A 47,764-nucleotide genomic window follows, 5' to 3' on the forward strand; every position below is an offset into this window, starting at 1 on the left:
TCTTTAATTTCCGGGCTCAGGCTAAAACAGTTTCCCAAACTGTTTTACTCTCAAAACTCCCGAATGCCTGAAACACAGTTGTTTCAGGCACTTTTCTCACGGCGGAAAGTTTTTCATCTTCTTAAATGACTAAAAAATGAAAGTCACTTTTTGAAAATCATCCAGCTGTTTTATAAAAAATAATAGTTTGTCTGCGTTCAAAAAGAAGTTCCGTTATGGAACTTCTTTTGATATCTATTATTTTGCTTCAAAGCCTTCTGCAACTGCGTCTGCAAAGTTCTCTTCAACGATGCTTGCACAGTGATCACAGATGGTTGCATGGTAGTGGCGTTCAGCCGTTGTTGGGTCGATACGACGGCAACGGTCACAAACTTCACCAGTAGCCCGTTCAACTGTGAAGGCTACATCTTCAAAGGCCACTGCACCTTCTGGGGCTGGTCCTTCTGCGATGGTCAATTCAGAGACAATCAAGAGTTGTGCTACATTGCTATTAACAGCTCCAAGAAGAGTTTTCACCACTTCATTTGGATAAACAGTCAAGTGAGCTTCGAGTGATTTACCGATCACTTTTTCATTCCGTGCTTCTTCCAAGGCTTTTTGAGCTTGGCCACGGAAGTCCATGAAGGCTGACCAGGTATCCAAGATTTCCTCTTGGTTGGCAAATGTTTGAGCTTCAGGTAATTCTGACAATTGAACGAATTCTTCCGCTTCAAACTCAAGGTATGACCAGATTTCTTCAGCAGTGTGAGGAAGGATCGGTGTCAAGAGTTTGGTGATTTTCACAAGAATGTCATAGAAGACCGTTTGCATTTGACGGCGTTCAAGTGACTTAGCTCCTTCGATGTAAACAACATCTTTGGCAAAATCAAGGTAGAAGGCAGATAAATCAACGTTGATAAAGTTCACTAGGGCTTTGTAGATTGTCAAGAATTCAAAGTCAGCATAAGCATCACGAATGGTCTTAACAAGTTGGTTAAAACGAATGGTCATGTACTTATCAACGGAACGAAGTTCTTCGTAAGCTACTGCATCCTCAGCTGGGTTAAAGTCAGAAGTGTTGGCAATCAAGAAACGAAGCGTGTTACGGATCTTGCGGTAAGTTTCAGAAACTTGGCTCAAGATATCCATAGAGATACGCACGTCGTTGCTTGAGTCTACACTGGTTACCCAGAGACGCAAGATTTCCGCACCAAATTGTTTTTCAACATCGCTTGGAGCAATGGTGTTTCCAAGAGATTTAGACATCTTCTCACCTTTACCATCCAAAGCAAAACCTTGTGACAAGATTTGTTTGTATGGTGCGACACCATGGTTAGCTACAGAGGTGATGAGAGATGAGTTGAACCAACCACGGTATTGGTCTGACCCTTCAAGGTAGAGATCAGCTGGGTAAGTCAACTCAGGACGGTTCACTACCACCCCATTCCATGATGAACCAGAGTCGAACCATACATCCATGATGTCTGTTTCTTTCTTGAACTCACCATTTGGTGAACCTGGATGGGTAAATCCTTCTGGCAAGAGGTCTTTAGCATCCCGTTCCCACCAGATGATGGAACCATGTTCTTCAAAGAGTTGAGCTACATGCTCGATGGTTTCAGCTGTCATGATTGGTGTGCCATCTTCTGCGTAGAAGATTGGGAGAGGAACTCCCCAAGCACGTTGACGAGAGATAACCCAGTCGCCACGGTCACGGATCATGTTGTACAAACGGACTTTACCCCACTCTGAGTGGAACTTGACTTTTTCAATTTCATCCAAGATTTCTTGACGGAATTTAGATACAGAAGCAAACCATTGTGGCACAGCACGCCAGATAATTGGTTTTTTCGTACGCCAGTCAAATGGGTAGGAGTGAGAGATTTCTTCTTGAGCAAGGAGCAAGCTACCTAGTTTTTCAATAACAGTCGGAACAACCTTGTCGTAGAATTGACCTTCGAATTCCTCACCCGCGTTGGCCATCATGATCCCGCGTTCGTTGACAGTTACAGCAACTTCGAGACCATTGGCAATACCAACATTGTAGTCATCCTCACCAAAACCAGGAGCTGTATGGACGATACCAGTACCGGAGTCTGTTGTAACGTGATCACCAAGGATAACGAGTTCATCTACTGCTGTATCCCATGGGTGCTCTGTCACGATGTGGTTCAATTCTTGACCACGGTAAGTTGCCAACACTTGAACATCCGCCCAACCGAATTTCTCAGACAAGCTGTTCAGCAATTCTGAAGCGACCACAAATTTACGAGCTTCGCCAGCTGGTTGCACCAAGACATAATCAATATCTGCACCAACAGTCAACCCGCGAGAAGCCGTGATGGTAAATGGAGTTGTTGTCCAAACAACAATGTAAGTATCTGTATCAAGGACACCTTTGCCATCTTTGACCTTGTTGGCATAGTAAAGGGAAGTTGAAACCAAGTCATGGTATTCAATTTCCGCTTCAGCAAGAGCTGACTCTGATGACCAAGACCAGTAAACTGGCTTAGCTCCACGGTAGATGTAGCCTTTGTTAGCCATTTCACCGAAGACACGGATTTGCGCCGCTTCATAATCAGGCGTCAAGGTCACATAAGGATTTTCCCAGTCACCTGAAACACCCAAGCGTTTAAAGTCTTCGCGTTGTTTATCTACTTGGGAAAGGGCGTAGTCGCGGCAAAGTTTCAAGTACTCAACCAAGTCCATTTCTTTGCGTTTGACACCTTGTTTAGCCAAGACTTGCTCGATTGGCAAACCGTGTGTATCCCAACCTGGGATGTACGGTGCATAAAAACCTGACATAGACTTAGAACGAACAATGATATCTTTTGAAATCTTGTTCATGGCATGTCCTACGTGGATATTTCCGTTGGCATACGGAGGGCCATCATGCAAGGTGAAATGTGGTTTTCCTTGGTTCAATTCTTGACGACGTTGGTAAAGCTTTGCTTCTTCCCATTCTTTTTGCCAAACTGGCTCTTTTGTAGGCAGACCAGCCCGCATCGGGAACTCTGTCTTCCCTAAATTCAGTGTTTCTTTGAGTTTCATGGTGTCTCCTCTAAAAAATAATCATACAAAATAAAAGACCACGACCTCGCCAAAAAGGACGACAAGTCGTGGTACCACCTTCATTCAAGAAAGAGAATCCTCTCTTTCTCCTCTTTTGTCGCTAACGCTGACCAGCGTTAGTGGTTACTCATTTCACCACTAAGATTTGTAAAAGGATCAATCCTATCAAAGGAAGTACAGGTCTTCCACCATCACCTGCTCGCTAAAACTATTTGATAAGATCACTGTTTTTACAGATTATAAAATTGAAACAGATTCCCGTTGTTCTTCCCCTTCTGGAGCATCAATATCAGCAACTAGAGGAGTTTCTACAACAATTTCATCAATAGAATCTTGATCTACCTGATTTTTTTCTGCTTCTTCCAAAGCTTCTTGAACTTTTTCATTCAATCCTTCAAAAGCTTGAGTCGCAGACAATTCACGATTTACAGCTTCAATATGTTTTTGCAATTCTTCAATTTCAGCGCGTGAGAATTGACGAGTCAAATCAATTGATTCATCATCGTAGTTATGATGAACCGTTTCTTCCAAAGCTTTTTCGACTACTTCACGGAAAGCTTCATCACTGGTTTGAATATACATAGCAGTTGGGCGAAGAATTTCATCCCATTCTGGTGTATCAATGATGCTCAATTGGCTTTCGATAGTTGATTTCAAACGTTGGTGGAAGACACGCGTCTTATTCTTCAATTCTTCCGTTTCTACAGCAACTTTCTTGGCATTGTCTGTAGCATGACGGAGAATTTCATTTGCTTTCGCTTTTGCTTCTTCAACTAAATGATGAGCATCTTGCTCCGCTTGACGAACGATGGTTTCTGAGCGTTCATTTGCTGCATGCTTCACACGTTCTGCTGTATCTTGAGCAATTAATACTGATTGACTCAAAGAGTCTTTCATTTCATCAAAGTAGTTCAAGCGCTCTTCCAACGCACTAATTTTTGTTTCCAATTCATGATTTTCACGAACTAATTTTTCATAGTCTCGGTAGACCATGTCTTGAAACTCTTCAACTTCTTTAGCATCGTAGCCTCTAAATTTTACATAAAAGCGTTTATCTTTGATTTCTAAAGCTGTAAGTGCCATAGTTCCTCCTTATTTTCTACTGGAAAATACTTCAACCGTTAATTTGTATTTTCCACTTTTTGATAGGCCATTTTCTGATAGTATTTTAAATCGGCCATACTTTCGAACACTAATTAAATCTGCTACTTGGATCATCCGACTAGGATTATCAATAGTGGCATAGTTTACCTTTACCTGTCCCGACTGAACCAATTGAACAGCTACAGACCGAGCAAGTTTAAAGGTAGAAGCTACTAGTTTATCAAGTCGAACACTAGTAACCAATAGATCTTTGAGTTTGGATGGTTCATCTACGGTGATAGGTTCTCGACAGTCAATCTCACGAATCTTCACAGATGCCTTTGCGATTTTCTTAAGATTCTCTTTGAAATAGGAGGAGAAATGTTCATCCACATAGATATGAATCTTCCCTTGTCCAACTAGAATATCACCAAAAGACTTTCTTTCTATGCCTAATTGATGGAGAAGCGAGCCCAAAACTTGAGAGTGACTTAACCGATAAAACTTATCCGGATAAAGAACTTCTAACAGGCTTATTTCAAAATCAGATGTCTCTAACTGATAGTAGCTAGGAGCCAGAATCACTCGTGCATATTCTGTAGGATAGATTTCTGCACTTGAAAACACCTGCAAACCGTGGTGGGCACCAATTTGTCGTAAAATATTAACCTGATGTGGATTCAAAAAGGAAGTCAGTTCAAAACTATACTGTTGCTCCACTCGAGCTACTAATTCTAGAACTCGATCTATAAAGACGTGGTCTTCTGGACTATAGTGTTGATAAAATCCCTTGGTCATATAAATTGCACCAAAAATTGAAGGACAAATCGTTCCACTACGGATAGAGCAAGTAAGGCAAACATGACTGTAAAGTCTAACCCACCAAATTGCAAAGGAATCTTTCTAAATAGGCTCAAAAATGGTTCGACGATCCGTTGAACCATTTTAGCTAAAGCCGATTCTGATGCATTTGGAAACCAACTAAGCAAAGCATAGATGATTAGTACTAGCTCAAAAACCTGAAAGAAATTTCTAACTAATTGTAGGACAAACATATTAACGATTTCGTTTCATATCAAAGTCGTACTCAGCAACTTCGACATCATTTGGAAGGCGAATATCTTCAATATTCACAACGACATTGATTGGTGTTAATAAGTACATAGTACTTGCAACACGACGTAGATTCCCGGCTAATACATAGCGAGCACCATCCAAATAATCCAAACATCTTCTTGCTTGAACTTCTGTCATGTATTGGAAGTCAATAAGAATACTTTCGTTTGCCAACAACAAGTCGACAATTTCAGTTGCTTCTTCGTATTTACGAGGATAGCGAACATCAATTGTAATCTTTTCATCTGCAGCAGAACGATTTCTTGCCAACTCTTGTTGACGTTGATGAAGTCGAGTAATATTTTCAGAAGATGATTTTTGAGATGAAGCTGATTCAACCACTGCTGTAGAAGCTACTTGTGGACGACTTGCTGCAACAGGAGTAGGTTTCTGCTCCTTGGCAGCTACCACAGCTTTTTGACGTGGTTTTGATGATGGTTGTACTGGTTTAGGGGATGCTACAGGTTGGCTAGCTCCGACTGCTTGAGCAGGCGCTTCTTGCACATCGTACTCATCTCCATCTTCAGTAAAATAATCAATCAATCGATCAAATCTATCTTTAAATGACATAATTCTTTCCTATTTGAAAAATGAGGTCCCAATTCGCACAAAAGTCGCACCGTTAGCAATCGCCACATCATAATCACGACTCATTCCCATGCTTAACTCTGTAAAGGGCATATTTTTCAACTGTTTCTTTTGTAATTCTTTTTGAAGTTGGTGAGTTGCTGCAAATATGGCTTGCAACTCGTCCTGACTTGCCTCAAAAGGAGCCATCGTCATTAATCCAACAATTTGTAGGTTATCCAAGCCTTCTAGTTCAGGAAGAATCGCATCGAGCTCTTCAGGAGCAAATCCATGCTTGCTTTCCTCTCCAGAAATATTGACTTGTATAAAACATTTAATTGGGTGACTCGCCCTTTTTTGAATTTCTTGGGCAAGCTTCATAGAATCTAAAGCATGGAAGTAATCTACATAATTGATAACTTCTTTTACTTTACGACGTTGGAGACTACCGATCAAATGCCAGGTCAGTCCCTCATCTTTTAGAGCTTGGTATTTTTCTAGAAATTTATCAACACGGTTTTCACCGATATGACAGACTCCTGCATCAACCAAAGCCTTAGCTTGGTCGATACCGACATACTTAGTAACAGCAATCACATTGACCTGATCCGTGCGGTTTGCTGTTTCCATTGCTTGTGCAACCTGCGAGAATATTCGCTCTTTATTTTCAATCAGATTCATTCTTAACGATTACGGAAAAATGGTGGTGTTTCCAACTCATCATCTTCTGAAGAAGAATCCACATAGCGTTCAACTTGACGACCAGTGCTAGTATCAGACTGACGTACAATATTTTCACGACGAATGTCCCAATCTCCAAACGCAGATCCACGAGGTGTTTCTTGTTTAGCACGTGATTGAGGAGTAGGCATTTCGATTTCTTCCTTCAAATCGAATTCGCGATCGAATTGTGGAGTTTGTGGACGTTGTTCACGTGGTCCAGTTTGATAATAACGTGCTGAACTTGGTGCATGAGATGCAATTCCACTAACTCTTTCAACTTTATCCTGACGAACACCAGTTGCAACAACCGTTACGCGGATTTCATCTTTCATTGATTCATCAATAGATGTACCGAGCCAAATGTTTACGCCATGACCAGCTGCTTGGTTAACAATTTCAGAAGCTTCTTCTGCTTCAATCAAGGTCATATCCAAACCACCAGTAACGTTGACGATCACGTCTTCAGCACCGTCAATGGTTGTTTCAAGGAGTGGTGAGTAGATAGCTTTACGAGCTGCTTCAATGACACGCTCTTCACCATTACCTACACCAATACCCATCAAGGCATTTCCTTTATTTTCCATAACAGTCTTCACGTCAGCGAAGTCAAGGTTGATTAATCCTGGGCTTGTGATCAAGTCAGTGATCCCTTGAACCCCTTGGCGAAGGACATTATCTGCTTCGCTCAATGCTTCAAGAAGTGGCGTTTTCTTATCTACAATTTCTAACAAGTTGTTGTTAGAAATGATCAACAAAGTATCCACATGCTCGCGAAGTTCATTGATCCCTTCGATCGCAAAGTTTCCGCGTTTTGTTCCTTCAAATCCGAAAGGACGAGTCACAACGGCTACTGTCAAGGCACCAACGGCTTTGGCAATACGAGCGATGACTGGTGCAGCACCTGTACCAGATCCTCCACCCATCCCTGCAGTGATGAAGACCATGTCTGCACCTTGCAAAGCTTCTGTCAATACTTCTTCACTTTCTTCTGCTGCTTTACGACCAACCTCAGGTTGACCTCCAGCACCCAAACCACGAGTCAACTTAGGACCCAATTGGATAACTGTTTCTGCTTTTGCACTTGAAAGTGCTTGTACGTCTGTGTTTGCTGCGATGAATTCTACACCAGCAACTCCTTCGTCAATCATGCGGTTGATGGCATTACCGCCACCGCCACCGACACCGATTACTTTAATAACTGCACCTTGTGCCGCTGCTGTGTCAAATGAAAATGTCATAAATACTTACACTCCTTAATCAAACATATTACCGATTAAATTCTTCATTCGGTCTGTAAAGGTAGTTTTTTCTTCTTGTTTTTGTTCTTCAACTGGATGCTGTTGCTCGACGTTAACGACAGGCTCAATTTCTTCCGGTACATATGTTGGAACAACCGGTTGCTGTACTGGTCGTTCAAACTGAACTGGTTGCTGACGAAGACGTTGATCTCCATGTACAGCAGCCTGAGCAAGAATATCTACATCTGTGAGATTTCCAGCATATTCAGACAAGCTAATCACGTGGGCAAAAGCTGGATTGCGGATTCCAATTTGATTTGGAACGTACAATTTCACATTTACACCAAAGACTTCTTGCGCCAATTCTTCAATACCAGGGAGAATAGCGCCACCACCGATGATGACAATTCCTCCAGGCAAATCAAGCAAATGTCTTCTTTCAAGATCTTGTTTGATTTGGTCGAAGATGTGTTTGATCCGAGCTGAAATAATCTCTGCCAAATATTTTTCAGATACTTGGACAGGTTCTACTTCACCAATCACCTCAACGTGGAAGACTTCATCACCAACTGATGGAACATAAGCTTCTCCATAGTTGAACTTCAAGCCTTCTGCTAATTTTTGAGAAGTTTTCAATACTTTAGAAATATCTTTGGTAACGTAATCGCCACCCTCTTGATAGATATTTGTAAATTGAAGTTCTTGATTTCGAACAGAAGCTACTGTCGTTTGACCTCCACCTAAATCAATGACGGTCGCACCAAACTCACGTTCTCCTTCGTTCAATACAGACTTAATCATTGCAAGTGGTGAAATAATGATGTTTTCAACTTGCAAACCAGCACGTTCAACTGTTTTCCGTAAATTATGGAGGACAGTTCTAGGGCCAGTATACAAGAGACCACGCATTTCCAAACGGATTCCCATCATTCCACGTGGATCGCGGATTCCTTGGAAACCGTCAACTGTGAACTCTTCTGGAATAAAGGTAATGACTTCACGGTCTGGAGTCATACTCTTTGTCAAAGCAGATCTGACAACATTTTCAACATCTGCATCCGTAATTTCTTTTGAATCACTGGTTACAGGAATCATTCCTTGAGTTGCTTCAATTTGAAGAAGGTTCGCTGGCAACCCAACGTTAACAAGATTGATTGAAATTCCTGCTTTTTCTTCTGCTTGGCTTACTGCACTTTTAATCGCATTAGAAGCAGCCTCAATATCAACAATAATTCCATCTTTGACGCCAGCACTTTTTGCATTGCTGACTCCAATTACATTCATTTCTCCATTGACATGTTCTGCCACCAATACTTTTATTGAACTAGTACCGATATCTAAACCTGTAAAAAAGCCGTTTCTAGCCATTACACCAGTCCTCTCTCTTTTGTTTTCCTATACGTCAATTAATAGCTCCATTTTAGTTAGAACTATCCAAATTTCATTATAACACAAAAATGCCCATAGTGGGCATATTTTCTTTATTTATTTCAGATAATTTATGAGGGTTTACTCAGCGGGAACTTCTTCGTGTTGCTCGGTTACGACTGCACTCTCATCAGAATCTGTCGAGTTAGCATCAGCTTCTTCTGTTTTGTTCCCTTCCCCTTCTTCTTTTTCTTTCTTTTCCAGAGCTAAATTGGCCATTGTTTCTGCATTGTAACTATATATCCCTGCTTCCATGTCAATGACACTGTCATCTTCAATCAGCTTGCGAATTTGATGGTAATATGGCAATTTACGCTTGATTTGAGATACCGGTACTAGGACCCTAGTGCCATCCTTCATGGTCAGCGTCATCAAATCCTTCGTCACCTTGCTCGGTGTCAAGTCCACTGACTCAATTTTATCGCGCACAGAAGATGGTATTTTCCCCAATTGTTTGACGAATTGTCGGACCAATTCTCGATCAGAAAATCGAACGGCTAGGTAAGTCTTAGGAAGCTGATCCGCAGCAACTGGTGTCTCTACCACTTCCCCATTCTCTAATATAGGATAGTGATCTTCCTCCGTCACATAGTAACCAAAGACCTGGTATTCCTCAACCTGAACCTTAAACGTCGTAGGGAAGGCATAAGTCATCGAAATATCTTTGACCCATGGACTTGCCGCCTTCATATTGGCAAGATAGCGATCCCGATTTAAAAAGGTTGTCAAGGTATAATCCCGATCTTGGATGCGGCTTTTTTCAAACAACAAGGTCTGATCCGCATTTTTATTCCCTGAGAATTCGATGATTTTTTGCTTAGCTAAGGGTGTTAAAAGGTAGGCAGAAAAGACTGCAATCAAGGTACTGATCACCAAAACAGGAATAGCTCGATAGATGTGACGTCTCGCAATCTGACCTTCCTTTTTGGCCTTCTTCGCTAGTTCCTCTTCTTCGAACATTTCTTCTGAAGGCTCTGTTAGGTAGATGATTTTTTCTTCTTCATCCTCTTCGTCTATTTCGTCAGGAAGAGTTTCTTGCACTTCCTCCTCAGCCAGATTAGCCTCCTTCTCTTTTTCTTCTTCTGCAGTCTCGGTATCTTGCTCTTCTGCATTTAAATCTTCAGAGGGAGTTTTTTGATTCAGAAGTTCCTGTCTTTCCTTCTCTTCTTGTGCCTTCTTTTCTTTTTCTTCTTGCTCTTCTATTTGTTTTTTCTTTTGATACTCCTGGTTCCGTCTCTGCCATTCAGAGAGCTTTGTGACTTCTTTAGGAGTTTTTTGGTTCTTCTTATCCGTCATTTTTTCCTTTTATTAATTTCTTGATGGACTAGACTGTAAAATTCATCCAAGGAAAGCAATTCATTCGAAGCCTTCATCGCTTGATGGTAGCTTTCTGCCCCTTGGAACATTTTATCCATCGTTTCTTGCAACCGATCCATGCTCAAATCTGGCTCAGCGATGGTTTCTGCATAGCCTTTTTCCACAAAATATTGAGCATTTTCAATCTGATCTCCCCGACTAGCCTCTTTCCCTAGGGGAACGATGATATGGAGCTTATCCATGGCCAAGAGTTCAAAAATCGTATTGGCACCACCACGAGTCACTACTAGGTCTGCCTTTTGGAGCAAAGGAAGATAGTGATCCGTCACGTAATCCACTCGATAAAGATGAGGTGCTTGTTCATTCAAGGAAGAGTCCCCTGTCAAATTAATGACATTGTATCTTGCCAACAAGGCTTCTCGGTGATTTGTGACAAACTCATTGAACACTCGCGCACCAGCAGACCCCCCCACAAAGAGAAGAGTCGGCAACTGTGGATCAAATTGAGCAAATACTGCTTCCAATTCTTGTGGGATTGGAAGTTGTTCCTGACGAACCTTGGTCACAGCTCCTACATGTTGGGCTTTCACTAGGCTTTTCGGCTGCTCAAAGGTTGTGAACATTTTTGTCGCAAACTTATAAGCAATTTTATTGGCCAAGCCCATGGAACGGTCGGATTCGTGGACCAATACAGGAACAAAACAGAGTCGTGCAGCCACCACCGGAGGAACAGAAACGAAGCCTCCTTTAGAAAACAAGACCTGTGGTCGTACACGAAGCATGATCCAAATTGATTGGAGAATTCCCCAGAAGACCTTGAAGATATCCAACATGTTTTGCCAAGAGAAATATCGGCGCAACTTGCCCGTTGCAATCGAATGGAAATGGATGTCCAAGCCAGACTTCAAAATCTCTTGGTGTTCAATCCCCTTCTTGTCTCCAATATAATGAACTTCCCAACCGTCCTCGATGAAGCGAGGGATGAGGAGAAGGTTCAAGGTCACATGCCCAACTGTACCTCCCCCTGTAAATACTATTTTTTTCATATTAATTTTTCAACTCTTCTACTGTTTTAAGGAACTCATCGCCCCGTACTTCGAAATTCGCGTACATATCCCAGCTGGCATTGGCTGGACTAAGCAAGACGATATCACCTGGCTCAGCTATTTCAAAGGCTTTACGCGTTGCGTCTGCCACATCCGTCGCATCTAGATAGGCCACACCCGCTTGGTCTGCTGCTCGTTTCACCCGTTCAGCAGACTCTCCAAGGATCACCATCTTTTTAAGACCAGTAATATCTGGCACCAATTCGTCAAACTCATTGCCTCGGTCCAAGCCACCAGCGATTAAGATGACATGAGCGTTATCAAAGCCAGACAAGGCTTTTTGGGTTGCTAAGATGTTGGTAGACTTACTATCATTGTAGAATTTCACCCCTTCAATCTCAGCTACATACTGCAAGCGGTGCTTCACCCCGCCAAAGGCTGATAAGGTTTCTTGGATAGTTTGATTGTCAATGCCACGAAGTTTGGCCACTGCAATGGTAGCTAAAGCATTTTCTACATTGTGGCTGCCTGGTACTCCAATTTGGTCTGCTCGCATGACGGCTTGACCTCGGAAGTAAAGGACACCGTCCTCTAAATATGCTCCGTCTACCTTTTCTTGGGTTGAAAATGGCACCACAGTAGCCTCTGTTTGCTGCGCCAAGTCTTTGGCTAGATCTTGGTTAAAGTTTAGTACCACAAAATCCTTGGCAGTCATATTTTTTTGAATCGCCCATTTTGCAGCTACATAGTCTTCGAAAGATCCATGGTAATCCAAGTGGGTCGGCATCAAATTGGTAATGACTGCGATTTCTGGATGAAAAGCTTCAATCCCCATCAATTGGAAAGAAGATAATTCCATTACCAATGTGTCTTTAGCTGTCGCTGTTTGAGCGACTTGACTAGCTGGAAAACCAATATTTCCAGACAAGAGACCGTTTTGTCCAGCAGCCGTTAATACTTCTCCAATCATGGTAGTGGTGGTTGTTTTTCCGTTTGAACCAGTGATTCCGATGATGGGCGCTTCTGAAATGAGGTAGGCCAATTCAACTTCGGTCAAAACAGGGATGCCTTTTTCAAGGGCCCGTTCAACCATAGGATTCGTGTAAGGAATTCCAGGGTTCTTCACCATCACCGCAAAGTCTTCATCCAAGAGTTCCAGAGGATGTCCTCCTGTCACAACTTTGATCCCTTCTTCCAGCAAGCTTTGGGCTGCAGGATTTTCTTCAAAGGCTTTGCCATCATTCACTGTTACGATAGCTCCTAGGCGATCGAGTAGTCGCGCTGCAGATTCTCCAGACTTAGCCAATCCTAAAACAAGGACTTTTTTATTTTTAAATGTTTCAATGACGTTCATAGCTTTTTTCTCTCCAATTTGTTCACCTTCTATTTTACCCTTTTTTAGACAAATTAAAAAGCCTTAAGACAGCAAAAGAAGCAACACGTATAAAAATGACCGCTTCACCATCTGTCATAAAAAAGAGTCGCCATGATTTTATATCACAACAACTCTATTTTATGGAGACAAGCTCTCCAGTTTATTCTGATTTATCCAGGCGTTTAGAAGACTTGGTCGGCAATCGCGAAATATCAACTAGGGCCAGGTAGCCTACAAAAGCAAGGAAGGCGCCCACAAAAAATTCTGAAGGCAATTGGAAAATTTGGAAAATCGCTAAGCAAAGGAGAATGACCAAAGAGACCAACAATACGACTAGGGTTACTACATTCAGAGTTCCTCTGATGCTCTTTGGAGCTGCAAAAAGGTAAAAAAGGAGAATCAAAATACCTATAATTAAATAAACCATTTTGTCACTCCTTTCTTATTTCTTATTCAGCTGCAGCTGATTTTTTCTTTTTGTTTGCTTTTTCACGTTCTGCCTTGTTGAGGATTTGTTTCCGCAAACGGATAGATTCAGGTGTTACTTCCATGTATTCATCATCGTTCAAGAACTCGAGTGATTCTTCAAGCGTCAAGATACGAGGAGTCTTGATAACCGCTGTTTGGTCCTTGGTAGCAGAACGAACGTTGGTCATTTGTTTAGCCTTGGTGATGTTAACAGTCAAGTCATTTTCACGAGAGTTTTCACCGATGATCATTCCTTCGTAAACCTCAGTACCTGGGTTGACAAAGATAGTACCACGTTCTTCGATAGACATGATAGAGTAGGTTGTTGCCTTACCAGTATCGATAGAAACAAGGGCACCACGGTGACGACCACCAATTTCCCCTGGAATCAATGGCAAGTATTGGTCAAAGGTATGGTTCATGATCCCGTAACCACGAGTCATTGACAAGAATTCAGTTGAGTATCCAATCAAACCACGCGCAGGAACAAGGAAGACCAAACGAGTTTGACCGTTACCTGTTGCAACCATATCCAACATTTCACCCTTACGTTCAGAAAGGCTTTGGATGACAGACCCTTGGTATTCTTCTGGTGTGTCGATTTGCACACGTTCAAACGGCTCACATTTCACACCATCGATTTCTTTAATGATAACCTCTGGACGAGATACTTGAAGCTCGTATCCTTCACGACGCATGGTTTCGATCAAGATAGACAAGTGCAATTCCCCACGTCCTGAAACGGTCCATTTATCTGGTGAGTCTGTTGGTTCTACACGAAGAGAAACGTCTGTTTGCAATTCTGCTTGAAGGCGCTCTTCGACCTTACGAGAAGTCACCCATTTCCCTTCACGACCAGCAAAAGGTGAGTTGTTGACCAAGAAGGTCATTTGAAGGGTTGGCTCATCGATATGAAGAACTGGAAGAGCTTCAATAGCATCTGTTGGAGTAATGGTTTCACCAACGAAGATATCTTCCATACCTGACACGGCAATCAAGTCACCTGCTTTAGCTTCTTGGATTTCACGACGTTCCAAACCAAAGAAACCAAAGAGCTTCGTAACACGGAAGTTCTTCGTTGTGCCGTCTAGTTTAGAAAGGGTTACTTGGTCCCCAACTTTTACTGTACCACGGAAGATACGTCCGATACCGATACGTCCTACGAAGTCATTGTAGTCAAGAAGAGACACTTGGAATTGAAGCGGCTCATCTGAGTTATCAACTGGAGCTGGGATGTGATCAATAATGGTGTCAAAGATTGGCGCCATGGTCTTTTCTTGATCTGCTGGATCATCTGACAAGGAAGATGTTCCGTTGATCGCTGACGCATAAACGACTGGGAAGTCAAGTTGGTCATCATCCGCACCAAGCTCGATGAAGAGTTCCAAGACTTCGTCTACTACTTCTGCTGGACGAGCAGATGGCTTATCGATTTTGTTAACTACAACGATCGGCACAAGGTCTTGTTCCAAGGCTTTTTTCAATACGAAACGAGTCTGCGGCATGGTTCCTTCGTAGGCATCTACGACCAAAACAACACCGTCAACCATTTTCATGATCCGCTCAACTTCTCCACCGAAGTCCGCGTGTCCTGGTGTGTCCATGATGTTGATACGAGTCCCGTTGTAAGCAACGGCTGTATTTTTCGCAAGGATGGTGATTCCACGCTCTTTTTCGATATCGTTTGAGTCCATTGCACGCTCTGCCAACTCTGTACGCGCGTCAAGAGTTTCAGATTGTTTCAACAATTCGTCAACGAGGGTTGTTTTACCGTGGTCGACGTGGGCGATAATCGCGATATTACGGATATCTTCTCTTAATTTTGTCATGATTTCCTCTATTGTATTCAAAAATTTATTTTCTAACTGAACGATTATACCACAATTTTAAGCAAATGGCATAACTCAGACAAGTGTAAATGTTTTCATGCTTTCTTTCGAAAACCTTCTTTCTCATTCCCACTCCTAACCACTCTATTCATGAAAATCTTTCACCTCTTTATCCCTTTTCTTCATCCTTTTTCCGAATACTTGTGCTTCTCTCCATTTCATGCTATCCTGTCTTTTATGAGATTAGATCAATTACTGGCCCACTACCAAATTCCCCGCAAAGAAATCAAACAGAGCCTAGCTAAAAAGCAGATCCTAGTCGACGGACTTGCTGCAACAAAATTATCCCAAAATGTGGATACAGGTCTCCAAGAAGTTCGCTGGAAGGATCGGATCCTTACCGACTGTTCCCATTACTATTTTCTTCTTCATAAACCTCAAGGACTAGTGACGGCTACCAAGGATGCCCAACATCCTACAGTGTTGGATCTCCTCCGAGCAGAAGACCGGACCCCCAAGACCTATCCTATCGGTCGACTGGATCGGGATACGACCGGGCTCCTCCTACTCACAGACAATGGACCTCTAGGTTTCCAACTCCTTCATCCCCAATACCATATTGAAAAAGAATACGCGGTAACAGTCAACGGTCCTCTTGAACCCACTCATATAGAGGAATTTCAAGAAGGAATCACCTTCTTAGACGGGACAACATGCAAGCCCGCCAAACTAAAAATCCTTAACTCCAGCCTTACCGAAAGCCAGGCCCTAATCACCCTGTCTGAAGGGAAATTTCATCAGGTGAAAAAGATGTTTCTCTCTGTCGGTGTCAAGGTAACTAGCCTCAAGCGAATCAAATTTGGAGATTTTTCATTAGACCCCGACCTAACAACAGGTGATTACCGCCCCTTGAACCAAGAGGAATTGAAAATCATTAAAAACTACTTAGAAAAAAGTGGATAAAACAAAAAAAGCTTTAGTTTTAAAGCTTTTTTGTTTTAGTTAATCCCTGAAAGTTGTGAGATAATTACGATAAACATAACTACAGAAAGAACAATCCCTACGATAGAAAGAATTTTTTCTGTGGTATAGTCTAGTCCAGATTCTCTTTGATTTGAACTAGCCAAGACCAATCCTAGGATACCCAAAATCGGACCTACTAATGGAAATACAAAAGCAAGGATGATAGATAGGATCCCCATAACAAGTGAGGCGTTATTCTTTTCTTGCAATTTCTAGAAACTCCTTAAAGTTAATATCATTTTATGATGGCACATCAAGGATCTTTAGCAAAATGTTCCTTGATCTTAGTTCGTCTTGACTTTCCCATCCCAAGAATCCAAACCATAGGACAAGATATAGATATCTTTATAGCCCTGTTTTTTCAAGAAGAGAGCCGCATTGGTCACACGGGACCCACGACTGTTCTCATAGAGCAAGACTGGTTTATCTTTGCGAAGAGCAGACAGACTCACTTTTAACTGGTTGGAAGGAATATTCCGAGCTCCCAAAATATGCTTAGCGTGGAACTCATTTGGATCACGCAAGTCCACTAATTGGCCTTTGCGGATCAATTCTTCAAACTCTGCATTATCCACAATTTTTGCTGCCCGACGGATACGGAAGTAATTGTAGCCCATCCAGCCAAACATCCCTAAAACAATCAACCATACTAAAATATTTGTTAAACTCACTTTTCTTTTTCCTCTTCTAAATAGCGTAATTCCTGTGCGTGTTCTCTACGTAAGACGGCTTCTGCTTCTAGATAATCCAATTTTTCCATCAGCCCAGCGTCATAGATCCTTTTCAATTCAATCTTCATTAATTCGATGTCGTAAAGTCGTTTTCCGACATAAATAATGATTCCAAATTTTTTCAGAAATTGTTGAACATCGTACAGGGTTTTCATGTGCTTATTCTATCAAATCTTTCAAGTATTTTCAAGATAGCCCCTATTTTATTTACAGGAAAAATCTCATCCAAACAAAAATGAGCCTCCCAAGCAAGGAAGGCTCGTTTGTTTATTTTCAGATTACAAACCTGGTGCTTGACCTAATTCAGCGGCAATCATCCAGATATGTTTTTCCAATTCAGCTTTTGCACCAACAAAGATATCGTTGGTCACGTCATCTCCTTCAGCATCTGTGATATCCAAGGCTTTTTGATAAAGACTTACCAAGTAGCGGAAGATAGAAAGGACACGTCCCAAATTTTCTTCCATAGAGCGTTCGAATGAACCTTTTTCTTCTTGGATGTTGCTGTATTCCAAGAACTCAACCATGCTAGCGTATGGGGCACCACCCAAGGTAATCAAGCGTTCACTCACTTCATCAAGAGTCGCATCCAAGCTTTCCATGTACTCATCCATTTTTGGATGCCATACGAGGAAACCACGGCCACGCATATACCAGTGCACTTGGTGCAAGGCAATATGAGCGACATAAAGGTCTGCCACCACTTGATTCAAAACCGCTTTTGTATCGGTTAAACTCTTGCTTACTTCACTGATTGTTGCAAATGTTGCTACGTCTTTTGCTGCTTCTTTTTTAATTGTTGTCATAACTAAATTCTCCTTTTTTAGAATTATTCTAATTTAGTTATATTATAATCCTTCTAATTAAGAAATGCAAGAGAAAATGCTTAAATAAGAAAAGTTAGAAAATTGTTTCATTTCTAATCCCCATTATTCTTCTTTTTTACGAATTATATAAGTATGATTAACTTCTATTTTTTTACAGTCGGTGCCTGCATCGCCTCCTTTTTAGGGCTCGTCATCGACCGCTTTCCAGAAAGCTCCATCATTCGTCCGAGAAGCCATTGCGACCAATGTCAGCAGACCTTAAGACCTCTGGACCTGATTCCTATTCTTTCGCAATGCCTTTTTCGATTCCGTTGTCGCTACTGCCAGAGTCCTCTTCCTTATTGGTATGCCCTTTTTGAAGGCTGGAGTGGCCTCCTTTTTTTGCTATGCTATCAGGGCTTTCTTCCCATTCCTCATCTCCTGCTTCTGCTTGGCAGTTGTATTTTGGCTATCTATGATTTGCGCTCCATGGAGTACCCTCTCCTTCTCTGGCTAATACTCCACACTCTTTGCCTACTTTGCACCGGTCCTACCCTCTTAATGGGAGTCTTTCTCTTCTTAGGAATTCTATCTTGTCTTTACTCCATTGGCATTGGAGCAGGGGACTTTCTCTTACTGGCTACTTTTTCTTTGACCCTCTCAGCTACCCAAGTCCTCCTAGTCATGCAAGGGGCTTCCCTCATTGGTCTCCTGGTCTTTCTCTTTAAAAAAGAAAAAGACCGGATTCCTTTCGTTCCCTGTCTTTTTCTGAGTTATCATGCTTTACTCTTTTTTACAATTTTTAGCAGATAAGATTGTTTAGTTTGTTGCTTTCGCTTCTAGATAATCTGCAATAGCAGCTACGTCCTTGTCTCCACGTCCAGAAACATTGATGATGATGATCTTGTCTTTGTCCAATTGTGGAGCACGTTTGACCGCTTCTGCAATCGCGTGTGAACTTTCGATGGCTGGGAGGATCCCTTCTGTCTTACTGAGAAGAAGAAGCGCTTGAACTGCTTCATCATCTGTCGCTGCTACATATTCGACACGACCAGAGTCTTTAAAGAAGGCATGCTCTGGACCAACCCCTGGGTAGTCCAAACCAGCAGAGATTGAGTACACTGGTGCTACTTTCCCATCTTCGCCAAAGACAGCATAGGTCTTCATGCCATCGACAACTCCAACAGTCCCCTTGGTCATGGTCGCTGCGTGCTGATCAGTATCCAAACCATGGCCTGCCGCTTCAACTCCGACCAATTTGACCTCTTCATCACCTACATATTGGGAGAAGGCACCAATGGCATTGGATCCCCCACCAACACAGGCAATGACATAATCCGGCAAACGCCCTTCTTTTTCCAAGATTTGGCGTTTAGATTCTTCACTGATCACCTTTTGGAATTCATGCACAATGGTTGGGTAGGGGTGAGGTCCAACGGCAGAACCCAAGACATAAAAAGCATCCAGATCCGCCATCCATGCTCCAAACGCAGCATCAACAGCGTCTTTCAAGGTCTTTGTACCTGTTTCAACCGCATGGACGGTTGCCCCCATCATTTCCATGCGGAAGACATTGAGACGTTGGCGTTCCACGTCTTCTGCTCCCATGTAGACATCACAGGCCATGCCGAACTTAGCTGCTGCAGCCGCTGTAGCCACACCGTGTTGACCGGCTCCTGTTTCGGCAATCACGCGCGTTTTGCCCATGCGTTTGGCCAAGAGGATTTGCCCCAAGACGTTATTCAATTTATGCGAACCTAGGTGATTCAAATCTTCGCGCTTCAAATAAATTTTTGCCCCACCTAAATGCTCTGTCAAACTTTCCGCAAAGTAGAGTGGTGTTTCCCGACCAGAGTAATCTTTCAAATAATGTTTGTATTCTGCGATAAATTCTGGGTCATTTTTGTACTGTTCAAAAGTTGCCTCTAATTGATCCAGCAAGTTTTGAATGGGTTCTGGTACGAAAGATCCACCAAATTGTCCGAAATAGCCTTTTGTTTCTGTCATGATTGTGTCCTCTTTTCTATATTTTCAATCCTGTTTATGATTTTTTCTCTCGCCGGCCCTTTGAGCTGCAGTCTCACTTGATTCCTTTGAGATACAAAAAACCTCACACAGAAAAATCTGTGTGAGGACGATTCGATACCGCGGTGCCACCTCAATTGTAGGAAGACATTCTTTCTCCTACATCTCTGACCTGTCTAACAACAGGGTGCACGATAAGGTGTGCTCACCGAATTTTTATTGTTTCAAATTCATCATCATAAACGCATCAGCCCATTTCAAGATTCACCACTACTTGTTCGCAATCACCACAAGCTCCCTGGAAGTGAGAAAAACCTCTACTTTTCTGATGTCTTGAAGCTATTATAGCTCCCGCTTCTGACTTTGTCAACCCAAAATTTGAAATCGTATTCAATCGTTCGGATTTTAGTCCAAACTAAGATAGATTGTCCTTGCCCATAGAAGCTTGCACCCATTTAAAACACAGATAGGCTAGGTAGCCTCCCAGAGTATTGGTCCACAAATCATCTATCTCAAACACCCGATTGAAATCAAACAAGAGGTCTAGCACAATCTGACTAAGCTCGATCCACACACTCATCCCTAGACTAAAGCAAAGGACGCGTTTCCGAGTGCCTAGCCAAGGCCAGAGCCACAGCAGTTGAAAGACCAAAGGAGATAAGAGAAAAATATTGGCTATATTCTGTACAAACACCTTGATCAGCTGGAGCAGACTGGTCACTTGACCTAGGTTGATGAGAGAATTAAAGGGAATCAGTAATACGACTACACGACCAAAATGCTGAATCCCAGGTGTTTCCATCCCTGGTTCAGGCTGCTGGGGAAGAAAACACAGGAGACAGAGCAGGACAAAATAGAAGAAACTGCCACCTAGTAGCAGTTGTCTTCCTTTTTTTGTTAATTGCCCTTCTTCTATCAGCCTGTTGTTACGGTTGAGCTTCTTCAACAATGGCTTTCTCCCGGTCTCTCTTCATCGTATTAGAACGCAATTGTCCACAAGCGGCATCGATATCCGTACCATGCTCTTGACGAACCACGCAGTTGACTCCGTTTTTCTTCAAGGTGTCATAAAAGGCCATCACTCGCTCTCTTGGACTTCGACTATATTGGTCATGCTCACTAACTGGGTTGTATGGGATCAAGTTGACATAAGATAGCTTCTTGATCTTTTTGAGGAGTTCTGCCAATTCCAAAGCTTGCTCGACACCATCATTGACTTCGTTGAGCATGATGTACTCGAAGGTCACCCGACGGTTGGTCGTTTCGATATAGTACTCAATGGCCGCAAACAATTTCTCAATCGGGAAAGCCCGGTTGATTTTCATGATACTAGAACGCAAGTCATTGTTTGGAGCATGAAGGGATACTGCCAAGTTGACCTGAACCCCTTCATTGGCAAAGTCACGAATCTTATGAGCCAAGCCAGACGTTGAAACAGTAATGTGGCGGGCACCGATAGCTAGCCCCTTGTCATCATTGACCGTACGGACAAAGCTCAAGACATTCTTGTAGTTGTCAAACGGCTCACCAATTCCCATCACAACGATGTGGCTGACACGTTCATCTTGTCCACGCTCGTCAAAGTATTTTTGAACCAACATGATTTGGGCAACGATTTCCCCGCTGTTCAAGTCGCGTTGCTTCTTGATCAAACCAGATGCACAGAAGGTACAGCCGATGTTGCACCCTACCTGAGTGGTGACACAAACTGACAAGCCATAGTGTTGACGCATCAAAACTGTCTCGATCAACATGCCATCTGGCAATTCAAAGAGGTACTTGACGGTCCCATCTGCCGACTCTTGAACGATCCGTTGTTTCAAAGGATTAATCACGAACTGGTCGTTCAAGGTTTCAATCAAGTCCTTCGATAGGTTGGTCATTTCTTCAAATGACTGGACGCGTTTGCGATAGAGCCATTCCCAGATTTGGGTCGCTCGGAATTTCTTTTCACCATTTTCTTCTGCCCACTCGATCAGTTCTTGTCGAGTCAGGCCATAAATTGAAGGTTTCATCTTATCTCTTTTCTCTCTTTACTTTTGACGGATGACAAAATGGCGTTCTTGCTCACCCTGTGCATCTTTTTTTCTAGACCGCTGACGGTTCTTTTTCTTTGGTTGAGAAGTCTTTTGTTTTTGCTCCTGTTCACGTTCCCGTGGCTGATTTTTGGAGCGATTCCGGCGATTTTGACGACCGCCACGCTTAGCAGAACGATTCCCCTCTTCCTGTTGTTTAGGAGAAGATTTCTTGTCAAAGGATGCTCGACGAGGTTCTGCATTTTCTAGGACAAAATAAGCACAGCCATAGCTACAGTATTCTAATAAATAATCTTCCAGACGGCTGATTTTCTCTGCATCTGTGACAGGACGATCATCTTTATAGAAGCCACGTAGGCGCAACTGTTCATTGCTCCAATCACCGACAATGTAATCAAATTTGGTCAAAACCTCTGAAAAACGCTGACCAAAGACCGTCGCATCAAAGGCATCATTTTGATTCTCAACCAGCTCAAATGTCAATTGTTCTGCTAGCACTTGACTGCCAACCAGACGAAATTCCGGTCCAGGATATTTATTGTAATTAAATAATTCAGGGGATATTTCTTTGCGCATAGCCTTCCTTTATTCATACCTTTAGTTATAACACTTTATTTTATCATAAATCCCTATCTTTAGATAGAATTTCAACGGAAAAGAGAAAATCTGTAAAAAGTCTGACGATTTAATTTACCTTTTCTTGCTGTCACATTATAAAAAGCAGGCTTTTTCAAAGCCTGCTCAGATGGAAGATAAAGTCTTCTGAAAAACTTTCCTTAGGTGAGTACGGACGTCAGCGAACTTCGTAGAAGTTCCATGACTAATTATTGAGCCTAAGGTCTCAATAATTCCGTGTGCCTGAAACAATTGCGTTTCAGGCACTTTTCTCACGGCGGAAAGTTTTTTAGATGACTTCGTCTTCAATCTAAAACAAAGAAGGCAATCTTTGTCTCTATACATGTTCATCAGATGATGAAAGGGGCAAAAAAAGAGTAATTTTCGTATAGCTATTGGCCTTAGAATCAATCTCCATATGATAGGCTTCGCCAAATTGGAGATGCAATCGTTGGTCCACATTTTTCAAGCCAACACCTCCTAAACGAAGAAGGGTTTGGTCTGTTGACTCTGATCGGTCAAACCCTCGTCCATTGTCAAAAATCGATACGCAGGCGGAGTCTCCACTGACTTCAGTCGTCACTCGAATGAGACCGGGCCGATCGATCTCTTTAATGCCATGGTAAATCGCATTTTCCACTAAGGGTTGAAGCACTAATTTGGGGAGCTGATAGCCGCCCAACCGTTCATCTTCTAAAATTTCATAATTGAGCTTTTCACCATAACGTTGCTTCTGAATGAAAAGATACTGGCGGACATGGTCAATTTCATCTCTCAGTAGGATTTGTTCCTGGCCTTGGTTGAGAGCTAGTCGAAAATATTGAGCCAGAGACTTGGTGATATCAACCACGCGCCGACTATCATTAAACTCCGCCATCCAGACAATCGTATCCAAGGTATTATAGAGGAAATGCGGATTAATCTGAGCCGAAAGTGCCCGCAACTCGTAACGCCGTGCGTTCTGTTCCTCTTCCTTAACCTGTTGCATGAGGTTATCGATTTGGTCCAACATGGCATTAAAAGTTTGAGCGAGGTCCACCAATTCTGGAGATCCTTTGGCTGCAGCTCTCACGTGAGCATCTCCTGCTCCAATCCTCAAAATGATAGCCTGAAGGTCTCGTAAGGGTTTGATCCACAAACGCAGAACAAAGCCGATCCCTATTAAACACATGATCAAAGCTAGTAATCCTAGACCAATGAAAGAGTATAGGAGCTGCGACTGAAGCATCTGAAGTCCTTCAAGTGAAGCCACTCCAATCAAGGTCCAATCACTATTTGGAATCGGAACCTGATAGATAAAATTCTGCCCTCCTTTTGCATAACCATCTTTCACAGCAATATAGGGCTGCATGGCCTGCATTTCTTGGCTGGAGGAATAGACCGCCTTTTTAGGATGGTAGACAAACTCATGCTTTTGATTAATGATAAAACTAAAGCCTTGTTTCCCTAGTTGAAGGTGATCCAAGTAAGCCTGAAGGCTATCGTAGCCAATATCTAAGCGTACTACTCCGAGATTTTGTCCGGTCTGATCGACCACTTCTTGGGTAATAGAAACCACCCATTTTTCTTTTTCCGAGGTCAAGGATTCCTTTCGAGCTGGCGTCAAGACCGGCATGGCTCTTTCCTTAATCGCCTCTTGATACCAACTTTCATTCATCATATCTGAAGAAGTCTGCATGCTGATTTTGGTATCTGTCGCTACCAGACGTCCGTCCTTAGTCACCAGGACTGCTGAGACCAGGTCCGGATCCGTTTCAATCATCGTTCGCATCAAGTGCTGAACCGTTTCTTGATCCGCACTCCTATCTTGGGCAAATTGGCGAACAGCCTGTTCCTTACTAAGCACTGTTGTGGTCTGCTTTAATTTTTTTAGATAAGACGTGATAAACTGACTACTTTGGTCGATACTATTTCTTGTCGTCCGCTCCGTTAGCTGGCGGATCGCCCCTGAACTCGTTTGATAGTAAAGGCTACCGATGAGACCAAAAAGTAAGAGAATGAAGAGAAAAAAGTAGAGGACCAGCTGGATCAGCAAGGGATATCGTTTCATTCATGCTCTCCTTTTTTGTACTGCCTTGGCGTCACCCCAACAACCTGCTTAAAACGTTGAGAAAAATAGTTCATATCTTCAAAACCAACCTGATCGGCGATCTCATAAATCTTTAAATCTGTCGTGAGAAGCAAGAGGCGAGCCTTCTTCATTCTCTCTTGGATGAGATATTCTTGGAAGGGGAGTCCCAATTTTTTCTTGATCAATACACTTAGATAAGAGGGACTGAAACCAAGTTGATAGGCCAAATCTTTCAGGGTTAACTGGGAATCTGCTAAACGAGCATGAATAGCTTCTTCCAAGTCTGTCGAATAACCATGACTGACCAAATCTTCGACTTGCGCCTTTTTTCGCTCTTGATCGAGTTTTCCTTTCACCTTTGCTAACATCTCTTCGATATCATCTTTTGAAAAAGGCTTCAGCAAATAATCATCTGCACCTAACTTGATGGCTTTCCTTGCAAACTCAAAGTCATCATAACCTGTCAAAAAAATGATATGACAAGACGGAGACTGCTCTTTGACGAGATGGGCCAGATCCAAGCCATTCATTTGTGGCATATTGATATCGGTTAGAAGGATATCAGCTGGTTGATCTTGAAACTTCTCCCAGGCCTCACGGCCATTTTCTGCCTGGTTGATGACGGTCATTCCAAACTGTTCATAATCCACTAAGGAAGTCAGTCCCTGCCGGATAAGCTCTTCATCTTCCACAATCATGATCGCATACATGTCTTTCACCTACTTGTTTTTGCTAGGCTTATTATAGCAAATTGTAGTTCCAAATGTCTCAGACATAGTCCAATAAATAACCGTAGCCCTTTTCCACCATCTCTGCTTTAGGGATAAATTTGATTGACAAGCTATTGATGCAATAGCGAAGGCCGCCTTTTTCCTTGGGACCGTCGGTAAAAACATGGCCCAGATGGGAATTTCCCACACGGCTCCGAACTTCTGTCCGAGTCATATTGAAACTCTTATCCTCCTTATAGATTGCCACATCAGGACTAATAGGACGACTGAAACTTGGCCAACCACAACCAGAATCAAATTTATCCTTAGAGGAAAAGAGCGGCTCACCGGTCACGACATCTACATAAATACCGGCATCAAACTGATCCCAGTAACGATTGGAGAAGGCCCGTTCGGTATCATTTTTTTGTGTCACCGCATACTCTTCAGGAGATAACTTCTTTTTGATTTCCTCATCGCTCGGTTTTGGATAGCGACTAGCGTCAATAACTGGATAAGAAGCTTGATTCACATCAATGTGACAATAGCCATTCGGATGTTTCTGTAGATAATCCTGGTGGTAGTCCTCAGCCTTGATGAAATTAGTCAGTGGCTCTTTTTCCACCGCTAACGGTTTGTCGTATTTTTTTGCTACCTCTTCAAAGACTTGGTTAATGGTTGGAAGGTCTTCTTGGGAGACATAATAGACACCTGTTCGGTATTGAGTCCCTTGATCATTTCCTTGACGATTCTTCGACGTTGGGTCGATAATCCGGAAATAATGCAGGAGCAATTCTTTCAGAGATACCTGCTTGACATTGTAAGTGATATGAACTGTTTCAGCATGGCCTGTTTGAGGGACTAATTCATACTTGGTGGTATCCCCTTTTCCATTGGCATAACCTGATTCGGCATCAATGACACCCGGAACACGGGAAAAATACTCTTCCACACCCCAGAAGCAACCACCAGCTAGATAGATTTCTCGTTGGTCTTCTGGATTGACTTTTTCTTCTTGCTTTTTGTTTGCTACTGGTGTCTGACTCATGGACGCTTTTTTGATCTGCTCAGTCGTCGCATCTGATGTATCCAAGGCCATGGATCCTTTGATAAGGAAAAAGATTCCAAAACAAAATAGCCCCACTAAAAGAATGGAAATGAGTTTCCATTTTGTTTCCATTTTATGTCCTCCTTACTTCATTTCTTTTAGAGTCTGGACGATGTCTTCCTTGCTCATATAACCGATATGGGTCTTAGCGAGAGTCCCATCACTATTGATAAAGAGTGCCGATGGATAAGAACGAATCCCATACTCTTTTAGCAGCTCCCCTTTACTATCTAGCAAGACTGGGAAATCCTTGTAATCCAAAGACTGGTACCAGTTTTTGAAATCTGCTTCTGATTTTTCACCATTAAAAGTTGGAGCTACAACGGATAAGACCACATAATCCTTACCCGCCTCTTCTTTTGCCAACTCATTGGTATCCTCTAATGTCGATAGGCAAATAGAGCACCAGGAAGCCCAAAATTTGAGGTAAACTTTCCTTCCCTTGTAATCAGATAAGCGGTAGGTCTTACCGTCTACTCCTTGCAGGTTAAACTCTTGAACCTTCTTTCCAGCTTGCTCTGAAGATCCCATTGTGGATGTCTGCTTAGTCTCACTTTTGTTGGATGATTCCATTCCTTGGTTAGAGCAAGCCCCCAAAAGTCCAGTACACAAGAATCCTGCAGCTACTAAAGCTAATTTCTTCATCATTATTACCTCTTTAAACAAGGAGAAAGTCATCCTCAGATGACCTCTCCCTTCTTTCATTAGTTGTCTGATTTCATATCAGATGATTCACTCTTTTCATCTTTCATTTCTGAATCGCTAGATTTCATCTCATCTTTTTTCATATCGTCCTTCATTTCAGAACTGCTGTCAGACATCATAGATGAATCTTTCATGTCTTCTTTTTTCATTTTATCATCGGACATGGATGAATCCTTCATGTCATCCTTCTTCATATCTTCCTTCTTCATATCGTCCTTCTTCATCATACTACTATCGTCCGTTTTTTTCATGTCTGAATCTGATTTCTGTCCAGAACAAGCTGCTAAAGTGACGATGCTAAGTGTAGCAATAGAAAGTGCAAGAATTTTTTTCATGATTTTTCTCCTTTAATCATTCAAGATTAGTGAAACAGGGATGCGAGGCTATTAAGATTTCCTAGCATCAGCAAGATGCCCATCAAGATGATGAGGGCACCACCAATTTTTTTCAAGGTTCCCATATGGGGCTTGAGTTTAGCAAAATGTTGTAGAACCCAGCTAGAAGCCAAGGCCAAAAGCAAGAAAGGCAGAGCCAAGCCTAATGTATAGACCAGCATCAGGAGAGCGCCTTGCAATGCACCATCTCCTCCAGAAGCTGCAATGGCTAAAACAGAGCTCAAAACTGGTCCGACACAAGGGGTCCAACCAAAACTGAAGGTGACCCCTATCAGAAAAGCATTGAAGAATTCATTGCGCTCCCGATTCTTTTTGAGTTGGATGGTCTTTTGTTTTTGGAGTTGCTGAAGATTGATGAGGCCCATCTGATGGATTCCCAATAAGATGACAATCCCTCCTAGTAGGTAACGGAACCAGGGAGCATAAAGCACCTGGCCAAGGGCCCCTGCACCGTATCCTAGAATCAGGAAAACAGTTGATAGACCTGCGATAAAACAAAGAGTCTTCACCAGGCCATACCAAGAAATGTCTCTTCCAAAAATACGCACCGTTTTTTCATGCTCAGAATCCAATAGAATCCCTACATAGACTGGCATCAGTGGCAAAATACACGGGGAGAAAAAGGATAGAACTCCCGCTAAGAATACTGAAATGGAAAACAAACTGGTTTGAATCATTTCACTACCTCCCTTTCTTTCTGACACCAGTATAAAGAAAAAATCCCTCTAAAAATAGAGAGATTGATAAGCAAAAACTTGAATTTAATTAGAAGGTGAATGTTCCCCTCTGCTAACACGATGTCATACGTGCAAGTACGAAATTTGTCAAACAAGCTACTTTAATTCTTTTTCAAATAGTCAATGGCATCCTGCAAGGTTTTGACAGGAACAATTTTCATCTTGGTTTTAATTTTCTTAGCTGTTTCTACCGCTTCGTCGTAGTTGCTCTTGGCATTCGGATTGTTCTTTTTGACTTCTTCTGTCACTGGATTGTCAGGGGCAAAGAAGATTTCAGCACCAGCGCGATCTGCTGCTACGACTTTTTTATCCACTCCACCGATATCTCCGACAGTCCCATCATGGTTAATGGTCCCTGTCCCCGCGATATGGCGTCCCTGACGAAGGTCTGGATCCGCTACTTGGGTATAGATGGACAAACTAAACATCATCCCGGCACTTGGACCACCGATGCCAGCTGTCGCAAACTCAATCGGTACATCACTCTTCACTTCTGTCCGGTCAATCAAGCTAATCCCAATCCCATTCTTGCCATTGACCAACTTAATAATCTTTCCTTCAGCAGTCTTGGTCTGGCCATCTTCTGTGTAGGTCACTGAGACCTTGTCCCCAATTTTTTGGGAACCAACATACTCGATGAGCTCTTTTGAGCTCTTGAATGTCTTGTCATTGACAGCCGTAACTGTGTCCGCAATATTTAAAACGCCTTTGAAGGTAGAGTCTTCTGCTACTTGCATGACATAAACACCGAGGAATTCCATCTCTGTATCTTTTCCAGCCGTTTTCAGTCCTTGGTATTTGGCAGTATTTTGAGAGGTTTCCATATAAAATTGATTGATCCGGAAAAATTCCTCACTGGAACTGCCACCTGTCATTTCTTTTTCAGAGTAGATATCTGTAAAAGGAGTTACCCAGGCATAGACTATATCCGAGAAGGTCGCTTGCTTGACGGCAACAGTGACAAAATCATACGAACCGGATGCTTCATCATTTTTCTGGTTGACGCGCATCACTTGGCGAATATCTTCTGAACTCCCAGGCATTTCCAGATAATAGGGTAGGGGAACAAAGAAAGCTAGCAAGGCCAAAATCAGAAGCAGGGTCCCAATCATCGGCCAACGATAAGTTCTCCACACACTATCTTTTTTGCGCACAGGTTCAAATGGGCTTTCTGGTAGCTGAGCCCTTGGTTTCTCAAATTCTTTCATTCCTTTTATTTCATCTCCTTTATAACACTCTCTGGGACATAGGCACTGACATCTTGCTGGAAGGTTAGCAACTCGCGGATTCTCGTCGAGCTCAAGGCCTGGTACTGGGGCTGGGCACAGAGATAGATGGTCTCAAGCTCTGGAGCCAGCTGGTGATTGAAGTAGTCCATGTTGCTTTCATAGAGGAAGTCCTGGCTATTGCGTAACCCTCGGACCAAACTCGTCACCCCATACCGTCTAGCCACCTCTACTGCCAACTCTGCCTCTGAGGTGATGACTCTTACATTGGGCAAATGAGCCACTGCCTCTGTCACCATGGCTTCCCTTTGCTCAATGGTAAAATAGCCCTTCTTCTCATGATTAAAGAAGATGCCGACATACAAGTGATCAAACAAGCGACTAGCCCGCTCTATCAAATCCAAGTGTCCCAAGGTCATTGGGTCAAATGAACCTGTAAATAATCCGATTTTATCTGACATAAACCGTCACCTTACTAATTCCGTAGATTTTTTCTTTCCAGATTCCTAGACAAGCAATTTCCTCAGGCAAGTCTACTGCCTTGTCTGTCTCACAGACGACCATGACTTCTTCTCCCAGTAAACCACGTTCAGCCAGGGCCTCAATATCGGCTACGATCTGCTCTTTTGCATAGGGAGGATCCAGGAAAATAAGATCAAAGGTCCCCTGCAATTGATTGAGAGCTTGGTGAGCCTCCATCTTCAGCAATTGAAACTTGTGGCTTTCCTTGGTCATTTGGATATTGCTAGCAATAATCCCTTGGGCTCTGCGATCTTTCTCGACCAAGACAGCCTGCTCCATCCCCCGAGACACCGCCTCGATGGATAGACCGCCTGAGCCAGCATATAAATCCAAGACCCGACCCCCATCAAAATAAGGACCGATCATATTAAACATAGCCCCTCTCACCTTATCTGAAGTGGGCCTTGTTGTCTTTCCTTCGAGCGTCTTAAGAGGACGCCCTCCATAGGTACCTGATACAATCTTCATAGAGATTATTATATCAAAATTTGGATAAAAGATACAAAAACACCCACCCTCTCCAATCTGAGATTTGCTGAACCAAATCCCTTTCGCTGCCAAAGAAAAATCCTCTCACTTTTCTCTTGAAGTCCGAATTTTTTTTTGCTATACTATACGTAACTTTTAAAACGTTACATAGGAGAATACAGATGTTTGATGCAAAAAAATTAAAAGACCGGCGACTTGAGCTGGGCCTGACCCAAGCCCAGGTCTACGAATCCTTAGAGATTAGTCGCAAGACCTACTCTAGTTGGGAGAATGGCTTAGCAGAGCCACACGATAAAAATCTCAGGAGGTTGGCCAAGCGCCTCTCCGTTAAAGAGGACTACTTTGTCGACAAGAGCTCAGCGCTTTTCACCTACCCTTTACTAACGCCACCCCATCAGAAGAAGGTCGATCTCTTGGCTAGCCAACTCTTAGCAGAGCAAGAAAAGGTGGTCTCTTTGATCCCTTACCGTGTCCTCTCTATCGACTTGGCAGCTGGACATGGTCATACCTTTTATGACAATGAAACTGACTACGAGACCGTTTATTTCGACCAAGAGATCCAACACGACTTTGCCTCTTGGGTCTCTGGAGATTCTATGGAACCAAGCTATCCAAACGGTTCCGTTGCCTTGATGAAACAGACCGGATTTGACTATGATGGAGCGGTCTACGCCCTCATGTGGAATGGGAAGACCTATATCAAAAAAGTCTATCGAGAAGAGGAGGGGCTTCGCCTAGAGTCTATCAACCCAGCCTATGATGACCTCTTTGCTCCCTACGAAGATGAACCCAAAATCGTCGGTATCGTGGTCGGCCATTTCCTCCCTCTGGAGGTCTAGACATGCTTTTTGATTATTCACGTGAGCCCAGGTCTGATATTGCTTTTGTGGATATGAAAAGTTTCTATGCCAGTTGTGAATGCGTCCGCCTCGGCCTCAATCCTTTGACTACTTCTCTTTGTGTCATGAGTCGGAGCGACAATTCTGCTGGCCTCATCTTAGCCAGTTCCCCCGTTTTTAAGCAGGTCTTTGGAAAGAAAAATGTCGGGCGGAGCTATGATCTGCCCTTTGATCTCAAGACGAGGAAATTCAATTACTACCTGGCCCGTAAGCAAGGTCTGCCTACAGATCCAGCCTTTGTCCACTATATCGAAAGTTGGGCCAAGCGCACCTTTATCGTGCCCCCTCGCATGAATGCCTATATCCAGGTCAACATGGAAATCCAACAAGTCTTTCAAGAATTTGCGGCTCCAGATGACATCTACCCCTATTCTATCGATGAGGGCTTTATCGATTTGACCAGCTCTCTCAACTACTTTATCCCTGATCCCCAGCTGGACCGACGCTCAAAGCTGGATCTTCTTTCTGCTCGGATCCAAAAGCGTATTTGGCAGCAAACAGGCATCTATGCTACTGTCGGGATGAGCAATGCCAATCCACTCCTAGCCAAACTGGCTCTGGACAACGAAGCCAAACACCAGAAAACCATGCGGGCTAACTGGTCTTACGAAGACGTCCCCAATCGAGTCTGGCAGATAAAAAAACCGACCGATTTCTGGGGGATCGGCCATCGAACAGAAAAACGCCTGAACAAACTAGGCATTCACTCCATCTATGAACTGGCTCAGGCCAATCCAGACCAGCTCAAAAAAGAATTTGGAGTCATGGGCGTCCAGCTCTGGTTTCACGCCCACGGGATCGATGAAAGCAATGTCCATCGCCCCTATAGGCCAAAGTCTCACGGTCTGGGAAATTCGCAAATCCTTCCCCGTGACTACCACCGCCAAAGCGATATTGAACTGGTCTTTCGAGAGATGGCCGAGCAAGTTGCTATCCGCTTGCGTCGGGAAAAGAAAAAGACACAACTGGTCTCCATCCACGCCAGTTACTCCAAACAGGAACAGCTCCCCTCCATCCACTGCCAGCGAAAGATTGAGCCGACCAACTCTACCGCTCAATTAGCCAAGGAAGTCATCCAGCTCTTTCGCTCCCACTACCAGGGAGGAGCCATCCGGCAGATCGGAGTCTTTTATGGGAAGCTCGTAGAGGAGAGCTTCCAGCTGATCTCCCTATTTGATGACCCTGAGCAAACCCAAAGAGAAGAAGCCCTCCAAGAGACCATTGACCACATCCGTGACCGGTTTGGCTTTGCTTCTCTACAGAAGGGATCTGCCCTATTAGAAAATTCGCGCGCTCTGGCTCGAAGCAAACTGACCGGAGGCCACTCTGCAGGAGGTCTAGATGGCTTAGCATGATTGATCGTTCTTATCTCCCCTATCAGTCGGCACGTGACTTCCAAGACCGGGGCATGGCCAAGTGGGCTGGCTTCTTCCTCTCTGAGCATTCGACGGCCTTACAAACAAACCAGCTCTCTCTCGAAGAGCTTCGCCTCCTCTCAAACCAAGAAATCCGTCACCTCCTCGAGCAGGCCTACCAGCAAGAGACCTCTCTCTCCCTCTCTACCCTCCAGGACAATCAAATCGCCGTCTACTATGGCCAAGTCTATACCTTAAGCCCTTCCGAAGTCCTCATCAAAAATGGCCAACACTACCACTCTCTCCTTCTTTCGACTATTTTTTCTATTGAACCAGGAGATTCTAGCTATGAAACCAGCTCTGAATAAACACGAACTCCAATTTGATTATTTTTCAGATAATTACCAGCAGTTCGAGCATGATTTTTACCGCCTGGCAACGACTGCTACTCCCTTGGTCTTTTTAGAAGATGACCTGCTGAGATCCATGTCGACAGGCCAGCGCAACTATTTCAGACTCCACCATACCCAGAGTCGCGACCACCGTGACCACTACTTTCACTTTCGCGTCTCCACCCATCCCCAATCCCCACTGACACGGATTTATACCTACCTAGGCCACAGTCCTACCACAGAATACAAAAGAACCTCCTAGAAAACTAGGAGGTTCTTTTATCATGTGTATGAAGAAGCTTTCGCAACCCAACCAATCGCATCTGCAGGAGGATTATCCACATCAATCCAGATGAAATCCATACCAATTTCACCGTTTTTGAATTTGGATTAATTCTTTAATTGCTTCTTTCAACCTATTTCTGATACAATGAAAGAGGAGGTATATCATGTCAAAAAAAATTATTCACGTTGTTGCAGCTGCTATTGAAAAAGATGGAAAAATCTTTTGTGCTCAGAGACCTGAAGGAAAAAGCTTAGGAGGCTTTTGGGAATTTCCAGGTGGAAAATTAGAGGCAGGAGAATCTCCTGAACAAGCGCTCATTCGTGAAATACAGGAAGAATTAAATTCTGAAATTGAAATTATCTCCTTTGTGAATGAGGCCTCCTATGATTATGATTTCGGGACTGTCGTTATGAAAACCTATCACGCCAAGTTACTCTCAGGAAACCTAGAGTTGTTAGAACACCAAAATTCTACTTGGCTAGCACCAAATGAATTAAAATCGCTTAACTGGGCACCTGTCGATCGTCCAGCTGTAGAATTATTAACAAAAAAATAAGAGGTATACCTCTTATTTTTTTGTTAAATAATCATAAAGTGTTGTAGGAACTTCATTGATCAGTTCAAAATTCATGGTCACTACAGGTGTTTTGCCATCTGGCATTATAGTTTCAAGAGCACTATCCTCAATATAACGGACTGGTCCAAGATAATAGAAATCACTTCCTTCACCATCCTCTTTTTTTATAAACAGGTGAAGTGTCAATCCAGTATCATTAGACTGCATAATCTCGGCTACTTCTTTTGACTTGAAACTCCTGTTGCTCCTAGAATACCAGTGAAAGACTTTATTTGATAAAAAACCATCTTGATACTGAGTTGTTTCAGTAATATCATCCTCTTTGTGATAAGTGACAAAAATCGGACAAGTTCCATGTTTAACCTTATAACCATAAACAGTAGAGCTCTCATCCTTATCCCAGTTGAGTAGTCTCACAGCGTCTTTACGAGAATACTTTTCCCCGATCGTCAACGGATTCTGTGGATACTTTTCAGAACGATAAAGACCCGTCTGAATGATATCTAATATAAAATCTTTATACTCCTTTGTCAGAAATTGAGCAAAATATGGTGAAAGTTGATAAATATTATTCTTGATAGCCAAAGCTGATACACCATACTTTTCCTGATCTCTTTTAACAAAAAAGCTATAGGTCAAGAAATTCTCAATAGACATCAACAACTCATTAGAAGCTCCTAGATTCTCTTCTTTTACGAAATTTTCAAAATCCGAACGCGAAATCTTTTCTTTTTCCAGCAAGAATTTTAAAAGATAAAGATCTGCTTTCCTCTTTCCATTTGATAACTCTTTACAAAGAAAAGTTAGAAATCCATTTAGCTCAGAAATTTTAACAAATGAATCATCCTTGTCAAAAGAATCGATAACTTCTCCATAATGATTAAAGCTATCAAAAAAGATGAATGGATCCAAAGTATCTAATTTCCAAAAATCACTTAATTTTGGAATACGACCTATCCGGTTCTTCGTCTCCATATAAGCTTCTTTCAACAAAACTTTATTCGATAAATTAGTATTAGTGATGGACTTAAAGATTTGTTCCTTAGCTACTTCTTCAAAATTGATGGTCGTCAATCCTTTTAGAATATTTGGTTCTCGAAGTTCTCGACGATAATTATCTTTATTCATCGATTTATCACCAAACAAAGCAATAGGAATTAAATAGTTATTCTTATAGTTTCCAATAAAGTCGATAATGGTCACATATTCTTTGCTTTCATGCTTCCGTAGCCCTCGACCTAACTGTTGTACGAAAACAATGCTTGATTGAGTATTCCGCAACATCACAACTTGATTGACCGATGGAATATCAATTCCTTCGTTAAAAATATCTACTGTCAGAATGTAGTCTAGTTCTCCTTTTTCTAGTTGGGCAACGACTTCATTCCGGGTCTCCATATTATCTTCACCTGTTAAGGCTCGACAACGTTTCCCCTTTTGGTTTAGTTTGGATGCTAAGTCATGAGCTTCTTTCTTAGAGGAACAGAACATCAAGCCCTTCACTTTCTCTCCACTAACTCCATAAAAATCAATCTTTTTAATAATATGCTTCACGCGCTCTTCGGATGTTAAGTTTGCGATCGTAGTATTCTCATTGATTAACTGTCCTTCGACTTCGATATCCTTTACCCCAAAATAAATAAAGGGGCAAAGCATATCATTATCCAGAGCATCTTGTAGACGGATTTCATAGGCGATATTATAATCAAATAGTTCATAAATATTTTGCCCATCAGTTCGTTCGGGAGTAGCTGTCATCCCTAAAAAGAATTCTGGTTGAAAATGCGCCATCACTTTTTTATAAGAATCAGCACCAGCCTTATGAACTTCATCAATCAAAATATAGTCAAAATAATCTCTTGAAAATAGGCCTAAATGCTGCTCACGTGATAGGGTTTGAATAGTGGCAAAGACATATTTTTTGCCAGTCAAATCAGCCCCAGAGTGATAAATAAGAGCTTCTGCATCAGAAAACTGCAAGACCTTTTGAAAATCCGTTAACGATTTCTGTAGAATCTGCTCACGGTGAACAATGAAAAGCATTCTTTCTGGCTTAAACTGTTGAACATCAAAAGCTGATAGAAAGGTCTTTCCTGTCCCAGTAGCACTGATGACCAAAGCCTTCTTTTTCCCAGAATCACGAATCGCTTGCAAGCCTTTTAAGGCATCCTTTTGCATTTCGTTAGGACTAATCGTTTCACTCTGATATTGAGCCATCTTCTCTTCGCGAATCTGATCCACTCGAATGACATTCTGACGTCTTCGCGCATAAGAAGCAATCTTTTCATCTGTCAAAAGATCAGACTTCTCCCAAATCTTGTCAAATTCAGCTTTAGTAGCTCGAATAAGCTCGCCATTATGGGTAGAGGTCAATTTAATATTCCACTCATAATTAATCTTGAGAGCATTGTGGGTCAGATTTGAACTACCCGAAATCAATACCTGCCTTCCCTCATGCTCAAAGAGATAAAACTTGGCATGCATCTGCAAACTCTCTGGGGTCAATCGGACTTCTACATTCTCTAACTTAAGTAATTCTTGCATCGCAACTGGATCATTAAAATCAAGATAAGGAGAAATCAGAATTTTTCCTTGGATTCCTTTATCCATCAGATCAGACAATTGCGACTTAATTAAGGCAATCCCAGACTGTGTAATAAATGCCACTGATATATAGAATGCCTTGCACTTGCTCAACTCCTCTTGCAAATCCGTCAAAACATACCGCTTCATTTCATGATCATTGATCAAAATCTGCGGTGAATATCCACCCTCTTGATACTGGACATTATCCACAAATCCATATTTTAATGATTTAATAAGAGTGTCTTGAAATAAAGTTACGCCATCTGGCATAGATCGTCTCTTTTCTACCGTTATTTAATAGTTTCATTATACCAAAAAAACACGGCATTCCGCCGTGTTTCTGTGTTTATTTCACCAACTTCTTCATCTCATCAATACGCGCAACGGTCGCGTCGTATTTGGCTTGGTAGTCGGCTTGTTTGTCGCGTTCTTTTTGGACGACTTCTGGTTTGGCGTTGGCTACGAAGCGTTCGTTAGAGAGCTTCTTACCAACCATATCCAGTTCTTTTTGCCATTTAGCGAGTTCCTTGTCGAGACGAGCGAGTTCTTCTTCGACATTTAGGAGGTCAGCAAGAGGCAAGTAGATTTCTGCTCCTGTGATGACGCTTGACATTGCGAGTTCAGGTGCAGGGATGGTTGATGCGATTTCCAAGTGTTCTGGATTTGTGAAGCGTTTGATGTAGTTAACATTGCTGTTAAAGAAGGCTTCCAAATCGCTATCGCTTGTTTTGACAAGGATAGTGATTGGCTTGCTTGGTGCTACGTTTACTTCCGCACGCGCATTACGAACGGCACGGATTAAGTCTTTGAGGCTTTCCACGCCAGTGTGAGCAGCGAGGTCTTCAAAGGCTGGATTAACAGTTGGGTATACTGCTGTAACGATAGAACCTTCTGAGATTTGTCCAAAGATTTCCTCCGTCACGAATGGCATGATTGGGTGAAGGAGACGAAGGATCTTGTCCAAAGTATAAAGGAGAACAGAACGTGTGATGACCTTCTCTTCTTCGTTGTCGCTATAAAGGACTTCCTTGGTCAACTCAACGTACCAGTCCGCAAACTCGTCCCAGATGAAGTTGTAGAGGATGTGTCCAGCGACACCAAACTCAAACTTGTCAAAGTTTTCAGTGACTTTTCCGATAGTTTCATTGAGGTTGTGGAGAATCCAGCGGTCTGTGACATTTCCAGCTTCCTTGTTAACAACTTTTTCGACATTGGCAGTTGCTTGCTCAAGGGTCAAGCCTTCATTGTTCATGAGGATATAGCGAGAGATGTTCCAGATCTTGTTAATGAAGTTCCATGAAGCATCCATTTTCTCGTAAGAGAAGCGCACGTCTTGACCTGGTGCAGAACCGTTTGAAAGGAACCAACGAAGAGCATCAGCACCGTATTTCTCGATGACATCCATTGGGTCAATCCCGTTACCGAGTGATTTAGACATCTTACGTCCTTGCTCGTCACGGATAAGACCGTGGATAAGGACGTTTTGGAATGGCTGACGGCCAGTGAATTCCAATGATTGGAAGATCATACGAGACACCCAGAAGAAGATGATGTCATAACCTGTTACCAAGGTTGATGTTGGGAAGTAACGTTTGAAGTCTTCTGAGTCGACATCAGGCCAGCCCATGGTTGAGAATGGCCAGAGGGCAGAACTGAACCAAGTATCCAATACGTCTTCGTCCTGAGTCCATCCGTCACCTTCTGGAGCCTCTTCGCCAACGTACATTTCTCCCTCAGCATTGTACCAAGCAGGGATTTGGTGACCCCACCAGAGCTGACGAGAGATTACCCAGTCATGGACATTTTCCATCCATTGAAGGAAGGTATCGTTGAAACGAGGTGGGTAGAATTCTACCTTGTCATCTGTGTCTTGGTTGGCAATAGCATTCTTAGCCAATTGGTCCATCTTCACGAACCATTGTGTAGACAAGCGTGGCTCAACCACAACACCTGTACGTTCTGAGTGACCAACACTGTGGACACGTTTTTCGATTTTAACGAGGGCACCGATTTCTTCCAACTTAGCAACGACAGCCTTACGAGCTTCAAAACGGTCCATTCCTGCAAATTCGAAGGCCAAGTCGTTCATCGTTCCGTCATCGTTCATGACGTTAACTTGTGGTAAGTTGTGGCGTTGACCAACTAGGAAGTCGTTTGGATCGTGGGCAGGCGTGATTTTCACGACACCAGTACCAAATTCAGGATCTGCATGTTCATCTCCAACGATTGGGATGAGTTTATTAGCGATTGGAAGGACGACGTTTTTACCGATTAAGTCCTTGTAGCGTGGGTCTTCTGGATTGACCGCAACGGCAACGTCTCCAAACATGGTCTCAGGACGAGTTGTCGCCACTTCAAGAGCGCGTGAACCGTCTTCTAGCATGTAGTTCATGTGGTAGAAGGCACCTTCGACATCCTTGTGGATCACCTCGATATCAGAAAGGGCTGTGCGAGCTGCAGGGTCCCAGTTGATGATAAACTCACCACGGTAGATCCAGCCTTTCTTGTAAAGGTCCACAAAGACCTTGCGAACGGCTTTTGACAAACCTTCGTCAAGAGTGAAACGCTCACGAGAGTAGTCTACAGAGAGCCCCATCTTGCCCCATTGTTCCTTGATGGTAGTGGCATATTCGTCTTTCCATTCCCAGACTTTCTCGAGGAATTTTTCACGACCGAGGTCATAACGCGTAATGCCCTCACCACGCAAGCGCTCCTCAACCTTAGCCTGAGTCGCAATCCCAGCATGGTCCATACCAGGAAGCCAAAGTGTATCAAAACCTTGCATGCGTTTTTGACGGATGATGATATCTTGCAAAGTAGTATCCCAAGCGTGACCGAGGTGGAGTTTCCCAGTTACGTTTGGTGGTGGAATGACGATAGAGTATGGCTTAGCTTTTTTATCGCCAGAAGGCTTGAAAACATCCTCGTCAAGCCATTTTTGGTAACGACCAGCCTCAACCTCGGCTGGATTGTATTTAGGTGAAAGTTCTTTAGACATGTGTTTGTCCTTTCTCTATTGTTTTCATTTTTTCTTGAATCTGCTTTGCGACTTCTTCTGCAGACAGATTCGTATTATCAATTTTCAGGTAGTGGTGAAGACCACTCGGTTGCTTTTGAGAATTAAGTTGATCTGTTTTATCAGTCTCTAAAATTTCTCTTTCAGATACCTCAAAATTCCGTTTCAAGGGTTTGTATTTCAACCGATTCTCCGTCCGATTGCGACGTAAGCGCTCCTCAAGAGACGTTTCTAATTCAACAAAGAGAATCTCTTGATGATACTCATTTAATAAATCTTGAATATTCTTCAAATACATCAGATGGTATTGATTTGAAAAATCAGTTACACCTGTTAAAATCACCGACCGATGATGCCTGGCGCTTGTTCCAAGAAAAGAAAAGTTAACGCTACGAACAAATTCCCACATTTCTTCCGTAAAATCCTGATAGATTTCGAGTGCGAAATCAATTGGTTGATGGTTGAAAAAGAGAGTCGCACCGGTGAGTTTCGAAAGTTCCTGACCAATGGTCATTTTCCCTGCAGCTGGAGCTCCAATGATGAAAACATGCATCAATCCACCTCCCACTCACTCTTCAGCAAGCCGTATCTCAAATCATCACAGCGATGGCCTTGGGTATCTTTGCGATCCCTTATGCGAGATTCAAGAGTAAAGCCAAGCTTCTCAGCGACTCGTTGACTTTGAAGGTTGTACCCAAAGCAAGACAATTCAATCTTGTGAAGTCCCAGTTCTTTAAAAGCCAAATCAATCAAAACACGCGCCGCTTCAGGCACATAGCCTCGCCCCCAATAGTCTGGGTGCAAGGTATAGCCAATCTCAAGCACATCGTCTTCGTGGCGATGGTTGAAGTCAACAGAGCCAATAACTTTATCTGTCCCTTTGACCACAATTCCATAGCCTTCTGGGAGATTGTCCTTTTCATTGCGCTCAGGAAGGATATGCTCTAGATAATAAATCTCATCTTCTAAGGTCTTGACGGGTGGGAAGCCTGCTGGGTAAGAAACCTCTGGGAGACTAGCGTAGGCATGGATATCCTCGGCATCCGCCACTGTACGGACTCGTAAGACTAGACGCTCGGTTTCGATTCGTTCTGGCAGTTCAGCTCTTGTCATTCTTCTTCCTCGCTTTCTTAATAAAGCTTCCCATGGGATCGACTCGGTCATCTAGATAACGGTAAACGCGATGATGACCGTCCCCCATAAAGTAAGTCGGCGCAAAGCGGTCATTTTTAAAATGTCCCTTGTCATCTAAGAGCTCTGGATCAGCTAGTCGCTCAAGAATCTTGGCGAAGATATGGCAGATGCCATCTTCCTCGATAATCCGATCTACCTGGCAATCCAATACGACTGGACAGGCCTCCAAAATCGGTGCCTGGGTCAGTTCAGAAATCTCATAGTCAAGCCCCAGGTGTTTCAATTTCTCCCGATGGCTGATAAAGCCAGCCTGCTCCATCTCAAGCATGAAGTTTTCAGCAGGAATGTTCACGGTGAACTGTTGATAATGCTTAATCTGGTCAGCCGCATTTTCCTCAGCACCAACTCCGATGACGAGCCAATCTCCAAGGCTATAAGAGGAACTGCAGGTCGTGATATTGTGCCCAAAGTTCTGGTCCTGATACCCCAAGATGAAAATCGGAAAACCATAGTAGAGTTTGCTGGTTTTAAAAGATTGTTTCATGACAAGCTCCTTCAGCTAGGGATAGGGGGGTAAAAGAAAAATCGCCCCTGTCATTAATCTGACAGGGACGAATGTGTTTATCCGCGGTACCACCCAATTTCGGGCAGAGGCCCGCAACTCTCGTCTTCTTGTTTCTCTTTTTTGACGTCATTAGCTCGCTTTGGTGTACTTGAGTACAGCCTGCAACTCGCTGCCTAGTCCTAAAAGGAAGCAAAAAGACTATTTCAATATTTCATTTTCATCCATTAGCAACCAGTTTTGACACATTTGTGGACTTCTCAGCACCGCCACTTTCTGTATAATGTGGGACTCAAAACACCTCTAACAGCTTCATTTTATCAAGTTTTCCTGGAAATAGCAAGAAATCACAAAAGCAATTATTTGAACTTGACTCCAAGTTCTTGCAATTTTTTGATGGTTGCTGGACCGATTCCTTTAAGGGCCAACAACTCTTTCTCTGTCCAATTTGCGAAGTCCGCAACAGAGCGAATACCTTCATCATAGAATGTTTGCGCACGATCAAGTGCTACACCTTCCAAGCTTGCAGCGAATTCTTCTACTGAAGAAGCTGCTTGTTTCACTTCTTTCGCTACTGCTTTTGCTGCTTTCTCAACCTTCTTAGGCGCCTCTTTAACAGCTGCTCCTACAGTTGCGACAGCTTTTTTCAAAAGATGTCTATTTTGATGTTTGTATTGTTTCGCACGGTTAACGTTCTTCTTTGCCATTTTTCCTCCTACGTATCCAGTGATCAATCCCTAAGGCAACAAGGTTTCATCACCAATATTACTTTCGATAATTCGTTGACGTCTGTTCAACTTTTTTATTGTAACACAATCCCTCGAAAAATCAAGTCATTGCACTATTTTCAGCCAAATCCAGCCAGTAAAAGGCCTTCACAAAGAGCTTTTAATAGGTTCTCTCTCCAAACAAGCCATCTGGAAGATCGTGGAACCCTTTCCCCTCATGGTAGTTAGCAAACTTCCCTTGAAGGAATTGATAGGCATCCAAGCGACTCTCGTAGCGGATCATAGCTTCCTTTGCCCGCTCGTCCTGATCTTCTTCATAGACCTTCTTGCTTTCTGTCAGGGCCATCTCATTGATCATGACCTGGGTCTTGATCCAGGCCTCAAATTCTTTCATAAATTCTTTTTCGTAGCTCATTCTTACTCCAATCCTCTATAAAATTCACTATCGATCTCCCGATAAGGTTGGATATCCTGGACATATTCCAAGACACCTTGAAATTCTCCCGCTTCATCACGCACTGCCGCATAAGTGACATGGACAAATTTCCCACGCGATTCGGATTTGAACCACATTTCGTACTTGTCTTTTTTCCCTTCTCGAAGCCCCTGCATGATGGCTTTGACCTTCTCCAAGTATTTTGGCGGGTGACACAGCTCAACATTGCGTCCTACCTGTGACGGCGTCCTTTTGAAAATCATCTCCTCAAAGGGCGCTGCATCATTGTAATATTGGAAGATATCATCCTTATTGACAAAAGTGATTTCCATCGGTAGATGGTTCAAGATCAAATTCGCCTGCTCCACAGATAAGAATCCATGGCCAAAAGCTTGTGGTTGCTGACGGTCGAAGCTCTCTTCTTTTTTCTTAGGCGTGAAGGTTATGGTCAATTGTCCCTCGGGAGTCTCAATAACCTGACGGTGCTCGCTTCCATTTGAAGAAGGAAGGGCCGCACCTGAACCTTCTGACTCCGCTGCTCCTTCTTCCTTGAAGGCCACGCGCTTCGGCACCCATTTCTCACTCGGAATGATAATAGCATAGCCATAGGCATCACTTTCTTCTGCGATGGAGAGCCAATCATCCTGAGTAAAGGCCTCCAGCAAAATCATCAAGAGGATCGATTCTTCCTTGAAGATCATAGCCTCAAACTCTTGCGCAAAAGCTTCAAAGCGCTCTTTGACTTCAGAAATACCAGAATCCTGTAGTTTCTTGGCTGCGTCCATAGCTTTCGCAAAGAGTTCTCGAATCTGGTCATCCACTCCCCACATGACTTTAGGGGGGGAATCATGCCCATAGCGCTCCATAATGGGGAACATCAACTCTTCCTTGCGACGGTAATGCCGATCAAATTGACCCACCAAGCCCAACTGACGCAAGAGGCCTTTGTGAATCTCCTGGATCATCTCAGGATCCTCCGTCGTCTCATAATTATCCAGCAAGCGACGGACCCGCATCATAGCGGCCCGAAGGGCTAGATTCTCCTGTTTAAAAATCTGAACCGGATGACCTGGATGATCGGTATCTGTTACTTCAACCCCTTGTACAGCGTTCTTAAAGAGATTAGCATGGACATCGCACAGCTCCATGACATCCTCAAAGGTGATACCTGCATCGGAATTCATCAGTTCATGTTCCATGAGGGAAATCTCAATCGCAGACACCCCGCTAAAGGTCGCATCAAAGCGTTCCTGAACCGACTCAGGAGAAGCTCCATGATGAAGGTCTAATAAGATATCTCTTAAGACATGAATTCGTTCATCACTCATTAGTCTAGCCCCACTACTTCATAGCCATTGGCCTCTAGTGTTCGTACAATCTTCTCCATAGGAGTGCCTTCTAATTTTGATCCTTGTTTCAAGGAAACCTTGCGCCCAACTGTATTGCGCATGATCGGATTGGCTAAGGGTTTAAAGCCCAACTCCACCAACAAGTCCAATACTTCCGGATGTTGATCAATGACTTGAGCAACGGGAATCGATACATCAATTTTATTGTCCATCTTTCACACTCACATTCTTCTCTCATCTAAGATCTTTGGAATCTAACGCTCCTCCTGGGAGAGCTCCTTGGCCCTCTGATTGGCCTTTTCATACATGATTTGCCAAATATCCACTGTTGATCCCTATTTGATTAAGCTTTCTTGACCAATTTCACAACAGCCTCTGTCCGAGCTGTATGGGGAAACATATCCACTGACTGGATGTAGACGACATCATACACCTTGGTCAAGTCCACGAGGTCCCGCGCCAGGGTGGAAACATTGCAAGAAACGTAAACCATCTTTTGAGGGGCATAGCGCAACAAGGTGTCAATCAATTGAACCCCCAGTCCTGTACGTGGTGGATCCACAATGACTGCATCTGCCCGATAGCCTTCCTTGTACCAACGAGGAATAATTTCCTCAGCCGTCCCAGCTTCATAGTGGGTATTAGCAAACCCCATCTGCTTAGCATTGTACTTGGCATCCTCAATCGCTTCAGGGATAATGTCCATCCCCCGGACACTCTTGACCTTATCCGCAAAGGCAAAACCAATGGTCCCAACCCCGCAGTAGGCATCAATCAAATGATCCTCTGGGGATACATCCAAGGCCTTGACAGCTTCACTATAGAGGACTTCTGTCTGCTCAGGATTTAACTGATAAAAGGCCCGAGGAGACAAGGAAAATTCATAATCCAAGACCCCTTCTCGAATGGTCTCCTGTCCCCAAATAATCTGTGTCTTCTCTCCATAGATCTCGCTGGATTTAGAGGTATTCAGATTGACTGCCACCGTCACAATTTCAGGGTGTTTTGCTACTAGATCTGCCACCAAGTCTGTTAAATTAATCTGCCGACTCGTCACCACGATCATTTGGACCTGTCCAGTCTTACGAGCCCGGCGCACCATGATGGTTCGAACTCCCAATTGCTTCCGATCATCTGAAATCGGAATCTGGTAGTAGGTCAATAACTCCGCTACATGGTTAGCGATTTCCTGAATGACCGGATCCTGGACCAGACAGTCCCTTAATTCCACCAAATAATGGGAATTTTGGGCGTACAAACCAGCCTTGACCTGCCCCTTAAATTTACGCGTCTGAAATTGAAGTTTGGCCCGATAATACTGTGGTTTTTCCATCCCAAGCGTCGGACGGATCAGATAATTTTCATACCCCTTAGGAGCATATTTTTTCAAGGCCTGCTGCAGCAAGTCCGTTTTGAACTCCAACTGCTTGCTGTACTTCAGATGCATGATCTGGCAGCCCCCACAGGTCTCATAGATATCACAGGTTGGCGTTACCCGATACTTGGAAGCCTTGTTGACAGACAAGAGCTTGGCTTCTGCAAAGTTCTTTCGAATCGCAGTAATTTGGCAAAAGACATCTTCGCCCTTTAAAGCCCCAGGCACAAAGACTAAGGTCTTCTTGTAAAAGCCAATCCCTTCTCCATTAATTCCCATTCGCTTGATTTTCAAAGGAATTCTTTGTTTAACTTTTAGATTCATATGTCTATTATACCATGTAGTTTCTCATTCGTTTAGAATATGATAGAATTGAAAAGAAAAACAAGGAATTACAGACCATTTCTCAATAATAATACGAATAATATAGAGAGAAAGATTGATCATAACCAAAAATAAAATCGAAACGAAACAGGAATCCTATGAAAATCACCAAATTAGAAAAGAAAAAACGTCTCTACCTTCTAGAGCTGGATCAAGCCGAATCCCTCTACATTACAGAAGACACCATCGTCCGCTTCATGCTCTCACGAGACAAGGAAATTAGCCAGGAAGAACTCAAGGAAATCCAAACCTTTGCCCAGCTTTCCAATGCTAAGAATTTAGCCCTTTATCACCTTTCTTTTAAAGCCCGTACAGCTCGAGAAGTTCGCGACTACTTAGCCAAGCATGAAATCGACGAATCCACTATTGAAACTGTCATTAACACCCTAAAAGAGGACAAATGGATCGATGACTTAGCCTATACTCGGGCTATCTTTCAATCCAATCACGTCTCAGGTGACAAGGGACCCTATCTCCTCAAGCAAAAGCTCATTCAAAAAGGAGTCTCTTCCCACTATATTGATCAAGTCACCTCAGAATTTGATTTTTCCGAGGTAGCTCAACGAACAGCCCAAAAATTAGCCAAACAATACGCTAAAAAACTTCCACCAAGAGCCTTAAAAGATAAAATCACACAAAATCTTATCAATAAAGGCTTCAGTTATGAAGTTGCCAAGCAAGCCTATCACCAGTTGGATATCGAGCCAGATGAAGAACAAACACTCGACCTAATTATGAAGGAACTGGAAAAACAGCACCAGAAATACTCACGAAAATATGAGGGCTACGAACTCAAACAACGCCTCACCCAAGCTCTTGCTCGCAAAGGCTATGACTACTCTGACATTTCTACAGCTCTTCGCGAATTCCTTTAAATAAAAATTCACATGAAAATCCCTTATTTTCATGAAAATATGATACAATATAGAGGATATACTTAGATTGTAGAAAGTTGGTAAGTTATGAAACTACCTAAAGAAGGCGACTTTATTACAATTCAAAGTTATAAACATGATGGAAGTCTCCACCGAACGTGGCGGGACACCATGGTACTAAAAACTACGGAAAACGCACTGATCGGCGTCAATGATCATACTCTCGTTACAGAGAGCGATGGTAGAAGATGGATTACCAGAGAGCCAGCAATCGTCTACTTTCATAAGAAGTATTGGTTCAATATCATCGCTATGATCCGAGATAATGAAGTGTCCTACTATTGTAATCTAGCCAGTCCATTTTATATGGATCAAGAGGCACTAAAGTATATTGATTATGATCTTGATGTCAAGGTGTTTCCTGGTGGTGATAAGAAACTGCTGGACGTAGAAGAATACGAACAGCATAAACGCAAAATGAACTATTCAGATGACATTGACTTTATCCTAAAAGAAAATGTCAAAATCCTTGTAGATTGGATCAACAATCAATTAGGTCCTTTCTCTGAGGAATACATCAAAATTTGGTACAACCGTTATGTTGAACTGCGAAATAAATAAAGTTGAAAAGAGCGAAAGCTCTTTTTTTCGAACTTAATACTTGCAATATCCACCTAAAACAAGTACTATGTACTTAATAAAAAGAGGAAGGGAGATACTATGGCGTTTACAAATACTCGAGGTCGCTATGCTAGTTTTGGGGTTATGACCAGTTTACCAGACGATATTATTGATAGTTTCTGGTATGTCATTGACAACTACCTCAAACATGTCTATCCCTTAAACTCAGTTCTAAAATTTGAACTTATCAATCGAAAAGGAAAAACAACATTGCGGTTCAGTCAAAAAGACTTCCCCTTAGAAGTTGCAGTTGATTTCCTAATTCCCTTCGACCCCTATTATCCAAGACAAGTCAGAATTGTCGATAATAAGGGACGAGAAACCATCATGCTGATTGACGAATATCAATTATTATAAAAAAAGGCCACACGGCCTTTTTTCGTTACAAACAAAATAAAAAAGGTCATCTGACCTTTCTACTCTATCGGGAAGACAGGATTCGAACCTGCGACACCTTGGTCCCAAACCAAGTACTCTACCAAGCTGAGCTACTTCCCGAACTAAAGCTTACGCTTTATGCACCCTAGAGGAGTCGAACCTCTAACCGCCTGATTCGTAGTCAGGTACTCTATCCAGTTGAGCTAAGGGTGCTCGTTTCTATTCTATTGCTACATAGTCTTGCGACCATGCACCCTAGAGGAGTCGAACCTCTAACCGCCTGATTCGTAGTCAGGTACTCTATCCAGTTG

Annotated in this window: 50 protein-coding genes, 2 tRNA genes and 2 other annotated features; of the genes, 10 read left to right on the forward strand and 42 right to left on the reverse strand. The window is 42.9% G+C overall.

Annotation, left to right across the window (positions count from 1 at the left end):
* Positions 1 to 237: 237 nt before the first annotated feature.
* From ileS to typA, 13 genes are all read right to left on the reverse strand, one after another.
* Positions 238 to 3,030 carry an isoleucine--tRNA ligase gene (gene ileS, locus ADH27_RS03610; RefSeq protein ID WP_048715772.1) on the reverse strand — a complete coding sequence of 931 codons (2,793 nt, stop codon included), beginning with the start codon at positions 3,028 to 3,030 and terminating at the stop codon, positions 238 to 240.
* Between the two features lie 51 nt (positions 3,031 to 3,081).
* Positions 3,082 to 3,298, reverse strand: a binding site (T-box leader).
* Positions 3,289 to 4,134 (reverse strand): DivIVA domain-containing protein, encoded by an 846-nt coding sequence (locus tag ADH27_RS03615; RefSeq protein WP_048715774.1) that lies wholly within the window; start codon positions 4,132 to 4,134, stop codon positions 3,289 to 3,291. Its footprint overlaps the feature before it by 10 nt.
* A 9-nt stretch (positions 4,135 to 4,143) precedes the next feature.
* Positions 4,144 to 4,932 carry an RNA-binding protein gene (locus tag ADH27_RS03620; RefSeq protein ID WP_048715776.1) on the reverse strand — a complete coding sequence of 263 codons (789 nt, stop codon included), beginning with the start codon at positions 4,930 to 4,932 and terminating at the stop codon, positions 4,144 to 4,146.
* Positions 4,929 to 5,189 carry a YggT family protein gene (locus tag ADH27_RS03625; RefSeq protein WP_006596781.1) on the reverse strand — a complete coding sequence of 87 codons (261 nt, stop codon included), beginning with the start codon at positions 5,187 to 5,189 and terminating at the stop codon, positions 4,929 to 4,931. Before ADH27_RS03625 ends, ADH27_RS03620 begins: the two co-directional genes overlap by 4 nt.
* A gap of 1 nt (position 5,190) precedes the next feature.
* The gene (sepF, locus tag ADH27_RS03630; RefSeq protein ID WP_048715778.1) at positions 5,191 to 5,820 is read right to left on the reverse strand and encodes a cell division protein SepF; all 630 of its coding nucleotides are present in this window, start codon (positions 5,818 to 5,820) and stop codon (positions 5,191 to 5,193) included.
* Between the two features lie 9 nt (positions 5,821 to 5,829).
* Complete coding sequence (locus ADH27_RS03635; RefSeq protein WP_048715780.1) at positions 5,830 to 6,498, reverse strand: YggS family pyridoxal phosphate-dependent enzyme; 669 nt, start codon at positions 6,496 to 6,498, stop codon at positions 5,830 to 5,832.
* 2 nt (positions 6,499 to 6,500) lie between these two features.
* The gene (gene ftsZ, locus ADH27_RS03640; protein ID WP_048715782.1) at positions 6,501 to 7,778 is read right to left on the reverse strand and encodes a cell division protein FtsZ; all 1,278 of its coding nucleotides are present in this window, start codon (positions 7,776 to 7,778) and stop codon (positions 6,501 to 6,503) included.
* Positions 7,779 to 7,793: 15 nt separating this feature from the next.
* Positions 7,794 to 9,146: a cell division protein FtsA gene (gene ftsA, locus ADH27_RS03645; RefSeq protein WP_048715783.1), complete on the reverse strand. Its 1,353-nt coding sequence runs from the start codon at positions 9,144 to 9,146 to the stop codon at positions 7,794 to 7,796.
* 141 nt (positions 9,147 to 9,287) lie between these two features.
* Positions 9,288 to 10,502, reverse strand: a complete 1,215-nt coding sequence (locus tag ADH27_RS03650) for a cell division protein FtsQ/DivIB (RefSeq protein ID WP_048715785.1) — start codon at positions 10,500 to 10,502, stop codon at positions 9,288 to 9,290.
* The gene (locus ADH27_RS03655) at positions 10,499 to 11,569 is read right to left on the reverse strand and encodes a UDP-N-acetylglucosamine--N-acetylmuramyl-(pentapeptide) pyrophosphoryl-undecaprenol N-acetylglucosamine transferase (RefSeq protein ID WP_048715787.1); all 1,071 of its coding nucleotides are present in this window, start codon (positions 11,567 to 11,569) and stop codon (positions 10,499 to 10,501) included. The genes ADH27_RS03650 and ADH27_RS03655 overlap by 4 nt, the downstream gene beginning before the upstream one ends.
* Position 11,570: 1 nt before the next feature.
* Positions 11,571 to 12,923 (reverse strand): UDP-N-acetylmuramoyl-L-alanine--D-glutamate ligase, encoded by a 1,353-nt coding sequence (gene murD / locus ADH27_RS03660; protein WP_048715789.1) that lies wholly within the window; start codon positions 12,921 to 12,923, stop codon positions 11,571 to 11,573.
* A gap of 181 nt (positions 12,924 to 13,104) precedes the next feature.
* Positions 13,105 to 13,371, reverse strand: coding sequence for a DUF3165 family protein (locus ADH27_RS03665; protein WP_023026447.1), 267 nt, complete (start codon positions 13,369 to 13,371; stop codon positions 13,105 to 13,107).
* A 22-nt stretch (positions 13,372 to 13,393) separates the two neighbouring features.
* On the reverse strand, positions 13,394 to 15,241 hold the full coding sequence (gene typA, locus ADH27_RS03670) for a translational GTPase TypA (RefSeq protein ID WP_048715791.1): 1,848 nt from the start codon (positions 15,239 to 15,241) through the stop codon (positions 13,394 to 13,396).
* A gap of 237 nt (positions 15,242 to 15,478) precedes the next feature.
* Between typA and ADH27_RS03675 the strand changes: the two genes are divergently transcribed.
* Positions 15,479 to 16,204, forward strand: coding sequence for a 16S rRNA pseudouridine(516) synthase (locus ADH27_RS03675; protein ID WP_048715793.1), 726 nt, complete (start codon positions 15,479 to 15,481; stop codon positions 16,202 to 16,204).
* A gap of 35 nt (positions 16,205 to 16,239) precedes the next feature.
* Here the strand turns inward: ADH27_RS03675 and ADH27_RS03680 are convergent, their stop codons facing one another.
* From ADH27_RS03680 to ADH27_RS03695, 4 genes are all read right to left on the reverse strand, one after another.
* Positions 16,240 to 16,473, reverse strand: a complete 234-nt coding sequence (locus tag ADH27_RS03680; protein WP_048715795.1) for a hypothetical protein — start codon at positions 16,471 to 16,473, stop codon at positions 16,240 to 16,242.
* A 75-nt stretch (positions 16,474 to 16,548) separates the two neighbouring features.
* Entirely contained in the window at positions 16,549 to 16,893 is a 345-nt protein-coding gene (locus ADH27_RS03685) for a rhodanese-like domain-containing protein (RefSeq protein ID WP_048715847.1), read from the reverse strand.
* A gap of 38 nt (positions 16,894 to 16,931) precedes the next feature.
* A complete protein-coding gene (locus ADH27_RS03690) occupies positions 16,932 to 17,150 on the reverse strand; it encodes a YqgQ family protein (RefSeq protein WP_006596794.1) in 219 nt (72 codons plus the stop codon).
* A gap of 123 nt (positions 17,151 to 17,273) precedes the next feature.
* A complete protein-coding gene (locus ADH27_RS03695) occupies positions 17,274 to 17,801 on the reverse strand; it encodes a Dps family protein (RefSeq protein WP_048715796.1) in 528 nt (175 codons plus the stop codon).
* Positions 17,802 to 17,954: 153 nt separating this feature from the next.
* Here ADH27_RS03695 and ADH27_RS03700 point away from each other — a divergent pair, with 153 nt between their 5' ends.
* Entirely contained in the window at positions 17,955 to 18,614 is a 660-nt protein-coding gene (locus ADH27_RS03700) for a prepilin peptidase (protein WP_048715798.1), read from the forward strand.
* Between the two features lie 6 nt (positions 18,615 to 18,620).
* Here ADH27_RS03700 and trpB read toward each other — a convergent pair whose 3' ends face one another.
* The 13 genes from trpB to rsmD form a co-directional block, all read right to left on the reverse strand.
* Positions 18,621 to 19,808 (reverse strand): tryptophan synthase subunit beta, encoded by a 1,188-nt coding sequence (gene trpB, locus ADH27_RS03705; RefSeq protein ID WP_048715800.1) that lies wholly within the window; start codon positions 19,806 to 19,808, stop codon positions 18,621 to 18,623.
* A 120-nt stretch (positions 19,809 to 19,928) separates the two neighbouring features.
* Positions 19,929 to 20,164, reverse strand: a binding site (T-box leader).
* Between the two features lie 77 nt (positions 20,165 to 20,241).
* On the reverse strand, positions 20,242 to 20,775 hold the full coding sequence (locus tag ADH27_RS03710) for a VanZ family protein (protein WP_192831468.1): 534 nt from the start codon (positions 20,773 to 20,775) through the stop codon (positions 20,242 to 20,244).
* Positions 20,753 to 21,841 (reverse strand): 23S rRNA (adenine(2503)-C(2))-methyltransferase RlmN, encoded by a 1,089-nt coding sequence (gene rlmN / locus ADH27_RS03715; RefSeq protein ID WP_006596799.1) that lies wholly within the window; start codon positions 21,839 to 21,841, stop codon positions 20,753 to 20,755. The genes ADH27_RS03710 and rlmN overlap by 23 nt, the downstream gene beginning before the upstream one ends.
* An 18-nt stretch (positions 21,842 to 21,859) precedes the next feature.
* The gene (locus tag ADH27_RS03720; protein WP_048715804.1) at positions 21,860 to 22,438 is read right to left on the reverse strand and encodes a YutD family protein; all 579 of its coding nucleotides are present in this window, start codon (positions 22,436 to 22,438) and stop codon (positions 21,860 to 21,862) included.
* A 376-nt stretch (positions 22,439 to 22,814) separates the two neighbouring features.
* The gene (locus ADH27_RS03725) at positions 22,815 to 24,527 is read right to left on the reverse strand and encodes a cache domain-containing sensor histidine kinase (RefSeq protein WP_048715806.1); all 1,713 of its coding nucleotides are present in this window, start codon (positions 24,525 to 24,527) and stop codon (positions 22,815 to 22,817) included.
* Positions 24,524 to 25,258 carry a response regulator transcription factor gene (locus ADH27_RS03730; protein ID WP_048715808.1) on the reverse strand — a complete coding sequence of 245 codons (735 nt, stop codon included), beginning with the start codon at positions 25,256 to 25,258 and terminating at the stop codon, positions 24,524 to 24,526. The genes ADH27_RS03725 and ADH27_RS03730 overlap by 4 nt, the downstream gene beginning before the upstream one ends.
* A 58-nt stretch (positions 25,259 to 25,316) precedes the next feature.
* Positions 25,317 to 26,438 (reverse strand): peptide-methionine (R)-S-oxide reductase MsrB, encoded by a 1,122-nt coding sequence (gene msrB, locus ADH27_RS03735; protein ID WP_048715810.1) that lies wholly within the window; start codon positions 26,436 to 26,438, stop codon positions 25,317 to 25,319.
* A 12-nt stretch (positions 26,439 to 26,450) separates the two neighbouring features.
* A complete protein-coding gene (locus ADH27_RS03740; protein WP_048715849.1) occupies positions 26,451 to 27,011 on the reverse strand; it encodes a redoxin family protein in 561 nt (186 codons plus the stop codon).
* Positions 27,012 to 27,070: 59 nt separating this feature from the next.
* Positions 27,071 to 27,406: a hypothetical protein gene (locus tag ADH27_RS03745; RefSeq protein ID WP_048715812.1), complete on the reverse strand. Its 336-nt coding sequence runs from the start codon at positions 27,404 to 27,406 to the stop codon at positions 27,071 to 27,073.
* Positions 27,407 to 27,432: 26 nt separating this feature from the next.
* A complete protein-coding gene (ccdA2, locus tag ADH27_RS03750; protein ID WP_048690370.1) occupies positions 27,433 to 28,143 on the reverse strand; it encodes a thiol-disulfide oxidoreductase-associated membrane protein CcdA2 in 711 nt (236 codons plus the stop codon).
* A gap of 161 nt (positions 28,144 to 28,304) precedes the next feature.
* Positions 28,305 to 29,315, reverse strand: coding sequence for a SepM family pheromone-processing serine protease (locus ADH27_RS03755; RefSeq protein WP_221761782.1), 1,011 nt, complete (start codon positions 29,313 to 29,315; stop codon positions 28,305 to 28,307).
* A gap of 101 nt (positions 29,316 to 29,416) precedes the next feature.
* Entirely contained in the window at positions 29,417 to 29,890 is a 474-nt protein-coding gene (gene coaD, locus ADH27_RS03760; RefSeq protein WP_048715814.1) for a pantetheine-phosphate adenylyltransferase, read from the reverse strand.
* On the reverse strand, positions 29,880 to 30,419 hold the full coding sequence (rsmD, locus tag ADH27_RS03765; protein WP_048715851.1) for a 16S rRNA (guanine(966)-N(2))-methyltransferase RsmD: 540 nt from the start codon (positions 30,417 to 30,419) through the stop codon (positions 29,880 to 29,882). Before rsmD ends, coaD begins: the two co-directional genes overlap by 11 nt.
* Positions 30,420 to 30,601: 182 nt before the next feature.
* Here rsmD and ADH27_RS03770 point away from each other — a divergent pair, with 182 nt between their 5' ends.
* The 5 genes from ADH27_RS03770 (at position 30,602) to ADH27_RS03790 (ending at position 33,928) form a co-directional block, all read left to right on the forward strand.
* Complete coding sequence (locus tag ADH27_RS03770; protein ID WP_048715816.1) at positions 30,602 to 31,279, forward strand: helix-turn-helix domain-containing protein; 678 nt, start codon at positions 30,602 to 30,604, stop codon at positions 31,277 to 31,279.
* Positions 31,280 to 31,281: 2 nt separating this feature from the next.
* A complete protein-coding gene (locus ADH27_RS03775) occupies positions 31,282 to 32,694 on the forward strand; it encodes a Y-family DNA polymerase (protein WP_048715818.1) in 1,413 nt (470 codons plus the stop codon).
* A complete protein-coding gene (locus tag ADH27_RS03780; RefSeq protein WP_048715820.1) occupies positions 32,691 to 33,062 on the forward strand; it encodes a hypothetical protein in 372 nt (123 codons plus the stop codon). Before ADH27_RS03775 ends, ADH27_RS03780 begins: the two co-directional genes overlap by 4 nt.
* A complete protein-coding gene (locus tag ADH27_RS03785) occupies positions 33,043 to 33,348 on the forward strand; it encodes a DUF5960 family protein (protein ID WP_048715822.1) in 306 nt (101 codons plus the stop codon). The genes ADH27_RS03780 and ADH27_RS03785 overlap by 20 nt, the downstream gene beginning before the upstream one ends.
* A 187-nt stretch (positions 33,349 to 33,535) precedes the next feature.
* Entirely contained in the window at positions 33,536 to 33,928 is a 393-nt protein-coding gene (locus tag ADH27_RS03790) for a (deoxy)nucleoside triphosphate pyrophosphohydrolase (protein ID WP_048715824.1), read from the forward strand.
* A 12-nt stretch (positions 33,929 to 33,940) separates the two neighbouring features.
* Here the strand turns inward: ADH27_RS03790 and ADH27_RS03795 are convergent, their stop codons facing one another.
* The 10 genes from ADH27_RS03795 to rlmD form a co-directional block, all read right to left on the reverse strand.
* Complete coding sequence (locus ADH27_RS03795; protein ID WP_048715826.1) at positions 33,941 to 36,805, reverse strand: DUF3427 domain-containing protein; 2,865 nt, start codon at positions 36,803 to 36,805, stop codon at positions 33,941 to 33,943.
* Between the two features lie 76 nt (positions 36,806 to 36,881).
* A complete protein-coding gene (locus ADH27_RS03800; protein WP_048715828.1) occupies positions 36,882 to 39,533 on the reverse strand; it encodes a valine--tRNA ligase in 2,652 nt (883 codons plus the stop codon).
* Positions 39,526 to 40,104 (reverse strand): AAA family ATPase, encoded by a 579-nt coding sequence (locus tag ADH27_RS03805; RefSeq protein WP_048715830.1) that lies wholly within the window; start codon positions 40,102 to 40,104, stop codon positions 39,526 to 39,528. Before ADH27_RS03805 ends, ADH27_RS03800 begins: the two co-directional genes overlap by 8 nt.
* On the reverse strand, positions 40,104 to 40,664 hold the full coding sequence (locus tag ADH27_RS03810) for a GNAT family N-acetyltransferase (protein WP_048715832.1): 561 nt from the start codon (positions 40,662 to 40,664) through the stop codon (positions 40,104 to 40,106). The genes ADH27_RS03805 and ADH27_RS03810 overlap by 1 nt, the downstream gene beginning before the upstream one ends.
* Positions 40,651 to 41,229 carry a flavin reductase family protein gene (locus tag ADH27_RS03815; protein ID WP_048715834.1) on the reverse strand — a complete coding sequence of 193 codons (579 nt, stop codon included), beginning with the start codon at positions 41,227 to 41,229 and terminating at the stop codon, positions 40,651 to 40,653. Before ADH27_RS03815 ends, ADH27_RS03810 begins: the two co-directional genes overlap by 14 nt.
* 377 nt (positions 41,230 to 41,606) lie before the next feature.
* Positions 41,607 to 41,954: a helix-hairpin-helix domain-containing protein gene (locus tag ADH27_RS03820; RefSeq protein ID WP_048715836.1), complete on the reverse strand. Its 348-nt coding sequence runs from the start codon at positions 41,952 to 41,954 to the stop codon at positions 41,607 to 41,609.
* Positions 41,955 to 42,135: 181 nt separating this feature from the next.
* On the reverse strand, positions 42,136 to 42,390 hold the full coding sequence (locus ADH27_RS03825) for a DUF1912 family protein (protein WP_006596820.1): 255 nt from the start codon (positions 42,388 to 42,390) through the stop codon (positions 42,136 to 42,138).
* Positions 42,391 to 42,392: 2 nt separating this feature from the next.
* Positions 42,393 to 43,739: a DUF438 domain-containing protein gene (locus ADH27_RS03830; RefSeq protein WP_048715838.1), complete on the reverse strand. Its 1,347-nt coding sequence runs from the start codon at positions 43,737 to 43,739 to the stop codon at positions 42,393 to 42,395.
* Positions 43,739 to 43,972: a DUF1858 domain-containing protein gene (locus ADH27_RS03835; RefSeq protein WP_006596822.1), complete on the reverse strand. Its 234-nt coding sequence runs from the start codon at positions 43,970 to 43,972 to the stop codon at positions 43,739 to 43,741. The genes ADH27_RS03830 and ADH27_RS03835 overlap by 1 nt, the downstream gene beginning before the upstream one ends.
* A 131-nt stretch (positions 43,973 to 44,103) precedes the next feature.
* A complete protein-coding gene (gene rlmD, locus ADH27_RS03840) occupies positions 44,104 to 45,459 on the reverse strand; it encodes a 23S rRNA (uracil(1939)-C(5))-methyltransferase RlmD (RefSeq protein WP_048715840.1) in 1,356 nt (451 codons plus the stop codon).
* A 158-nt stretch (positions 45,460 to 45,617) separates the two neighbouring features.
* Between rlmD and recX the strand changes: the two genes are divergently transcribed.
* The 3 genes from recX (at position 45,618) to ADH27_RS03855 (ending at position 47,432) form a co-directional block, all read left to right on the forward strand.
* On the forward strand, positions 45,618 to 46,394 hold the full coding sequence (gene recX / locus ADH27_RS03845) for a recombination regulator RecX (RefSeq protein ID WP_048715842.1): 777 nt from the start codon (positions 45,618 to 45,620) through the stop codon (positions 46,392 to 46,394).
* 87 nt (positions 46,395 to 46,481) lie between these two features.
* Entirely contained in the window at positions 46,482 to 47,015 is a 534-nt protein-coding gene (locus tag ADH27_RS03850) for a nucleoside tri-diphosphate phosphatase (protein WP_048715843.1), read from the forward strand.
* 99 nt (positions 47,016 to 47,114) lie between these two features.
* The gene (locus ADH27_RS03855; RefSeq protein ID WP_048715845.1) at positions 47,115 to 47,432 is read left to right on the forward strand and encodes a DUF960 domain-containing protein; all 318 of its coding nucleotides are present in this window, start codon (positions 47,115 to 47,117) and stop codon (positions 47,430 to 47,432) included.
* A 67-nt stretch (positions 47,433 to 47,499) separates the two neighbouring features.
* On the opposite strand, the gene ADH27_RS03860 is transcribed toward ADH27_RS03855, so the two are convergent.
* Both ADH27_RS03860 and ADH27_RS03865 read right to left on the reverse strand, forming a co-directional pair.
* Positions 47,500 to 47,573 (reverse strand) — tRNA-Pro (locus ADH27_RS03860).
* A 19-nt stretch (positions 47,574 to 47,592) separates the two neighbouring features.
* Positions 47,593 to 47,666: transfer RNA gene (locus ADH27_RS03865), tRNA-Arg, on the reverse strand.
* Between the last annotated feature and the right edge of the window lie 98 nt (positions 47,667 to 47,764).

The organism is Streptococcus sp. 343_SSPC, assembly GCF_001072385.1.
GTDB lineage: Bacteria > Bacillota > Bacilli > Lactobacillales > Streptococcaceae > Streptococcus.

Coding starts and splice junctions, on each gene's coding strand:
- ileS (WP_048715772.1), bottom strand. CDS start 3,030: ATGAAACTCAAAGAAACACTGAATTTAGGGAAGACAGAGTTCCCGATG.
- ADH27_RS03615 (WP_048715774.1), bottom strand. CDS start 4,134: ATGGCACTTACAGCTTTAGAAATCAAAGATAAACGCTTTTATGTAAAA.
- ADH27_RS03620 (WP_048715776.1), bottom strand. CDS start 4,932: ATGACCAAGGGATTTTATCAACACTATAGTCCAGAAGACCACGTCTTT.
- ADH27_RS03625 (WP_006596781.1), bottom strand. CDS start 5,189: ATGTTTGTCCTACAATTAGTTAGAAATTTCTTTCAGGTTTTTGAGCTA.
- sepF (WP_048715778.1), bottom strand. CDS start 5,820: ATGTCATTTAAAGATAGATTTGATCGATTGATTGATTATTTTACTGAA.
- ADH27_RS03635 (WP_048715780.1), bottom strand. CDS start 6,498: ATGAATCTGATTGAAAATAAAGAGCGAATATTCTCGCAGGTTGCACAA.
- ftsZ (WP_048715782.1), bottom strand. CDS start 7,778: ATGACATTTTCATTTGACACAGCAGCGGCACAAGGTGCAGTTATTAAA.
- ftsA (WP_048715783.1), bottom strand. CDS start 9,146: ATGGCTAGAAACGGCTTTTTTACAGGTTTAGATATCGGTACTAGTTCA.
- ADH27_RS03650 (WP_048715785.1), bottom strand. CDS start 10,502: ATGACGGATAAGAAGAACCAAAAAACTCCTAAAGAAGTCACAAAGCTC.
- ADH27_RS03655 (WP_048715787.1), bottom strand. CDS start 11,569: ATGAAAAAAATAGTATTTACAGGGGGAGGTACAGTTGGGCATGTGACC.
- murD (WP_048715789.1), bottom strand. CDS start 12,923: ATGAACGTCATTGAAACATTTAAAAATAAAAAAGTCCTTGTTTTAGGA.
- ADH27_RS03665 (WP_023026447.1), bottom strand. CDS start 13,371: ATGGTTTATTTAATTATAGGTATTTTGATTCTCCTTTTTTACCTTTTT.
- typA (WP_048715791.1), bottom strand. CDS start 15,241: ATGACAAAATTAAGAGAAGATATCCGTAATATCGCGATTATCGCCCAC.
- ADH27_RS03675 (WP_048715793.1), top strand. CDS start 15,479: ATGAGATTAGATCAATTACTGGCCCACTACCAAATTCCCCGCAAAGAA.
- ADH27_RS03685 (WP_048715847.1), bottom strand. CDS start 16,893: ATGTTTGGCTGGATGGGCTACAATTACTTCCGTATCCGTCGGGCAGCA.
- ADH27_RS03690 (WP_006596794.1), bottom strand. CDS start 17,150: ATGAAAACCCTGTACGATGTTCAACAATTTCTGAAAAAATTTGGAATC.
- ADH27_RS03695 (WP_048715796.1), bottom strand. CDS start 17,801: ATGACAACAATTAAAAAAGAAGCAGCAAAAGACGTAGCAACATTTGCA.
- ADH27_RS03700 (WP_048715798.1), top strand. CDS start 17,955: ATGATTAACTTCTATTTTTTTACAGTCGGTGCCTGCATCGCCTCCTTT.
- trpB (WP_048715800.1), bottom strand. CDS start 19,808: ATGACAGAAACAAAAGGCTATTTCGGACAATTTGGTGGATCTTTCGTA.
- rlmN (WP_006596799.1), bottom strand. CDS start 21,841: ATGAAACCTTCAATTTATGGCCTGACTCGACAAGAACTGATCGAGTGG.
- ADH27_RS03720 (WP_048715804.1), bottom strand. CDS start 22,438: ATGCGCAAAGAAATATCCCCTGAATTATTTAATTACAATAAATATCCT.
- ADH27_RS03725 (WP_048715806.1), bottom strand. CDS start 24,527: ATGAAACGATATCCCTTGCTGATCCAGCTGGTCCTCTACTTTTTTCTC.
- ADH27_RS03730 (WP_048715808.1), bottom strand. CDS start 25,258: ATGTATGCGATCATGATTGTGGAAGATGAAGAGCTTATCCGGCAGGGA.
- msrB (WP_048715810.1), bottom strand. CDS start 26,438: ATGGAAACAAAATGGAAACTCATTTCCATTCTTTTAGTGGGGCTATTT.
- ADH27_RS03740 (WP_048715849.1), bottom strand. CDS start 27,011: ATGAAGAAATTAGCTTTAGTAGCTGCAGGATTCTTGTGTACTGGACTT.
- ADH27_RS03745 (WP_048715812.1), bottom strand. CDS start 27,406: ATGAAAAAAATTCTTGCACTTTCTATTGCTACACTTAGCATCGTCACT.
- ccdA2 (WP_048690370.1), bottom strand. CDS start 28,143: ATGATTCAAACCAGTTTGTTTTCCATTTCAGTATTCTTAGCGGGAGTT.
- ADH27_RS03755 (WP_221761782.1), bottom strand. CDS start 29,315: ATGATTGGGACCCTGCTTCTGATTTTGGCCTTGCTAGCTTTCTTTGTT.
- coaD (WP_048715814.1), bottom strand. CDS start 29,890: ATGTCAGATAAAATCGGATTATTTACAGGTTCATTTGACCCAATGACC.
- rsmD (WP_048715851.1), bottom strand. CDS start 30,419: ATGAAGATTGTATCAGGTACCTATGGAGGGCGTCCTCTTAAGACGCTC.
- ADH27_RS03770 (WP_048715816.1), top strand. CDS start 30,602: ATGTTTGATGCAAAAAAATTAAAAGACCGGCGACTTGAGCTGGGCCTG.
- ADH27_RS03775 (WP_048715818.1), top strand. CDS start 31,282: ATGCTTTTTGATTATTCACGTGAGCCCAGGTCTGATATTGCTTTTGTG.
- ADH27_RS03780 (WP_048715820.1), top strand. CDS start 32,691: ATGATTGATCGTTCTTATCTCCCCTATCAGTCGGCACGTGACTTCCAA.
- ADH27_RS03785 (WP_048715822.1), top strand. CDS start 33,043: ATGAAACCAGCTCTGAATAAACACGAACTCCAATTTGATTATTTTTCA.
- ADH27_RS03790 (WP_048715824.1), top strand. CDS start 33,536: ATGTCAAAAAAAATTATTCACGTTGTTGCAGCTGCTATTGAAAAAGAT.
- ADH27_RS03795 (WP_048715826.1), bottom strand. CDS start 36,805: ATGCCAGATGGCGTAACTTTATTTCAAGACACTCTTATTAAATCATTA.
- ADH27_RS03800 (WP_048715828.1), bottom strand. CDS start 39,533: ATGTCTAAAGAACTTTCACCTAAATACAATCCAGCCGAGGTTGAGGCT.
- ADH27_RS03805 (WP_048715830.1), bottom strand. CDS start 40,104: ATGCATGTTTTCATCATTGGAGCTCCAGCTGCAGGGAAAATGACCATT.
- ADH27_RS03810 (WP_048715832.1), bottom strand. CDS start 40,664: ATGACAAGAGCTGAACTGCCAGAACGAATCGAAACCGAGCGTCTAGTC.
- ADH27_RS03815 (WP_048715834.1), bottom strand. CDS start 41,229: ATGAAACAATCTTTTAAAACCAGCAAACTCTACTATGGTTTTCCGATT.
- ADH27_RS03820 (WP_048715836.1), bottom strand. CDS start 41,954: ATGGCAAAGAAGAACGTTAACCGTGCGAAACAATACAAACATCAAAAT.
- ADH27_RS03825 (WP_006596820.1), bottom strand. CDS start 42,390: ATGAGCTACGAAAAAGAATTTATGAAAGAATTTGAGGCCTGGATCAAG.
- ADH27_RS03830 (WP_048715838.1), bottom strand. CDS start 43,739: ATGAGTGATGAACGAATTCATGTCTTAAGAGATATCTTATTAGACCTT.
- ADH27_RS03835 (WP_006596822.1), bottom strand. CDS start 43,972: ATGGACAATAAAATTGATGTATCGATTCCCGTTGCTCAAGTCATTGAT.
- rlmD (WP_048715840.1), bottom strand. CDS start 45,459: ATGAATCTAAAAGTTAAACAAAGAATTCCTTTGAAAATCAAGCGAATG.
- recX (WP_048715842.1), top strand. CDS start 45,618: ATGAAAATCACCAAATTAGAAAAGAAAAAACGTCTCTACCTTCTAGAG.
- ADH27_RS03850 (WP_048715843.1), top strand. CDS start 46,482: ATGAAACTACCTAAAGAAGGCGACTTTATTACAATTCAAAGTTATAAA.
- ADH27_RS03855 (WP_048715845.1), top strand. CDS start 47,115: ATGGCGTTTACAAATACTCGAGGTCGCTATGCTAGTTTTGGGGTTATG.